Genomic DNA, 57671 nt, shown 5'->3' with positions numbered 1-57671 from the left:
TGACTCAACAGAGTGGTTTGGATGGCGTGGTATGCTCGGCTCAGGAAGCCAAGATGTTACGTCAGGAGTTAGGTGCTGAATTTGCTTTGGTAACACCAGGGATTCGTCCAGCTGGTGCAAATGCGGATGATCAAAAGCGTATTGTAACGCCTAAGCAAGCCATGCTTGATGGTTCTACACATTTAGTGATTGGTCGTCCAATTACTCAATCAGAACATCCAAGTAAAACCCTGCAAGATATTTTAGCGACCCTATAAAAAATAAACCCTCTTTGTCAGTTGATCAAGAGGGTGATTTCTTTGATTTATATAATAAAAATTGATGTATATACACTGTAGTGTACCTGCGCTACTAGATCTTTTCTTCAATAGTTTAAATAATCTTTTATATTCCAATGATTCTATTGAACAGTATTACTATCTCATCAGATAAAGCACGATATTCAGAACTTAATTTTAAAGTGCAGCCAGAACACTTACCGCAATTGGCGCCAATACCGACAGAACAAAACCACTGACCATAGCATGTGGAATATAATCATTGCCGCAAGCTTGTTTCACCATAGGTAAGGTGACGTCCATTGCGGTTGCACCAGCAGAAGAAATTGCTGAACGTGGATAACGCCATCCAATCATATACATAAATAAAATGGCAAAAATCTCCCTAAATAAATCGTTCATTAACGCAATACTTCCCAGATGGGCATTCTTTAATTCAGTCACCACAATCCCTGTCATCGAATAGAAGCCGTAACCTTGCGATAGCATGATTAAATCTTTCATACTGATATCTTGAATCAAGTAAAATGCCGCAACAGCACCCAATAGTGAGCCAATCACACAGGCAATCGGTACCAGCATAATTTTCCAGTTTAGCCAAGAACGATCCAGTGGCGAGTAAGCCAGATCCAAGCCGATCAGTAACATGTAAACTAAAAGTAAATTCCATGTGCTGACATGTAGAGGAACATGAAAAAGGTGGGCTAACTCTGCTAAGCCATAACCTACAGCCAGTGCAATAAATGCATAGCTGATGTTGAGTAATGAACCCATCAATAATTCAGCAGAAACTTTACCTTGTGATGGTTTATAGCCAATCGCTGTAAATACCAGATAACAACAAAAAAATGCACCCAATGATGTGGTGAATGCAATCGTGATTGAACTGGTGAGAATCTGTGCAGGGCTGGCAATGTTATGAATTGTTTGAGAAAACTCCATCGCAATTGCAATTAAAAGAATATAGGTAAAATAAGGCAGTATTTTAAAAGCTATTTTTTCAATGGATTGTGGAATTCTGCGGGCTAAAATAAACCCTAAACATAAACAAAATAAAAGTTGGAAAATAAGCCAAAGAGATTGCATGAAAAAATAGATAGGCAATGGATACCTATCTATTATAGTCGAAGCGAAGAAAAGCGGTTGAAAATTTATAGAAGAATATCAACCAAGTTTATGCAGCTTTTGACTTTTGTTTTGCGCTTTGCTCACGGCCTAATAAGCGGAAATCTGCTGGGTTTACTTTGCGAGTGCTGAGCCAAAATTTCCAGGTATAGGTTGGCCATAATGCAAAGTTTTTACCGCCATCTTGTTGGTACCAACTGACACAGCCAGATTGCCATACCGTACCTTCAAGCTGTTTTTGTACATTTTCATTAAATTGATCTTGTACTTCAGCTTTTACCGTCACTGCTTGCGTCTGTGTTTTTGCAACCATTTGAATCAATTGCAAAATATAATTCACTTGAGATTCAATCATGAAAATTACAGAGTTATGACCCAGTACGGTATTCGGACCAAGCAATTGAAATAGATTAGGAAAACCTTTAGTGCTGATCCCATAAAAACTTTCTGCACCATCTTTCCATGCCGTTTTTAATTCAACACCGTGTTCGCCATAGCAATCAAATGATTTTAAATAGATCCGTGGGTCTGTAATAAAACCAGTACCATAAATTAAACAATCAATTTGACGTTCTTTGCCATCCTTAGTGATGATGCTATTTTCTGTAATTTCCTGAATTCCATCGGTGATTAATTCAACATTTTTACGATTAAATGTTGGAAAGTATTTGTTGGAAATCAGGATGCGTTTACAGCCCATAATATAGTCAGGGGTCAGTTTTTTGGCGATTTCTTTGTCTTTGACTTGGAATTTTATATAAGCTTCAGCAAGTTTCTGACCATATTTCATGATTTGTGGTTTTACAATGGGGACGACACGTGATTCATTTGACCAGTACAAACGAGCACGGTGTAATTTTCTAAACCATTCAAAGCGACTAAATAGTTTTTTATCAAGTGCATTATACGCACGTTCATCACGAGGAATCACCCAAGCAGGGGTTCTTTGAAATACATAAAGATTTTGAACTTTTGCAGCAATTTCAGGAATATATTGAATTGCACTACCCCCAGTACCAATGGATGCTACATTTTTTTGATTTAAATTATAGTCATGCTTCCAGTGTGATGAATGGAAAACTTCACCTTTGAATTTTTCAATCCCTTTAATTTTAGGAATCTGTGGTACATGCAATGGACCTGATGCAAAAATAACAAATTGAGCTTCAATTTTTTGTCCACTTTTTAGTGTTAAATGCCAATTGAAATTGTGCTCATCATAACGTGTTGACACCACTTCTTGATTAAATTGGATGTATTTCTTTAAATTGAATTGCTGAATTAAATCTTGAATATAGTCAAAAATCTCAGGCGCTTCGGCATAACGTTTTGACCAATCTGTTTTTGGTGCAAATGAAAGCGAGTACATATGTGATTGAACATCACAAGCCGCACCTGGGTACTGGTTCTCACGCCATGTACCACCAACATCATCTGCTTTTTCTAAAATGATAAAATCATGAATATTGGCTTGCAATAGGCGGATTGCCATGGCTAAACCACCAAATCCAGATCCAATAATTGCAACTTGCGTTGATTGAGGTTTTGCTTCAGTCGTAGGGGCTGTACTCATTTTTGTTCGCTCTGACTTTTCCAGTTTTGCATAGAATATCGGAAATGCAGCGCTTGAAATATGATTGCACTGACACAAAAATTGATATATTCGGCAATTTGCAAAAAACCATCTTTGTAGTACAAAGTTTGGGTAGAAATCAAATGATGATCCAATGAAACGCTCGATTCTCGGTTTAATGTATTTAATTCATGGTATGCGTAATGCTGGAATCGATGTAGATTCACGACTTGCTAGTATTGGGATCAAAGCAGATGCACTTGATCCCAGTTCAATCATTCATCCCAGCTTAGAGTGGGATATACAAAAAGTGATTGGGCAGGGTGTGCAGCCAGAAACAGGTTTGTTTATCGGTCAACATTATTCTTTGGCGGGTTATGGTCCGTTACTGATGCTCTTGGTGACATGTAGTAATGTTGGTGATGCGATTCAAAATGGTGTGCATTATCAGGGTTTAACCTATTTATACGGTGTCTTAGGGCTTGAGAAAGGCGATCATCAAGTCGCATTAACCTACAAGCCTGTAGACTTAGAAACAGAAATGGGTTTGTTGAGAGCGCAATGTGAAATCTCTGGAACTTATAAATTTCTGGATGATATTTATAAAATGATGGGACTTACAGCGCCCAGCGTGAGAATCGAGTTACCCTTTCAGCAGCCTCAGGATTTAAGTGTATTAAAGAAATATCATGATTATTATGGTTCAGATTTACATTTTAATTGTGAAAAAGCCGCTTTTTGGATCAATGAAGATGTGATGCAACTGCCGATTCCATCCGCAGATCCAATTACACATCGGGTTTACGAAGCCAAGTGTATTGCTGAAATCGAGCGATTGAATGCCGAAGAACAGAAAATTGCGCCATTGATTCAACGGGTAAATGATTATTTGGAATTACAGCAAGGGATTATTCCGTCGATGGCCGAAGTGGCTCAGGCGTTGAATGTGCCTGAAAGAACCTTACGCCATCAGTTGCAGCAATTAAATACCAGTTATAAACAAATTCGGGAACAGTTGATTAAGCACAAAGCATTGCGCTTGATTGAATATAAGGAATATTCAATTGAGGTGATTGCTGAATTACTTGGTTACTCAGAACCCGCTGCATTTAATCATGCTTTTAAACGTTGGTTTGGGCAAAGCCCGCGTCAATATGGTAAATAAACAGGTAGTGCTGATATGAGATATAGAGTTAGAATTATCCCAAAGTTTTATTTATCAAAAATGAATATTCGATATACTTCCTTTAGCCTTTAAAAGTAACAAAATGATATGTTAGATCAGAATACAACTTCAACAGCATTTACTCCCGTATCACCCGCTGAGCGTTATGCAAAAGCATTGTCATCTGGACAGTTTTTACCAGATGATGCTCAGGCTCAAGCAGTACATGAGTTGGAGCGGGTATGGCAAGAATTGATCAATCGTTATAAAGCATCGAAAAAAGCTTTTCGTCGTTTCCGCCGTCAAACTGCACCGAGAGGTGTATATATGTGGGGTGGTGTAGGGCGTGGAAAGACATGGCTTATGGATCAATTTTACGATTCGATTCCTTTTCGCCGTAAAACTCGTATGCATTTCCATCATTTTATGCAATTTGTGCATAAAGAGTTAAATAAGCTTTCTGGACAGCGTAATCCTTTAGATATTGTTGCAGATCAAATTTATAAAGAAGCTGTGGTGATTTGTTTTGATGAGTTCTTTGTATCGAATGTAACCGATGCAATGATTCTCAGTGATTTATTCCAAAAATTATTTACTCGTGGCATTACCTTGATTGCCACATCAAATATTGCCCCAGATGGTTTATATAAAAATGGAATCCATCGTGATCGTTTTATTCCAACGATTGAAATGGTAAAAAAACATTGTGTGGTATTGAATGTTGATGCGGGTGTTGACTATCGTTTACGGGTATTAAAACAAGCGCAATTGTTTAAATCGCCACTGACAGATGACAATAAAGTCTGGATGGCAAAGCGTTTTAATGCATTAACCACATCGCAGACAGTATCAGAAGAACCAATTACGATTAATAACCGTGTTGTTGAAACTTTAGGCCATACAGAAGATGTATTGTGGTGTGAGTTTAGAGAACTCTGTATGAAACCGCGTAGCCCATCGGACTTTATTGAAATTGCCAATATCTATAATACCGTTTTGGTGAGTAATGTTCCGCACTTAACTGATTTGTTGTCAGAAGGTACACGTCGTTTTATTTATCTGGTAGATGAGTTTTATGACCGTGGCGTAAAACTGTTATTGACATCTCAAGACTCGATTATTGAGATTTATGACGGAGAGAAGCTGGCTTTCGAAATTGAACGTACACGTTCTCGTTTACTTGAAATGCAATCAGATGAATATTTGCAGTCAGAGCATCGTTTGATTAAAGGCAATAGTGAGTTAGAAGTAGAATAATCATCTTTAGAAAGATGTGAAAAAGCGATCCTATCATTGATAAGATCGCTTTTTTATGGGGGGATACTGTCATCAGTATGCATTTTGCAAGGACTGTGTGAGCAATCTATTTAAGGAGTCTCAGCCTATATTAGATATATGCGATAAGATTAAAATGATCCCACAAAGCTGCTTAAGTTGTATTCGTCTGATGACTAAAAACAATTAACCCACCTGAATTTCAGTATTTGGGTGACGAACACGACTTTTATTCGGTGTAGCAATCAAATAAGCCAGTGTTAGTGGTCCTAAGCGTCCAGCAAACATTAGACAAATTAAAGCGATTTGACTACCAGCGTGTAAATTCTCAGTGATTCCGCGTGATAAGCCGACAGTACAAGCTGCAGAAACGGCTTCAAATAATAAGTCTAAAAACTTTTTATCAGGCTCAAGGATCAGTAGGGTAAAAAAGCCAATCAGGATCAGCAGTGAAGTAATTGAAATGACCGCCATTGCCTTAAATGTAGCCTGATGAGAAACAGAATGCCCAAAAATGGTAATTTCATCTGAACGTTTTAAGAAGGTAATGACACTTAAAATCATAATAATAAATGTGCCGACTTTAATTCCACCAGCAGTACTTAAAGAACCACCACCAATAAACATCAATACCATGGTAATTAATGTTGATGCATTGGTCATACTGCTGACTTCCAAGCTGTTAAAACCTGATGAACGAGGTACGGTAGCATGGAACCATGCGTTTAAAGCTTGATCACCAACAGACATTGGAGCCAGTGTTAAAGGATTGGATGCTTCGATTGCCCAAATAACAATAAAGGCAAAAAGGTTTAAGCCCGCAATCGTAGACAGAATTAACTTACTATTGGTGGAAAGTTTCTTCCAACGCTTGGCTCTTTTAATATCCATCAATACAACAAAACCAATCCCACCGATGATATACAGCATACTGATGGTAAATGTCACCATATACTGGTCAGAGAAGCTCATTAAGCTATTGGGAAATAAAGAAAATCCACCATTGTTAAACGCAGAAATACTATAAAACAGTGCATAGAAAAATGCATGTTCAAGGTCATAGTGATGTGACCATGCCATGGTTAGAATCCCTGTACCAATCGCTTCAAAGAACAAGGAGTAAAGAAAAACTCCTTTTACAGTAAAGGTCGCTTTGGCCAAACTGGTTTGACCAATGGTTTCTTGTGCCATGACTTGCTGCCGAATACCAACTTTTGAGGAAAGACTCAAAGCAGCTAAGATCGCAAACGTCATAAAACCTAAGCCGCCGCATTGGATCAGTATCATCACCACAACTTGACCGAAGGTGGTTAAGGAGTCTCCAATATTAACGACAGACAGCCCAGTGATGGTTACAGCAGACGTGGCAGTAAACAGAGCCTCTAGCCATGTCAAATTGCCTTGATTAGCAAAGGGAAGTTTAAGTAACAATGTTCCGATGATAATAAAGCTTAAAAAACCTAAAGCAAGTAAGCTCGGTGGGCTGAGATTAATACTATTGTGTTTTTTGTTGATTAGTTCTTTTTTAGATAAACGCATAGTTATGACTATAAGAAACGAATCGAAAATTGTCTTAACATTTCTACAGGTCCTTCAAGGATTAAAATATCCTTTTCCTGTAAAATCGTCCCCGGTGCAATATCATACAGTACATGCGAGCCGCGTTGTAATAACAAGGTTGTAAGTTCGGGGGTATTTTCCATGACCGTTTGAAATTGCGCGCCTTGTAAATTTGCACCTATTTCAATTTTGACGATATAGCGATCATTATTTAACGCCATATAACGTCTCACCATTGGATAACTGAGTGATTGTGCAACACGAATCCCCATGTCTTCTTCAGGGTGAATGATTTTTGTAATGCCTAAATGAGACAAAATCATATGATGCGATTTAGATTTGGCTTTGACAAAGATTTTTTCGATACCCAAATTTTTTAAATGCAGTACGCATAGAATACTGGCTTCAATATCTTCACCAATGGCAACCACTACGGCATCACAATTTTTGATATTCAGTTCATCTAACACATGTTCATCGGTAGCATCTGCAATAACTGCATGACTGATTTTATCGGCAATGTTTTCTACATTTTTCTTTAATGTATCAATACCTATTACATCGTGATTTAAGTTGGTGAGTTCTAGTGCAACTGCTTCACCAAAACTGCCTAAACCGATGACAGCGAATTGCGCCATTCTACAAAGTCCTTATCCCGACACTGATTTTGTGTTGGTATGATCATATTCAATTTTTATATATTTTATCTTTAAAGTATTGCAACGCCAATCTACAAACTGAGAATAAAAAGCGATAAATGTAAATAAAACCAGATTTATGTCATAAAAACTTAAAATTGATCCGATATCATTGCTTTGAAATTTAAAAATGCAAAGCCAAGATTGAGCTTTTTATCCAAGAATAAAAAACGGATGATAAAAAAATGGACGATAAGAAAATTTTTAAAATTCTCCAACATTGGTTCCCAGCGTTGGAGCAAAGAGATATTCCCAAAAAGAAACATCGTAAACGTTTTGTCGAGTTTATTAATTGGATCGAAGCTGAAAAGTTTGGTGGGCGATTTCGTGGATATTTAATGAAAATTGATCGTATGCAATTTCATGAAAATGAGATTGAGCGTTGTGCGGTTTTTCATGAATATGCAGTAGATAGCTTGGGAATTCAAACTCAAATTCGTGAAAGAGCGAAGCCTTTATTTGATCATTATGAAGTACACAAAGATGTTATTGGACGCTATTACAATGTTCAAGATCAAGTTTATGATGTTGTATTTGAGGAAATATTAAAACAGGCCAGACAACATGATCATGAGTTGCTATTGATTTATGCTGAAGATTATTATTGGTTGATCGTACCGAATCATGAATATAAAATTGAAAAGTTCTGCAAGTGTTTTAATAAACAATTTCATGATGAAGATGTCAGTATAGAACATTACGCATTATTTGATTGTTCAAGATCGACTTAGTTTTTTGCAATTAATTCAACATATTGATAATAAAATAGAGAGATATCCATGTCACAGAAAATATATTCATTACTTCAATATTTAATTCCCGAGCTAAATGCACAAAAAATCCCTCAAGATACTGAATTTTATAGTTTTAGTGAATGGATAAATCAACAGCATGATTTCCTACATTATATTGAATTAAAAGAATATTATGACAATGGAATTGAAGATGATTTCTACTTTAACCAGCACAATATTGATACTGAGCAATTGCAAAATGAGATTGAAGTTGCAATAGCTGAAGTATTTGATCAATACGATGAAGAAGATGATGTCTCATTTGATGATCAAATGGACGCAATGCAACAAACAGAAGAAATCATTTTCGATAAAATTAAACTGGTTGCAAATCAGTATCAGCTTTCTTTATTGGTTATATATCGTGAGAATCCGTATTGGATGCTTGTACCTACACAAGATGAGCAACAATTAAATCAAATTGTGGATGCTTTTAATGACGCATTTAATGATGATGGTGATTTAAATATGGCGGTTTATTAAGTTAACTTTTTCGAATTGTTCTGATTTTATAAAAAAATAGCCCATAAAAAATTTATAGGCTATTTCGATTTTGAAGCTATTTCTATTTTAAGAAACGTTGATAACCTAAGTTATTGGTAATTTCTTGATATGGGTAATTGATATTTTCCAAAGTCTCAATCAGTCCATCTGGATTCTGTACAGCATCTTCTGCATCCAAGCCAACCAAAACACGTCCTTCTGCTGCACCGTGATTACGATAATGGAATAGGCTAATGTTATGGGTTGGACCAAGGCGCTCCAAGAATGTTAATAAAGCGCCTGGGCGTTCTGGAAACTCAACACGGAACAAACGTTCATTGGCAATATCGGCATGACCCCCAATCAAATAACGGATATGCAATTTTGCAACTTCATCATCCGATAAATCATCGACATCATAATGTAATTTCATGGCTTCATAGATGTCATGGCGTTCTTTTTCACCAGCCTTTAAGCTAATACCGACAAAGACTTGAGCTGCAGATGCGTCACTGGCACGGTAGTTAAACTCAGTGATATTACGGCCTTGCAAAGCACGACAGAAATTCAGGAAAGAACCTTTTTCTTCTGGAATGGTCACTGCAAAAATGGCTTCTTTACGTTCACCGAGTTCGGTACGTTCAGCAATATAACGTAAACGGTCAAAGTTCATGTTGGCACCGCAAACAATTGACACCATGTTTTTGCCTTCAAGACCATGTGCAGCGACGTACTTTTTGATACCTGCAAGTGCCATAGCACCTGATGGTTCAACAATACTACGACATTCATCATAAGTGTCTTTGATTGCCGTACAGATTTCATCTGTATTGACCAGTACCACATCACGTTCAACAATTGGACCTGAGTTATCAGATTTTTGTAGTTGAATCACTTCAAATGGCTTTTCACCGATTTGAGCAACAGCTGTACCATCTGCAAATAATCCTACAGAAGGGAGTATTACACGTTGATTGGCTTCAAATGCTGCTTTTAAACATGCAGATTCATCATATTCGACAGGAATAACTTTGACATGCGGGGCAACATCACCAAGATATGCCGCTACACCTGCAATTAAACCACCACCGCCCACAGCAACAAATACGTATTCAACATCACGCCATTGACGCAATATTTCATTGGCAATTGTACCTTGGCCGGCCATAACCAGTTCATCATCATAAGGCGGAATAAAGGTTAAACCTTCGTCATTTGCACGTTGAATGGCATATTTGTTAGCAACATCAAATGAGTCGCCGTGAAGCACAACATCACCACCCAAACGTTTTACTGCTTGAACTTTAATATCAGGGGTGGTTTTTGGCATCACAATAATGGCGCGAATACCTAACTTTTGACCAGATAAAGCCACGCCCTGAGCATGGTTACCTGCTGAAGCAGTAATAACGCCACGTTCCAACTGAGATTTCGGTAATTGACTAATACGGTTATACGCACCGCGTAGTTTGAAGGAAAAGACAGGTTGTAAATCTTCGCGTTTAAAGCGAATGTTATTGTTTAGTTTTTCACTAATTCGTGGCGCTGCTTCGAGTGGGGTTTCGATTGCAACGTCATACACCGTTGCCTGTAATATTTGTCGAACCAAACGAGACAGCATGTTAATTTTCCATCTAACAGTTTAAAATGAGCGCTCATTGTAACAAACCGTTGTACCTTTGCGTTTTAAAATTATGCAAAATGTGCAGGAAATTGAAATTTTATTGAGAGATGTCATGAGCCTTTATGCAACCCAGGACGAGAAAAAACAAGCTGCAGCCCAAGCCGCTTTAAAACACTTACCAAGAGGGGGCATTTTGGGAGTCGGTACTGGTAGTACAGTGAACTTCTTAATTGAATTATTACCTCAGTTACAACTTGAAGCAGCCGTAGCCAGTTCAGAAGCAACAGCTCAACGTCTTAAGAAATTAGGCATTGAAGTGGTTGATATGAACCATGTTGGTGGTTTAGATGCTTATGTAGATGGTGCTGATGAAATTGACCGTCATTTACATATGATTAAAGGCGGTGGTGCTGCACTCACACGTGAAAAAATCGTGGCATCTATTGCGAAAAAGTTTGTATGTATTGTTGATGACTCGAAATGGGTCGATCAATTAGGCCGTGAATTTCCATTGCCTATCGAAGTGATTCCTATGGCACGTTCAGCCGTTGCACGTAAAATCGTATCTTTAGGCGGTGACCCAGTTTATCGTGAAGGTGTGGTAACGGATAACGGTAATGTCATTCTAGATGTCTATAACTTAAATATTTTGAATGCATTAGAGGTCGAAAAAACTATTAACGATATTCCTGGTGTGGTGTGTAATGGTATTTTTGCGATCAATAAAGCTGATGTTGCTGTAGTTGCCACCAATCATGGTATTGAAGAGCGTACCGCAGGATAAGAAAAATTTCCCCTAACTTCTGCTTGAGTAAAGACAAGGCTTTTCCTTGCTTTGTAAAGAAAGGTTGGGGGAGATTCTAAAAATAAGCGTATTAAGATGGCAAATCTTCCTGAAATAAAAATCACACATCATGCACGGGCAACACGCTTACGTTTACGTGTTGAACCGACGCAGATTCGCTTAACTGTGCCTAAGTATTGTACCCAACGTCAAATTCAGCATTTTTTACACGAGTCTGAACAATGGATGATTGAGACATGGCATAAACAGCAGGAAAAAATACAGCAGGTTGATCAGATATTACCGACAAGCTTGCAACTGTTTAATTTAAAACTGCCCCTAGAAATTATTTATAAAACTCAAAAAAATAGCTATATTTTAGATGAGCAAAAGCATCAGTTATTTGTCAGCGAGCGTCAGCCGGAAAGCTATTTAAAAGCTTTTGTGATTGCTTATGCAAAGCATTATCTACCGATTTATTTAAAGCAAGTCAGTGATGAAACCCATTTAAAGTTTGGACAGTGTGCTGTTCGACACCCGAAAACGCGTTGGGGAAGTTGTACAGCCCGTCATGATATTATGCTCAATAGTGCCTTAGTTTTATGTGATCAACGAATTACCCGTTATGTCTGTGTACATGAATTGGCACATACCAAACATTTTGATCATAGCGCTGCTTTTTGGTCTGAAGTTGAAAAGCACGATCAACACTATCAGCAGCATCGTAAAGTTTTAAAAAGTAGTGTAATGCCTTGGTGGTGGGCGTAATAAAATAAGTAAATTTCTAGATTGCATTAAAATAAAAAATGAGGAAAAGCGTATGACTGTAAAAAGAATCATAAGTAATATTAAAGCTTTAGATTTAGCCAGTGCCCAAGCTTTTTATGGTGATTTTTTAGCGATGGACTTGGTGATGGATCATGGCTGGATCAAAACATTTGCCAGTCAGGAAATCATGCATCCACAAATCAGTATTGCTTCGGAAGGGGGAAATAATACAGATGTACCCGATTTTTCAATCGAAGTTGACAATGTGGATGAACTTTATGAAAAAGCCAAAAAATTAGATTTAGACATTCTCTATCCCTTAACCAATGAAGACTGGGGTGTTAGGCGATTCTATGTCAAAGATCCATTTGGAAAGGTTGTAAATGTTTTACAACATATTGAATATTAAAAATTAATGAATTAAGTAGGATTTTTAAATGCAGTGGAATAAATTGGTTCCAGAATTGATCGTCACCGATTTGGATAAAAGTTATCATTTTTGGGTGGAAATACTGGGTTTTTCTGTAATGTATCAACGGACTGAAGAAAAATTTATGTATGTGGAACTTGATGGTGTTCAGTTTATGTTAGAGCAACAGCAACAAGGGCAATGGTTAACAGGAGTGTTGGCCTATCCATTGGGAAGAGGGATTAACTTTCAGTTCGAAGTAGACCAACTCGACAGTATTTTAAATCGTTTGGATGTCGCACAATGGCCGCTGTTTGCAGCGTTAGAAGAACGTTGGTACCGTGCAGAAACTATAGAGCATGGACAAAAGCAATTTTTAGTTCAAGATCCAGATGGTTATTTATTACGAATTGTTGAGGTGATTGGGGAAAGAGCAATAACACTAGATTAAATAAGGTAAGGTTATAGGGACTTTAATTGAGATACAGCGATGCACATCAGATCTTTTCAAAATCATGACCGAGCACCATTGAGTGAACTTTTTTTAAATACCAGAAAATTAAGTTGGCCGTGGTTAGATTCTTCAAAATGGGGGCTGAGTGATTTTGAAAAATACACCGAAAATGAAATGATTTTAGTGGCTGAAAAAGACCAAGAATATTTGGGATTTGCATCTATTTACCTGCAAGAGAACTTTTTACATCATCTATTTATTGCCCCAAATGCTCAAAATCAGGGTGTAGGGACAGTATTGCTACACGCAGCAGAACAACTGTTTACGGGTACAGGCTATCTCAAATGTTTATCTGAAAATAAACAAGCTTTGTCTTTTTATTTAGGTCATGGCTGGGAAGCAATCAGCACTGGAGTAAGTGAAGAAGGTGGATATATATTGATGTCAAAAGCAAAACTTATTCAGTAAAACCATCGATCCATTCCCGAATTATTTCGACGACTTCATCAGGCTGTTTAATCCATGCACTATGTTGATTGCCTTTAGTTTTATGGGTTAAATCCAGCGTGTTTATTTGTGGGTTTTTAAAATAACCACTTAGGCCAAGCATTGAAGACATTGGTGCAAAATCATCACCATTTAAATAGACAAATAAGGCGGCGTTATTCACCACGTTTTCTTGACCACTAATATGTGCATAATTTCCTGTAAAGATAACTTTAGACCAATCACGCATTAAGGATTTTGTCTCTTTATTCCCAAAAGCAATTTTATAGCCTGCAAAATAACCATCTTTTAAAATCATGGCGTTGATCACTGTGACTGCTTTTAAAATATTGATTTTACCTTTTAAGTCCCAATTTTTTAAACCGATATTGCCTGTGGCAACACCAATGACTTTATTTGCATGATTTTGTGCATAAAGTGTTGCTAAATGTCCACCTAAACTATGTCCAAATAAGATTGGAACTTGCTGGTTTAGTTCTAAGGCCAGCTTTTCCAGTTGAGGAATAAAGTCATTGAGTAAATCAGCATAACCATAATCAATCTTTGCTGAAACAGGCGGAGTATTACGCCCACAATGGGGATAATCAGCCACAATAACATTCAAGCCACTTTGGCTTAAAGCGGTAATGAGCACCTCGTATTTACTGATTGGTATGCCAAGCGCAGCCAGCAAAATAACACTATGGCTGTTTTCAGGGTTGGAATAAATATCGACTACAATTGGATATTGCCCAAAATCAATATTCTTTTGGGTGAAAGATGTATTTTTCATGATTTAGTCCTTAAAAATATTCATTTGAATCATGCTTGAAAGTCCGAGTGTATGCATTAAAGCAGTTCGTGATTGAGGGTTTCTCTTTGCTTCAATTGAGATAAGTTTACGCATTTCTGAATTAAAATGTACCCGTGGATATTGGGTTAAAATTCGGTTTTTAAAACTGTTTGAAAATAAGCTGAGATGAGTCCCAATTACATCACAGGAAGTGGCTTTTTGCAGTAATAGCACTTCTTTAGAAAGACTGTGATCACTTTCATCTAAACTGCCATTCATATGTAAACAAATCGCATTTGAAATATTAACCATTTTGTCTTCGGGATAATGGTGTTTGCTACAGAGGGTTTCAGCTCTTAAGGCACTTTCAAAGCTAAAACATTGACATGCATATTGATCCAAATGATTAACCAGTCCTAAATCATGCATCAAACATGAAATAACAAGACTCTCTTGATCAAATTGCCATTGTTTGGTGTGGGCGATAGCAATAGCCCAAAAATAGCTCCGCCAAGAATGATTGATGATCGCTTGAGAGGCTGTTTGTTCTAATTCGTCCATCGCTTCTTTGACAATTGCTGTGTCAGGAATCTGAAAACTATCCAATGTAAATGAAGTTGAATCATGATGTGCTTTGAGAAATGTCTTGCCATAGTTCAATGTGACAGGGATTAGAACTTGTTTTATAAGCTGAGTTTTCTCTTTAAAGCTAAGTTTTCCATTACTTGTATTCATCCACGCTCGTGATCCAATCATGACCAATGCATCCTTTTGTTGATTTTAGAGTAATTACTCTAAATTATTATGCATAGATCATTGAGCAAGACAAGACCGTTTTCTTTGAATTTGTTTGAATAGTCTTTTATGTCAAAAACGAGAATTAAAATGAAAAGGTTTGTTTATCATTTTTTTTAGAGGTTTAATTTGATGATTTTATAGGCGATGTCATTAAATTACATGTTTATTTGTGTATTTATCATCATGAATTTTAAGTGATGGTATAATGCTTTAAAAGTATTTCTTAATAAAAGCAGTTAAATTACAAAATAGTCTGATTATTTTAAGCATAAGTTGGGAGTGAATTAAAAAATACTCTAAACTTGGCGACTTGCCAATATTTCCTATTTCTTATCATAAAGATATCAGACGTGAATTTTGCAGATACTCATTACTTTATTTTGATTGTACCGATCTGCCTGATATTAATGGGCAGTTTACTTTTGATCTGCCATTATTTTTTTAAAGCACCTACTTATTTATTTTGGTTGGGTCTTGGATATATCGTGCCGTCTTTTGCTTTAGCTGCACAAAGTTTTATGTCTAACCAACAATTAACATTCTCTGCCCCTGTTGTTGGTGGTTTATACCTATTTGGTGCATGGGCCAGTGCCTATACTATGGCATTGAGAAAGAAAGCCAGTGCGCACACTTTAGTGGCTTTCATTTTGATCCTTATCACAATATGTCTGCTGGTCTATTATTCTTTTGTTGATGAACAGCTATGGATGAGAATGCTGATTTTAAATATTAGTATTGCCACAATTGAATCCTTGGTTTTAACATCGATTTTTAGAGATGATAAGCAAAGTGATTGGTTAAATAAGCTGGTCGATTATTCCTATCTTTTTATCGTTGTATATACTTTTGTCCGTGTCATTATTATTTTCTTTTTTTTGAAAAATATTGAAGCCAGTATGCTTGTGGATTCTGTGTGGTGGTTAATGATGCTTGCTGCCAGTATTATCCTGAGCATGTGGTTTGCGATCGTACTTTTGGGAACATTAGTTCGAGATATTATTTTGAAATTAAATGATGAACGTTGCAGAGATCCATTAACACATTTACTCAATCGTCGTGGATTTTATGACGCAGCTAAAATAATTTTAATCGATTTACCAGAAAAGCAATATTTTTTGTTGATGTGTGATGTCGATCATTTTAAGAAAATTAATGACACCTATGGACATCTGGTGGGTGATCAGATTTTGCAGAGTGTAGGTCGTCTTGTCAGTCAGCATGTTGGTGAAAAGGGCTTAGTTGGACGTTTTGGTGGTGAAGAGTTTATTGTTTTATTACAAGTTGAAGATCGCGATTATGCCTATAAAATTGCTGAGCGTATGCGAACTGCTATTGAGACTGAGCAATTTTTAACTCAATCGATCTTATTGACAGCCAGCTTTGGTTTAACACAAGTGCGACATCGTAATTTAGCCAGCGGTATAGAAGCTGCTGACAAACTTTTGTATGTCGCCAAACGTAGAGGGCGCAACTGTATTGCGCAAGATTCATCAATCGATTTTATGGGAATTTAACTTTGTCATAATGCTAAAACATCATAAAAACTCAGTAAAATAGTTTAGAAAGCATCAACTTCCTGTCATACTACAGCACTACAAAATGGATACTTTTAAATCGAGGTAAAAAACGTGATTTCAGTGGGTATTGTCGGTGGAACAGGTTATACAGGCGTTGAATTGTTGCGTCTTTTACTACGACATCCAAATGTGCAAGTGAATGTACTGACATCACGTACCGAAGATGGTCGCCGTGTAGATGATATGTTTCCAAGCTTACGTGGTCACACAGAGCTTAAGTATTCAGATTTAAACATTGATGAATTAAAAAAATGTGATGTTGTGTTTTTTGCGACCCCGCATGGTGTGGCAATGCAGCATGCACAACAACTTTTGGCAGCAAATACCAAAGTTATCGATTTAGCCGCTGATTTTCGCTTGCAGAATTTAGCACAGTTTGAAAAATGGTATGGGATGCAGCACGCTTGTCCAGAAGTACTGAAAGATTCTGTATATGGTTTATCTGAACTTAATCGTGAACAGATTAAAAATGCCAATGTTGTCGGTAATCCTGGCTGTTACCCAACCACTGTACAGTTGGGATTAGCGCCACTTTTTAAGCAAGCTGAAACATTGGTTAAACCAGAAAGTATTATCATTGATGCGAAATCTGGTGTATCAGGTGCGGGGCGTAAAGCTAGTTTGGGCATGATTTATTCAGAAAATGCAGATAATTTTAAAGCCTATGGCGTTGCTGGACATCGTCATCATCCTGAAATTGTAGAAGCATTAGAAAATATTTCAGGTCAAAAAAATGTATTTGATCAGATTCTTTTTGTACCACATTTGGTTCCGATGATTCGTGGTATGTTCAGTACAATCTATGTTGATTTGACAGAGCAAGGCGCAGCAGCAGATTTACAAAGTCTTTATGAAAAATTTTATGCAAATGAAATATTTGTAGATGTAATGCCTGCAAATAGTTCACCAGAAACACGTTCTGTACGTGGTGCAAACCAACTCAGAATTGCACTGTATAAACCGCATCCGAACAAGTTAATTGTTTTGTCTGTTCAAGACAATTTAGTCAAAGGTGCGGCAGGACAGGCTGTACAAAATATGAACTTAATGTTTGGTTTTGCTGAAGATGCTGGTTTACAAGGTATCGGATTATTACCATAAAAAACGCTTTATGGCTTCACACACATATAACTTTGCGGTTAAATGTGTGTTTTGATTCTATCAATAATACTTAGAGATGATGATGCAGAACACAGAAACAAATACCGCGTCACAACCAGCTCAAGCACCGAAAAAGCCTTTTTTAAAAGGGAATATGCCTTTGGTGATCGGTGGGGTTGTATTATGTGCTGGCAGTGTACTTTTAGGTTATACGGTTGGACATCGCCAAGGGCTAACGGTAGTCGGTTTTGATGCAGATGCAGAACAGTTGGTAGAAGTTGTGAAGCAACAAAAAACAACACTGGCTAATTTAAATAAAAGCCTAAATGCTGCTGTACAGGAAAGAGACGTGGCTGTTTCGAATTCTAACGATTTGTTAGAGTCATTGAACAAAGCCAATGCTGAAAAATCACAAGTTGATGTGATGAGTGCGATTTATCGTGAAGTGTTAAAACAACGTGGCGGTTTGAGTTTAACAATTCAAAACTTGGCGGTTAAGCCATTACCAGAAAACGCTTATGAATATCAGCTTGATCTTATTCAAGTCAGTCCAAGACGTGCGACGGGTTCCGTTGAAATTCGTTTGATTAGTGGTACTGAGGTGTTAACAGTGCCAATGGCAGATGCGAATTATAACTTTACTGATTATGAGCGCTTAACTGGTCGTTGGACCATGCCTAAGGGCTTTAATCCACAATTTATCGAAATCCGTCTAAATGGTGCCACGCCAGTGGTTAAACGCTTTAGTTGGTCACGTGGGCAAGCTGTAGACAGTGCAGCAGCATTTGCTGCAGAGGTTCCTCAAGCTGCGGCTAATTCTCAATAAATCATAAGTATTTTGAAAAATATGCGAACTAATAAACGTCAAATGAGTTTAAATGAAGTGAAATCATCATTCCGTGATTCAGGATTTATAGATTGGCACTTGAGTATTCGTATAAGTAATTCAGAAGATCCAAACCATCCAGACCATGATCAAGCAGATGTTGCAGTACAAACTGCACCACCTGAAGTGAAGCGACCACCGATGTATTCTGTCGTTTTATTGAACGATGATTACACTCCGATGGACTTTGTTATTGAAATTTTACAACAATACTTTGCTTTGAATCTTGACCAAGCCACTCAAGTAATGTTAACAGTACATTATGAAGGAAAAGGTGAAGCTGGTGTTTATCCAAGAGACATTGCGGAGACTAAAGCCAACCAAGTTAATAACTACGCTCGATCTCAAGGTCATCCATTGCTTTGTCAGATTGAGCCAAAAGAATAAGGGGGTTTCATGCTCAGTCGTCAATTAGAAGTTTCACTCCGTTTGGCTGTTAGCATGGCTCGTCAAAAGAGACATGAGTTTCTTACGGTTGAACATTTATTATTGGCTTTACTTGATAACGATTCAGCTGTAAATGCCTTAAAAGCATGCGGCGCTGAAATTATCAGTTTGCGCAAAGAGTTAGAGGAGTATGTAGAACAACATACCCCTAAACTAGGAGAAAACAACGACCAAGCCCCTCATCCAACTGAAAGTTTTGACCGTATCTTACAACGTGCAATTTTCCACGTTCAGTCAAGTGGCGGTGATCGCACAGTAGAGGGTGCAGATGTACTGGTTGCGATGTACTCTGAGCGAGATTCTTTTGCCGTTTATTTGCTAAAACGACATCAAATCAATCGTTTGACTTTAACCCAATATTTGTCACACGGTGCGCGTAAAGAAGAAATTCAAGTTGAAGAAGAATCTGATGATTTAGAAGGTGAATCAAATGCTTCAGCAAATGCTGGACCACTTGAACTTTATACTTTGAATTTGAATATTGAAGCGCAAAAAGGCAAAACTGATCCTTTAATCGGGCGTGAAAAAGAAATTGAACGAACTGCTCAAATTCTTTGCCGTCGCCGTAAAAACAACCCATTGCTTGTAGGTGATCCTGGTGTGGGTAAAACATCGATTGCTGAAGGTCTGGCATGGTTGATTGTGAATGGTAAAGCGCCTAAGCCACTTGCGACTGCTGAAGTGTTTAGTTTAGACATCGGTGCATTGGTTGCGGGTACAAAATACCGTGGTGACTTTGAAAAACGATTGAAACAGCTTCTCAATGCTTTGAAAAAGAAACCAGAAGCAATTTTATTTATCGATGAAATTCATATGATCATTGGTGCTGGCTCAAGTATGGGCAGTACCATGGATGCATCGAATTTAATCAAACCTGCATTGGCGAATGGTAGTTTACGTTGTATTGGTTCAACCACTTTCCAAGAATATCGCCAAGTATTTGAAAAAGATCATGCACTATCACGTCGTTTCCAAAAAATTGATGTGAATGAGCCTTCTATTTCAGAGACAATTGATATTTTGCGTGGTTTGAAAAGCAAGTTTGAAGATTTCCATCATGTTAAATATGAAGATACTGCGCTAGTTTCAGCGGTTGAGTTGTCTGCTAAGTTTATTAATGATCGTTTCTTGCCAGATAAGGCGATTGATGTGATTGATGAAGCTGGTGCACAGCGTCGTTTAAAAGCTGAACAAGATGATACTTTGATTACAGTTGAAAATATCGAAGATATTATTTCGAAGATTGCACGTATCCCGCCAAAAACAGTATCTAAAGATGATAAATCGGTACTTGAATATCTAGAGCGTGATCTTAAACGTGTGGTATTTGGTCAAGATGAAGCAATTACAGCCTTGGCTTCTGCGATTAAACTGTCACGTGCAGGTTTGAAAGCGCCAGATAAACCAGTGGGTAGTTTTGTTTTTGCAGGGCCTACAGGTGTTGGTAAAACAGAAGTGACCAAGCAACTGGCAAAATTGTTGGGTGTAGAGCTTGTTCGTTTCGATATGTCTGAATATATGGAACGACATGCTGTTTCTCGTTTGATTGGTGCGCCTCCAGGTTATGTTGGTTATGATCAAGGTGGTTTACTGACTGACGCGATTCATAAGAATCCGCACTGTGTCTTGTTATTAGATGAAATCGAAAAAGCACATCCAGATGTCTTTAACTTGTTATTACAAGTCATGGATCATGGTGCTTTAACCGATAACAATGGACGTAAGTCTGATTTCCGTAATGTGATTATTGTATTGACCACCAATATTGGTGCTGAAAGTATTTCTCGTAACAGTATCGGTTTTACTGAGCAAGACAATAGTAATGACAATCAGGAAGCGATGAAACGTGCATTTGCACCAGAGTTCCGCAACCGTTTAGATGGTGTAATTCAGTTTAAAGCATTGCCTACTACAGTGATTGAGTCTGTCGTTGATAAATTCTTAACCGAACTTCAAGCGCAGTTGGATGATAAAAAAGTGGTGTTGGAAGTTGATCAATCTGCTCGCGATTGGATGGCTGAGAATGGCTATGATCGTTTAATGGGTGCTCGCCCAATGCAACGTTTGATTCAAGAACATTTGAAGAAACCACTTGCTGAGATGATTCTATTTGGTGAGCTTGCAGATCATGGCGGTAATGTTGCTGTTTCTGTGAAGAAAGAAAATGGTAAGGCGGTAGGGCTTACATTAGAAGTCTTTGAAGATCAGACTGCTGAACCAGCATAGTTGTGAATGAACTTTAAAATAACCCGCATTGATTGCGGGTTATTTTTTGAATTATACGCTTATAAAATATCAATTTTCTTTAACCAAACTAGGAATAATGTGGGCCATTGCATTGTTTCAGTATTGGCTTTGCCTAAGCCCCAACCATGCCCACCATTTTTGAAAAGATGTAATTCATAAGCGATCTTGTGTTGCTGCAAAGCGGTTTGCATATTGAGGCTATTCTGAACAGGTGAAATCGGATCATCTATGGCATGGGCTAAAAAGGTTGGAGGTGTATTCTGTTTGACTTGTAAATCAACAGAAAACAAGATTTGTTTGGCTAAATCATGGTTTGAGCCAAATAAGCTTTTATAAGCATGGGTATGATCAAGCGGCGCTTGCATACTAATGATTGAATAGAGTAGCACCACAAAATTAGGCTGAGCGGAAATTTGATCAATCGGATCATTTAAACTCGAAAATTGTTGTTGCCATTGTGTCGCAATGATTCCTGCTAAATGTCCACCTGCGGAGAAACCCAGTACACCAATTTTGTCTGGATCAATGTTGAATTGATGTGCATGATAACGAATTATACGCAGGGCTCTTTGGCCATCTTGAAAGGGCGCAAGCAGATTATTGCCATCCTGATTAGGTAAGCGGTAGATTAATTCAAATACGGTAAATCCCTGTTCTTGTAAAAACTGTGCAGTTGGCGTGCTTTCTTTGGCCAATTCCTCTCTGGCATAACCACCACCACTAATGACTAAAATAGCGATGTGATTGTTCTGTTTGGGGGGATATACACGCAATTGAGGGGAAGTGATATGCTCAATAGCACCATGCTTAATTAGCGTATATTGTTCACTGGATGGTGTAAGTGTTGCGGTATTGGGCCACAATGGAAGACTTGGTGTTGCTGCATCTACATTTTGGCTAAGCCATAGGAAAATGAAGGAATTAAACACGAAATGATTTATTTTCATTTATAAAACCAAAGATTGTAGATGCTGATATTTTATTCTATTTTTAACATGACAAAATGATCAGCATATTTAAATATGTATGTTTTTGTGGATGAGGCAAACAACAACTACAATTTATAGATAAAAGCTTAGCCGTTTTAGTATGCTCAAAATTTTATTGCTTAGCTCGCGTGAAAATCACATATACTCTAACTTCATGATTATTCTTTGAGTATCAATGGACATTGCATTTACTAAAATTTTAACCACGATTTTATTATTTTTTGTCACAGCTGTTGCAGAAATTTTAGGTTGTTATTTTCCTTATTTAATTCTGAATCAAAATAAAAGCCATTGGTTATGGATACCTACCGTTTTAAGTTTGGCGGTATTTGTCTGGCTATTGACCTTGCATCCTGCTGCTTCAGGGCGTATTTATGCTGCATATGGCGGTATCTATATCTTTAGTGCATTGATGTGGCTGAAATTTGTCGATCATGTCAGCTTAACTCGCTGGGATTTGTTTGGCGGCTGTATTGTAATCATTGGGGCTTTGGTGATTATTCTGCAACCGCAAGGTTTGATTCGTTAAGTCTTCAATAGCATTATTCTAACGTATCTTGTGTTGTTTCAAGTTGATTGATCTTACATACTTTGGGAATTGCTTTGCGATATGCAGCATAATCCTGTTTATATTGTTTAAACCATTTCTGATATTCAGGATTTAGCCTTAAATTGGCAAGATTGGGTTCATTTTCAAAAGAGGATGGTTCTGTATTGTTCTCATCAGAAAATTCCAATTGTTTTAAGTAGGACAGCGCTTGATCCGTTTGACCAAGCAGGGCATAGAATTCAGCGAGGAATTCCTTTTCTCGCTGAGTTTGCTTCCGATTCTTATTCACCACAGCTTCAATTTTAGCCTGATTATCACGCAACCATTTTTCAGCAAGTTTAGGGTCTTCACGATTGAGATATTTAAAATACTGTTGCGCTAAAATAATAAAATTTCCTGCATCGAAAGCTTGATTGGGATCAGATAAATAGTGAAATAAAGGCTTTTTAAGTATATTGATGAGGCGTTTTTGCTCATTCTGATCACGATGATATTTCTGTAACAGCATCAGTTTGTCACTGAGTACAGCATAATAATTTTTCTCATACTCCTCATTGTCTGGTTGCAACTTCATTAAGGTCTCAAATAGTTGTTCAGCCTTTAGCAAATAGTTTAGACGTGGCGTTGGGTCTATGTTTTTCCGATAGTACACCGACATTTGCGCGTAGAATAACCCTAAATTATTGATTGCGATTGTATCTTTAGGATCACGTTTTTTTAACGCAAAATACGCTTGTTCAGTAAGTTCTTGAAAAGGCTGAGAGAGCATGGTGCAGTGTTGTTCAAGCAAATATTCAGCATATCCAGAAGTCAGAATCGCATAGTTGTGTAAATAGACAGAATCGTTATATTCAATGTCTTTGGCTTTTAATAGTTTTTGCACATTGGGTTGGGCTTTTTTGATTTGAGCCTTAATTTGTGGTTCAAGTTTGGCAAGATTTTTGGTTGCTAATACTTGATCACTTAAATCTTCTATGGCTTGAATCTCATCATCTTTGATATCTGCATAGGTAATTGAAGCGTTGAGTGATAATAAAAAAATAACAATTTTAATTTTCATTGTTGATTCTGCGTTTATCTATTCTTTGAAATAATTGTATACAAGGCAAGGAGAAACATCAAAAGTTGTTCTATTGGAATTAAAAAAGCATCCAGTAAACTGAATGCTTTTTCTTTCTTAGCGGTCATCCATGACTATTGAATAGGTGGATGCTGTAATTGGTTTAACTCTTTTTTACTGAAACCTCTAGAGATAAGTACCTTTTTAATCCCAGTAATCACATCCTGATCTGTCGCTTTCATCAACGCTGATAAAAGTTGATCATTGGATTTACAAGAGCAATCATTTTCAACACATGCAATTTGATTTTTATGTTCATTTTGCAATGTATCTTCAGCCGTAAACAGCTTTTGCCAAAAACTCATAGAGCCTTCATACACAACCTAACATAGTTCGAAATATAGCCGTTTTTTAATAAAATACAAGATCTGAGCGAAATAGATGGTCGAGTTATAGGCTAATTTTTTCGATGATTTGATATGTTTTAAACGGTTTGTTAAAGGGCCATGTTTTAAATGATTTATAACTTAATGATATATCAATAAATAATTTAAAGAAATAGCTGCCATGCTAATTTACATAGCAGTCTAATCTTGTAATAAATTGTTTAAATTTTTTCGAGAAGAACCCCAGATTCTACATGATGGGTGTAGGGGAATTGATCAAACATCGCAAATTTCACAATTTTATGAGTTTTAAGCAAGGTTTTTAAATTGTCGTGTAATGTGTCTGGATTGCATGAAATATAAAGAATACGTTGAAAACCTTGCAATAGCATTAACGTATCGTCATCAATCCCTGCACGTGGTGGATCAACAAAAACTGTATCAAACTCATAGCCCTGAATGTCTATTTCTGCTTCTTGTAAACGACGGAATTCACGTTCTCCGTTATAGGCCTGAGTAAATTCTTCTGCTGAAAGGCGTGCAACTTGAATATTGTTGATCTGATTTTGTTGAATATTCCATTGTGCCGCATAGACCGAAGATTTCGCTAATTCAGTTGCCAAAACACGGTTAAAACTCAAGGATAAGGGAAGGGTAAAGTTACCATTACCACAGTATAATTCGAGTAAGTCTTTATTTTCGCCCTCTACTGACTGACAAGCCCATTGCAACATTTTTTGGCAAACTTGCGCATTGGGCTGAGTAAAGCTACTTTCAATTTGTTTATATTGAAATTTACGCTCAAAAACTTGTAATTCTTCTACAACAAATTCATCGGTTAAGACAACTTTTTGTCCGCGACTGCGACCAATGATTTTAACATTCAGCTTTTCAGCCAATTGTTTTGCTAAAACTTCCCATTCTTCACTCAGTGGCGCACGGTAAATCAATGAAACCAGCATTTCGCCCTTGAGCGTTGCTAGAAAATGCACTTCAAAAAGCCGTTTTGATAAGATTGAATTGGCTTTTAGCTCAGCCAATAAAACTGGCATAAGCTGATTTATACTTTGATCTGCGATCGGAAATTCATCGATACGAGCAACAGTTTTTTGTTGATTTTCATCTCGTTCAAACATGGCATAGAACATATCATCTTCAGTATGCCAAATTCGGAATTCTGCACGCATACGGAAGTTTTGTTCAGGTGAAGCAAATACTTCTAACGAAGGTGGATTAAATTCTGCGAATTGAGTTTGGATTCGTTCAATTTTGGCATCAAGCTGTTGTTGATAAGATGAAGTCATATAAATCAGAAAAACATTGGAATTAAGCAGTAGCGATGGTATCAAAAATAGCACCAGATGGACACCAGATTGTAGTCCATCTTTGTCAATTTATTTAGATCGGTTTGTCTATTGAAATAATCCTAGGATTCTTTAATCAAAGTGACGATGAAGATAAGTTACTCAACACTTACTTAAGTGCTTAACCAAATAGTCAATAAAGACTCTTACCGCAGGAAGTAAGCCTCGGCGAGAAGGGTAAACAGCGTGAAAGATCCCGTGCGGTGCTTTCCATTCAGGTAAGACACGAACCAATTCACCTGTGGCGACAAAATCATTGGCAATAGTATCTGGAAGTAAGGCAATACCACAATTTTGACTGGCTAATTTTGCCAGCATCATTAAATCCGATCCCATGAGTATCGGGTTAACTTTAATTTTTTTCTGTTGATTTTCACTATCATGTAATACCATTTGTTGATCTAAGTGCTCATCAACCATACTTAAAATTCGGTGTTCAGATAAATCTTCTGGTTTTTTGAGCATACCAAATTCATTTAAATAGGCTTGGCTTGCAAGAAGGTGCTGTTCAATATGTCCAAACTTTCTCAGCACTAAGCTCGGGTCATCGTCCAGATTTGCGCGCACACGCAAGGCAACATCAAAACCTTCATTGATGATATCTACTCGACGATTACTGACTAAAAGTTGTACTCTGATTTCAGGATAAGTTTTTAAAAAGTCAGGAAGGATTTTGGACAATTCACTTTGCGCAACGGTCACAGGTACACTGACTTTAATCACACCACGGGGTTGTTCACTGAGATGATCAACCAGATCATGCGCTGATTGTGCTGCATTCATCATCACTTGGGCATGGCGGTAAATATTCATGCCAATGTCTGTAACTGCGAAATGACGTGAACTTCGTTGAATTAAACGAACCCCTAATTTTTCTTCTAAATTATATACACGGCGACTGAGCTTGGATTTAGGAATATCCGTTGCACGTTCAGCCGCACTAAATCCCCCATGCTCTACAACCAAACCAAAGCAGTAAAAGTCATCCAAATCAGTGAGCATAAATACATTCCATAATTGCAACAATGATGCACTATTAAACTTAATTGTTGCATCAAGTCAACTTGTTAATTGTGAAAATTTTATAAGATTAGGCATTGCCTGTCATGAGAATATTTTGAACTTGCTTATATTCTTCTAATCTTAAAAGGTCTTTAGTGGTCGGGTGCGGAATACGGGTGATATCCATGTTATCAGTAACATCTGCCAGTTTTACCACACGTGCAATTGGATTTTTTACTGCACGGTAGGCGGCTTCGATTCTAGATTCACCTTCTTTTTTGGTTAAGGCAACAACGGCATCGACAATTTCTTGACTAAAGCCAAGTGAGATTAAATCGACCACAGTGGTATCGGTATCTTCCAAGATGTCGTGTAATACAGCAACAATCTGTTGATTGGGTGTTTTAACTTTGAACATCAACCTCAGAGGGTGAAAAATATAAGGCTGTTGTGCTTTATCTTTTTGGCCTGCGTGTTTACGAGCTGCTAAAGCAATCGCTTTTTCAATCGTTGACATAATATCCTTAGCTTTGTTTCGTGTATTTATAAAATATGAAAAGCAGTTTTAGATTTATCTAAAACGAGTGTTTAATTTCCCTAACTCGTTTAAAATACAATTTTATTCTGTTCCAAAGCGTATGCCATTTCAACTGATCACTTTAGAAAATTCTCAAGAAAATGTTACATGCCCACATTGCCAACATGCGGTCATTGATTGGAATAAAGAACAATATTTACAGCCGTGTATACATACCTTGTTTATTGCGATGGATTTGGGCTTTGAATATATTTCAGATGAATTTGAAGCGACCATGCACCGTAGCGTCGATGAAATCCATGCTCATGATGATCAGGGACTGAATATTTTCAATGAATTATCTGAGAGTAATTATCCTAATTACCTGATTTATAAAACAAGCTTAGGTGTTGTAGGGGATCAAGATTTTTATCGTTATATTGGATTTAGCACTTAAATTTTAAGATCTGTAGCCATTCGGTTTAAACACTGCTCAATTGAATAATGTGTTTCTTTTAGCCTATTCTTATTAAAATGCTGAAGGGCATTAAAAATAGCGGAGTAGGCTTAAATTTTCTGTTGTAGGCGCTGTTTCTTTCATCTTCTACAAGTTGAGTTTTATCATCACAATATAGAAATTAAGCTATATTCTATAAATCTTGTATAAGCTATTGTTTAACTCGAAATCGCGTTATTTTAAAAAAGTACTTTGTGATCGTTCAACTTCTGCCAATAACCATTCAATGAATTTAGCAATGAGGGGTGTTTGCTGTTGTTCTGCATAGACAAAATAATAGGCACGTGAACCTTTTAGCTTAATTTCTGAGGCAATAATTAAATCACCTGAGCGCAGTTCTTTTTCAAGTAGTTTTTGTGGAATAAGCGCAACCCCCATATGATGTATGGCTGCCACCGCAAGCATCGAAAATAACTCATGCCGTTGTCCTTCTAATGCAAAAGGATGCTCATAACCAGAAACTTCAAACCACTCTTTCCAAATATAGGGGCGTGTGGTTTGTTGGAGTAAGGGCAGCGTGGCAATTTCTTCCGCCGTTAAGCTTCGACGTAAATCTCCGGAAGGCCCTCTTAGCTCTGGAAAATGCTTAAAAATTAACTCAGCAGAACACACAGGAACAACATCTTCATTCATTAAATAGTGGACTTTTGCACCCGGCCAATTTTCAATTTGTGCAGGTGTACCTGTATATATTGCTGCATCAAAAATATGCTCACTGAATAAAAAGGGTTTGGTACTGGTCTCTAAATGAATGGTAATTTCAGGATATATTTCGTTGAACTTATACAGTCGGGGTAAGAGCCAACGTGTTGCAAATGTCGGTACAACCCCTAATTTTAGAGTACCGCCTAAACCTTTATGGCTCATTAAATCGAGTGTGCTTTGTTCAATACCCAATAAATGGGCTTTGATGTTTTTATAATAATGTTCACCAGCTTGTGTTAATTCAACGCCATGCCGTGTTCTGTTAAATAGATTGAGTCCTAAAAAATCTTCGAGTTGTTGTACTTGGCGAGATATCGCACTTTGAGTAAGATGTAGCTCTTGAGCAGCAAAGGTATAGCTTAGATGCTTGGCAGCCGCTTCAAAACATATTAGTGATTGTAATGAAGGAATCATTCTACGCATATTCATTCCTTGAATATCAAAGTTTAATTAAGACTAAATTTAATCTATTCATATCTTGCAAAAAGAGCTTAAATCAAAGCAGATGTTTGCAATGAATCTTTCATCAAGTTACTTGGTTTTACCTCAAATAAAAATTTATAAGAGGACGTAAAGATGATAAAAATTTGTTAAAAAGCCTCGTTTAACACCAACATAATTGAACAGTAGTCATTGAGCGAGCCATGTTATAAAAACATAAGATATGCGTAAATGGAATATCTGAGTGAGAATTAATCGTTTGAAAGTATGAATTTTCACACCTAACATCGCTACTAAGACAACAAGATATGTTCAGCAAAGGATGCTATGAATCAAATGGTTAATTCTACAAAAACGGCACGTGTTCAATTTAACTGGCAAGATCCATTTTTATTGGAACAGCAACTCAGTTCTGAAGAACGCATGATTCGTGATGCTGCTTATGCCTATTCACAAGACAAACTGATGCCAAGAGTTTTGGAACAATTCCGCCATGAAAAAACAGATGCTTCTATTTTTCGTGAAATGGGTGAGTTAGGTTTGCTGGGACCGACAATTCCTGAAGAATACGGTGGTGCAGGTCTAAATTATGTCAGTTACGGTCTTATTGCCCGTGAAATTGAACGCGTAGATTCGGGTTATCGTTCAATGGCAAGTGTACAAAGCTCATTGGTGATGGTGCCTATCAATGAATTTGGTTCTGAAGAGCAAAAACAAAAGTACTTACCTAAATTAGCTACTGGCGAGTTTATTGGATGTTTCGGTTTAACAGAACCTGATCATGGTTCAGATCCAGGCAGTATGATCACCCGTGCTAAAAAGGTCGAAGGTGGTTATCGTCTGACTGGCGCAAAAATGTGGATTACCAATAGTCCAATCGCTGATGTATTTGTGGTCTGGGCCAAAGAAGTTTCTGCTGAAGGCAATGTCGGTGAAATTCGTGGCTTTATCCTAGAAAAAGGTTGGGAAGGACTTTCTGCGCCTGCGATTCATGGCAAAGTCGGTTTGCGTGCATCGATTACTGGTGAAATTGTGATGGACAATGTTTTTGTTCCTGAAGAAAATGCATTTCCCGAAATTCGTGGTTTGCGTGGACCATTTACTTGTTTAAATAGTGCACGTTACGGTATTGCATGGGGCGCGATGGGGGCGGCAGAGTTTTGCTGGCACACTGCACACCAATATACGATGGATCGTAAACAATTTGGACGCCCATTGGCTGCGAATCAATTGGTGCAAAAGAAACTTGCAGATATGCAAACTGAAATTGCTTTAGGGCTGCAGATCGCATTACGTTTTGGACGTATGAAAGATGAAGGTATTGCTTCTGTTGAAGGCACTTCACTGATTAAACGCAACAATTGTGGTAAAGCCTTAGATATTGCACGTGTTGCTCGAGACATGATGGGTGGCAATGGCATCAGTGATGAATTCGGTGTCGCTCGCCATTTGGTCAATCTGGAAGTGGTCAACACCTATGAAGGTACCCATGATGTACATGCCTTAATTCTCGGGCGTGCACAGACAGGAATTGCTGCCTTTAGTAACTAAAAATCAACTGCTTTAAAACAGGGATGCTTAAATCTAGCATCCCTTGTAGGATTTTTTGCCTTAAATTTTATAAAAACTAAGGTGAAAATAAATCAATGATAAAAGGATTCATCGTGAAAAATATCTGATTATTCTTTTAACTCTCATACTTAACTCTAGATTGATGCAATAAAAATAACAAAGAAATAAGTAGAGAGAAAGATAAAAAGTGACCGATGACTCATTTGGGAAAATGAGGTAGAGAAAAATGAACAATGATGTTCGATCAGTTACAACTTCAACAAAATTATCCATGCCATCCAATATTGGAACCTTTGAAAAAATAGGCCCAAATACTTGGAAATGGGCACTTTTATTCGCCTATTTCGCTATGGTCGTCGATGGCGTAGATATCATGTTGTTGTCCTATAGCTTAACCAGTTTAAAAGGTGAGTTTGCATTATCTACTTTTCAGGCTGGCGCCTTAGGCAGTGCCTCTCTGGCAGGTATGGGGATTGGTGGGATTCTAGGTGGATGGGCATGTGATAAGTTTGGCCGAGTACGTACCATTGCCAATTCTGTATCGTTTTTCTCAGTTGCAACATGTTTGTTAGGCTTTACCCAAAGTTTTGAACAATTTATGGCATTACGATTTATTGGTGCACTAGGGATTGGGGCGCTTTATATGGCATGCAATACCCTTATGGCTGAATATGTTCCTACAACGTATAGAACTACGGTATTGGGTACATTACAAACAGGGCAAACCGTTGGATATATTGTTGCTACATTATTAGCTGGTGCGATTATTCCTGATCATGGTTGGAGAGTCTTGTTTTTTATCACGGTTATTCCAGCATTTATCAATATTTTCTTGCAACGCTTTGTACCTGAACCAAAGTCTTGGCAGCTCAACAAAATCAATCAGCTTCAAGGCGAGAAACCAGTTGAAGCCACAGTTCCCGAGAAAGCGAAAAGTGGCAGTATTTATAAACAAATTTTTGCCAACTTTAAGCACCGTAAAATGTTTTTATTGTGGATGACTACAGCCTTCTTCTTACAATTTGGTTACTACGGAATCAACAATTGGATGCCAAGTTATCTAGAAACAGAAGTGCATATGAACTTTAAAAACATGACCAGTTATATGGTAGGTTCATATACAGCGATGATTTTAGGCAAGATCTTAGCGGGATATTTGGCAGATAAATTTAATCGTCGTGCAGTATTTGTGTTCGGTACCATAGCCAGCGCTGTCTTCTTACCTGTGATTATTATCTTTAATACACCAGACAATATTTTGTACTTATTGATCACTTTTGGTTTCTTATATGGCATCCCTTATGGTGTAAATGCGACCTATATGGCGGAATCATTTTCTACCGATGTCCGAGGTACAGCAATTGGTGGTGCATATAACATTGGGCGAGTAGGCGCTGCAATTGCCCCAGCAACCATTGGTTTCCTTGCTTCGGGAGGTACATTTATGACGGCATTTATCGTGATGGGCGCAGCTTATTTTGTTGCAGGAGTATTACCTGGCTTATTTATCAAAGATCGTCAATATGATCCCCAACAACAATAGTCAACGCTTGTTTAAACAGATTTAGTAAATCGTAAAATTGAGGAGTATTCGCTTACTCCTTACATAGAGGTAAACATATGGGTGCATTACAAGGAATTCGAGTTTTAGATCTGAGTCGAGTACTGGCAGGTCCGTGGTGTGGACAAGTTCTTGCAGATCTAGGCGCCGAAGTGATTAAGATTGAACGCCCTAAAGTTGGTGATGATACCCGTATGTGGGGCCCGCCGTGGATGCTTGATCAACAGGGTAGAGCGACGCGAGAATCTGGATATTACCAATCTGCGAATCGCAATAAATCCTCAGTGGCAATTGATATGGCAACACAGGATGGGCAGCGATTATTACAACACATGGTGAAAACCGCAGATATTGTGATTGAAAACTTTAAAGCAGGTTCATTGAAAAAATATGGATTGGATTATGAAACCCTCAAGCATATTAATCCAAAATTGATCTATTGCTCTATCACTGGTTTTGGTCAAGATGGGCCGCGTGCAGAAGAACCGGGTTATGACTTTATTATTCAAGGTATGTCTGGCTTGATGAGTATTACTGGTGAAAAAGAAGGTGAGTTAGGGGCAAGAGCACAAAAAGTTGGTGTGGCGGTGGTTGATATTCAGACTGGGTTATATGCAACAATTGCGATTCAGGCGGCACTGATTTCTCGTCAGCAAACAGGTGTTGGACAATATATTGATATGTCTTTGTTAGATGTACAGGTTGCTGGGCTCGCCAACCAAGGTATGAACTATTTAAGTTCAGGTATCGCACCTCAACGAATGGGTAATCATCATCCCAATATTGTGCCTTATCAGACTTTTAAAGCGCAAGATAAGGAGTTTATTCTGGCCTGTGGCAATGATAAACAATTTAAAGATTTATGTATTGCCATTGGAAAACCTGAATTGTTAGATCAACCAAACTATCTCCGTAATCAAGATCGGGTGAAATATCGTCAAGAATTGGTTGCTTTGTTGTCTGAATATTTTTTATCAAATACCGCGAAGCATTGGGTCGATGCAATTCATGCAGTGAAAGTACCTGTTGGCGTGATTAATTCTGTTGCAGATGCTTTAGATGAACCCCAAATTCAATATCGTAAAATGGTGGTCAATATTCCACATACAGATAATCCTGATTTTAATGTGATTGGTTCACCGATTAAAATGACAGGAACACCTGTTGAATATCGTAATGCACCGCCACGCTTAGGAGAACATACCAAAGCGATTTTAGAAGAATTTTGTTCAGATGATGAATTGTTACAGTTAAAGCAACAAGGGGTTATTGAGGGTATTGGCTTGTAGTCGACTGATTTAAAAGAATATTGAAATCAACGTATAGGATCAATCAAAGTGATAGCTTGATTGGGGTGCTTCAATGCCGAATTATTCAGAACAACCCTCCTTTTTAAGGAGAGTTGTTCTGAATAATTGAAAATAACAATATGAAAGAATTACGCTGTAGTCGGAATAATCCGTTGTTGCATCAACACCTGTTGTGCAATATAAGGTTTTTCATCATTTTTAGGTTGAACTGCATGCCATTGATCATTGGCATCGAGTTCCCAAGCACGAATATTGTCCTTTAAATAACTGAGCAGCCCATATTCAATAATCTGTTTTTTAAGCTTTTTATCTTCAATCGGAAAGCAAGTTTCGACCCGAGAAAATAAGTTTCGACCCATCCAGTCAGCACTTGCGCAGTATAAGTCCTCATTGGCATCATTATAAAAATAATAAACACGAGTATGTTCTAGGAAGCGCCCGACAATAGAACGAACTTTAATATTTTCAGAAAGCCCTTCAATTTGTGGTCTTAAACAACAGATTGAACGGATAATCAGCTCTATTTTAACCCCAGCTTGAGATGCTTTATACAAAGCTGTAATCAGCTTAGGTTCAGTCAATGCATTGACTTTAATGATGATACGGGCTTTTTTACCCGCTTTTGCATGTGCTGTTTCTTGCTCGATCAAATGTAACAGCTGGGAGTGTAAGGTGAAGGGGGCATGAAAGAGTTTTTTTAGCTTTAACAATTTACCCATACCTGTCAGCTCTTGGAAGATTTTATGTACATCTTCACAAATTTCATCATTTGTGGTGAGTAAACCATAGTCGGTATACATCCGTGCATTTCCAGCATGGTAGTTGCCTGTGCCAAGGTGTACATAACGTTTGAGTTTATCGACTTCACGTCGCACAACTAAAATCATTTTGGCATGCGTTTTATAACCGACAATACCATACACCACAACTGCGCCAGCTTCTTGTAGAAGATTTGCGACGATAATATTGGACTCTTCATCAAAGCGCGCACGTAATTCGATAATCGCTGTAACTTCTTTCCCATTGCGAGCAGCTTCTGCCAGCACTTGTACAATTTCTGAGTCTGGGCCACTACGATATAAGGTTTGTTTAATTGCTAAAACATTGGGGTCTTTTGCCGCTTCTTTGAGTAGATTGATAACGGGCTGGAAAGAATCAAATGGATGATGTAATAGCAAATCTTGCTTGCTTAATATTTCAAATATTTTATTTGAATTTCTTAAGGCTTTGGGAATAACGGCTTGATAAGGCTTAAACCTTAATTCTGGAATATCAAAATCAGTAATCAGACGTGTTAAATTGACAGGACCATTCACTTGATAAAGATGCTGTGGATCTAAATCAAATTGTTCTAATAAATAATTATTAATTGAATTTGGGCAATTATCTGCGATTTCTAAACGAACTGCACGACCAAAACGACGTGAAGATAATTCATCTTTCAATGCGACTGCCAAATCATCGACATCTTCTGCCAAAGTTAAGTCAGCATTACGGGTAACACGGAATTGATAGCATCCTGTTGCTGTCATGCCGGGGAATAAATCACTGATATGCTGTTGGATAATCGCTGACAATAAAATGTAATGTTCTGCGCCGTCTGTGAGCTCGTTTGGTAAGCGTACAACACGCGGTAAGGAACGAGGTGCGGGTACAATGGCCAGTTCAATCTGGCGACCAAAAGCATCTTTTCCTTCTAAGGTGACAATAAAGTTTAAGCTTTTATTGACCAAGCGTGGGAAAGGATGAGCAGGATCTAAGCTAATTGGTGTTACAACAGGTTGTACTTGTTTAAAAAAGTAATTTTTAATCCATTCCGCGTGTTTTTCTAATATGTCATTATATTGGATGAATTTGACGCCATAGTTTTCTAACTCAGGCAATAAAACATGATTTAAGGTGTCGTATTGCTCTTGAATCGCAAGATGTGCGTTATGTGAAATTTGCTCAAGAATAACTTCGTTTGGAATACCATCCGGTGCAGTGGTAATGGTTTTAAAATCCAGTTGTTTCATTAATCCAGCGACACGAATTTCAAAAAACTCATCTAAATTACGTGAAAAAATAATGAGAAAATTCAACCGTTCAAGCAAAGGATGAGTTTCATCTTTAGCTTGGGCTAACACACGTTTATGAAATTCCAGTAAGGAAATTTCACGATTAATATAGCTGCTAGAGCTATGTTGAAATTCAGGCGTGGTTAAACTTTTTGAAGCGGGCATGATCTGCGTCATTTGAAACTGTCTTAACGACCTTGAAGGGCATAGTAAGTATTCTACATGACAAAATTGTTACAGATAGCTAAAATGTTAAAAATTGTCTTAATCTTAAACGATTAAAAAATATTAATTTTTTTAATCGTTTGATCAGCTATAAAAATAAAATCTGTTTAGACAAAATGCGAATTGATACAATGCACCAAGATAATATTATTACAAATTAAAATTTGCATTGCTCATTTTTGAGTTTTAGCTCATATGCTTTCTGTTCAGACATCAGTTTTATTTTTACATAATAAGGATTTTGACGTTGGAATTCATTTTCAAAAAGTAAATGACAATTTTCAAGCATTCCTTCCATCAAAAGTTGCTGAGTTTTTTCTTTACCCATGCTATTTGAAAACTGATTAAAATCTTTAGATGTAATTAAACCTTGCAAATCAATATGATCATGATACATATGAATTTTCTCAATCACTGTGTTTTGGTCGACTTGTACAGGCAGCACGCGAGAGTCTTCTTCACTTAACGCAGTTAAAACATCATCTAAATTTTGTTGATCTATAATTTTATAATGCTGTCCAATCAAATTCTTTTGAATCAAATAGTCATCTAATTCAGTTGCATAACTACTTTGAAAAATGAGTAAGCATAGTGACATTGCGAATAAAGGAATTATTTTAAATTTCATTTGAATTATACACATATTAAAAATATGGATTTTATTATACTGAAACAAAAAATAAGCACCAGTGTTGGTGCTTATTTATCTTAAAACAAAACAAATTAGTCTTTGTTTAAATTTTCATTGATTAAAAATTCAACCAAGGCTTTTTGTGCATGTAGGCGGTTTTCTGCTTCATCCCAAACCACAGCGTTTTTGTGATCTAGCATATTTTCAGAAACTTCTTCACCGCGATGTGCTGGTAGACAATGCATAAATAGACAATCTGGATGTGCTAAATCCATTAATTTTTCATTCACTTGATACGCAGCAAACGCTTTTTCACGAATTTTTTGTTCTTCTTCTTGGCCCATACTTGCCCAAACATCCGTCACGATTAGATCTGCATTGACCGCTGCATCTTCTGCTGATTCAAAAAGTTCTACGCAATGAGCAAATTCTGAAAGAAATTCAGGTTTTGGTTCATAACCTTTCGGTGATGCGATTTTTAACTTAAAGCCCCACATATGTGCAGCTTCAATATATGAATTACACATATTGTTGCCATCGCCAATCCAAGCCACAGTTTTGCCATTGATCGAACCACGATGTTCAACAAATGTTTGTACATCTGCAAGTAGCTGGCAAGGGTGGTGGTCATCAGTTAATGCATTGATAACTGGGACTGTTGAATATTCAGCAAAACGTTCAACAATATCATGACCAAATGTACGAATCATCACAATATCAAGCATGCTCGATATCACGCGTGCAGAATCTTCAATTGGCTCACCACGACCCAATTGGGTGTCGCGTGATGAAAGGAAAATTGCACTGCCTCCAAATTGGCTCATACCAGCTTCGAAAGATACACGAGTACGGGTACTCGACTTTTCAAAAATCATCCCCATGACTTTTCCAACAAAGGGTTGAAATACTTCGTTGTTGTGTTGTTTTCGCTTTAACTCTTGAGCACGTTCAATGATACGGTTAAGTTCAGCAGTGGATAAATCACGTAAAGTAAGAAAATGTCGTAGAGCCATGGTTACTCCACAATAATTGTTTAGTCAAAACCAACAGGGAAATTGACCAACAATTCATTGTTGGTGGTTGATGAAAATAAAAAGGAGAATCAGCTAATATACTATATGAATATGAAAACGCAAAAAAATTAGACCTTTTGATGGCCCTCTAAGAAGCGATCTACACAATAACTTACGCAATTGAATATTTCTTGATCAGATTCTTTGATTTCAATCCCCATTAAAATTCGCCATTCCAAATTTCTAAGAATTCCAAAATAAAATTGTGCTGAAAATAAAGGATTTGCACAGGTTAATATTTGATTTTCTACACAACGTTCCAAGGCACATGCAATAGAGTGTTGTACTTGCTTTGGTCCTTTTTCATGAATATAGACGGCCAATTGTGGGTCTTTTTGTGAACGTTCTAAGACCAAACGTATAAAAGCAATATTTTCAGGAATGATCATATGCTTATAAAAGTTAATCAAGGTATTGATCAAATATGCTCTGAGCTCATTCAACGCGGGGTTAAATGGAATGCAGATATCTTTAAAGAATAAATCACGACGATAGTCACAGATCGCTGTAAATAGACCTTCTTTACTACCAAAATATTTGTAAATCGAGGCTTTTGATCCGCCTGCATGATTCACGATGTCATCTAAAGATACCGCATCATAACCGTGCTCTAAAAAAAGATCGTTTGCACTAATCAGTAATGCCAAGCGACGTTCATGCCCACGTTTAGTTTGTGGAAAATCACATCCTGTAGCTTCAACTTGTGCTAAATCTTCGTTCATAAATTACTGAGGAAAAATGGGTTGTCACTATTATATCAAAGATGTCAATAAATTTCTTAGCAAACGTGCTATTGGAAAAAATGATTAAAAAAAGTGCATAAAAATGAAAAAATGAATCAAAATTCATTTTTCTTTGACTAAAGTTTTAGAGTAATATACCTAAATGGTCATATGCGAAATATAAATTATGGCTATACTCAAAACTCAATAAACAAGTGACCACTGTGGAAGGGAATATGACACAACAGACGTCTGCAGGCTTAAGATTTAGACAAGCTCTAGAAGTGGAAAAACCATTACAAATCATTGGTACAGTCAACGCTTATGCAGCGATGATGGCGAAACAGGTGGGTTATAAAGCCATCTATCTTTCAGGTGCTGGTGTGGCAAACTATTCTTATGGTTTACCTGATTTAGGGATGACCAGCTTAGACAACGTATTGGAAGATGTTCGTCGTATTACAGAACGTGTAGATACACCATTACTTGTTGATATCGATACAGGTTGGGGTGGTGCATTTAATATTGCACGGACAATTAAACAAATGATTAGTGCGGGTGCGGCAGCTGTCCATATTGAGGATCAAGTTGCACAAAAACGTTGTGGTCATCGTCCAAATAAAGAAATTGTTTCTCAACAAGAAATGGTTGATCGCATTAAAGCAGCAGTTGATGCAAAAACAGATTCGAACTTTGTTGTGATGGCACGTACAGATGCATTGCAAAAAGAAGGTTTGCAAGCCGTGATTGATCGTGCCTGTGCATGTGTCGAAGCTGGCGCAGATGCGATCTTTGCTGAAGCAATGACGGACATTACCATGTATAAAACAGTCTGTGATGCAGTAGGTGTTCCTGTTCTTGCAAATATTACAGAGTTTGGTGATACACCTTATTACACCACCCAAGAGTTAGCTGAACAGGGAATCAGCATGGTGCTATATCCATTGTCTGCAACACGTGCAATGCAAAAAGCAGCTCTCGAAGTTTTCCGTTCAATTCGTGAAAATGGTACACAAGTTAATGTACTGGATAGCATGCAACAACGAAAAGAACTTTACGAATTCCTTGATTATCATACTTTCGAAAACACTCTAGATAAACTGTTCACCCAGGAGAAATAATAAAATGGCTGAAGGAAAAGTACTTACAGGCGCAGGATTGCGTGGTCAAGTTGCAGGTAAAACAGCACTTTCTACAGTAGGTAAGAGTGGCGCAGGCTTAACTTATCGTGGTTATGATGTGCAAGACCTTGCAGAAAATTGCCAATTTGAAGAAGTCGCTTATCTTATTTTCTTTGGTGAATTGCCTACAGCAGAACAGTTGGCGACATATAAAGCCAAATTAAAATCACTTCGCCAATTACCACAAGCTTTAAAAGAAGTATTGGAGCGTATTCCTGCTGATTCACATCCAATGGACGTGATGCGTACAGGGGTTTCAATGTTAGGTAATCTGGAAACTGAAAAATCATTTGATCAACAGCAAGATGTGGCAGATCGTATTCTTGCAACTTTGCCAGCGATCATTTGTTATTGGTACCGTTTTAGTCATGATGGTGTACGTATTGAAGAAAATACTGATGACGATTCAATCGGTGCACAATTCTTGCATTTACTGCGTGGTGAAAAGCCAAATGAATTACATGAACAAGTGATGAATGTTTCATTAATTCTTTATGCTGAGCATGAGTTTAACGCTTCAACATTTACTGCACGTGTATGTGCTTCAACATTGTCTGATATGCACTCGTGTATTACTGGCGCAATTGGTTCACTGCGTGGTCCTTTGCATGGTGGCGCAAATGAAGCTGCGATGGAAATGATTGAAAACTGGACATCTCCAGAACAAGCCGAACGTGAAATGCTGGGTAAACTGGAACGTAAAGAAAAGATCATGGGCTTTGGTCATGCGATCTATAAAGACAATGACCCGCGTAATGGCATCATCAAAATTTGGGCTGAGCGTTTAGCAAAAGATGTTGGTGATACAGTGCTTTACCCAGTATCAGTACGTTGCGAAGAAGTGATGTGGCGTGAGAAGAAATTGTTCTGTAATGCCGATTTCTTCCATGCATCTGCATATCATTTCATGGATATTGCAACAAAATTATTCACACCAATCTTTGTGATGTCTCGTGTTACGGGTTGGGCAGCGCATGTAATGGAACAACGTGCTGACAATCGTATTATTCGTCCAAGCGCAGATTATACTGGTCCAGAGCTCCGTAAAGTTGTACCGATCACTGAGCGCTCAGCGGCGTAATGCATTGATCAAGATTGATAAAAGCAGTAAAAATAAAGCCTCCTAAGAGGCTTTATTTATTGGGGAAGTTGACCGGTAGGAAATAAAACAACAGCTTCTTCACGGCTATATCCTTCATCAAAAGGTAAGCTGAGTGATTCAAAAGTAATCAGTGCACCTTTATGTTTTGGCAGTTCAAAAGCCTGTTTAAGTTTAATTTCTGGACTGTAACTGGTTAAATTCTGTTGAAGACTTTGATATTGCGGACTGGATATTGTAAATATCGAGCCATAAATTGTTTTAAATGAGTCAGAGCTTTCAGTATCAGAAGGTCTTTGTTCGAGTAGATTAACGTTAAAGTCTTGAAGCGCGATTTTTTTAAGCGGTTTGAGCTGAGTCTTTATGCTTGAAAGTTTTTGCTGAAAGCTTTGTTGATCTGTAATACCTGTAAAATTTTCATCGTATTTGAGCAGATCATAGCGTTTTTCACTCAGTGAATAGCGATAAACTCTTGGAATGTCATAGCTTGCTGAATTTTCAAGAATTAAAACCGCTTTTTTATCTGAATCATAGCCGAGGACTTCAAGTGAAATATTGCTATAACTTTTTGCAAAAGCGAGAGAACTAAAACTGAATAAGAGCGTCGATGTGATTATTTTTAACACGATTTATCCTCATTATTGTATTGGTAAGAGCAAAACAGTATCTTCAACATCATAGCCTGTTTCTTCTGGAATGCCGAAATATTTAACCACAATCAGCCGCTTATTCTGATTTGGCACGACATAGTTCTGAGTGATTTTTATTGTTTTAGCATACTGTATAGCTTGTTGGTTTTTGCTTTTTAAAGAAGCTGTTGTAACTTTGTATATGGTTTTATATTGAGGAATCTTTTGGGATTGATCATGCCAAGCAGGGACGTAATGAGTTTGACTTTGCACCACTTGAATTTTTGCTGTATTGGCATTTCCTATAAGTAACGGTGTTAAACGCTTTTTAATTTTATTTAGGTCTTTTTCAAACTGGATAGCATCTTGATCATAGTCAATTTTATGTGTTTTGGGATTGATATATAACGATTGTACTTCAATCAACTTGTCAGGTGTTTTACTGTTGAGTTGATAATAGTATAACTGTGGCAAGCGCCCACGCTCATCTTCATAGTGTCGTAACAGATAAAGTTTTTGTTGTTTTGCTTCATAACCCAATACTTCTATTGTTTGTCTACCACCCACAGTTGCATAACAATGTAATGACGTTGTAAGGATAGTGGTGGCGGTTATGTGTTTTAGAAATTTCATCCGCAAATATTCTTGATGTGTTTTAAGCTATCTTGCTTAAATATTGTTTAGATTAAAATGGTGTTTGAGTAAAAATAAAAGCCAATATAAACTTAAAAAATGCGTAAGAATCAAAAACAGAAGATTAGGCTTCTTTTAACTATTTAAATGCTAGATATAAAAAAGGAGATCATGTTGATCTCCTTAATGAAATTTCGTTTGCAAATAATTAGAAATGTTCAGCAGTTGCTAAGTTCCACATTCTAAAATAGAAATTTTCTTCATCTTTATTTTCACAACTGAGCAATTCACCATCTTTCATCCAAAAGTGCAATTGAGCATAGTTTTTGATTTCACGGTCATTGATTCGTTGTGCCAAATGATGTGCTTTAATCTCAGCAGGATGTTGTAAGCCAGCTGCAGCAATCATTTCCGCAAGCGCTTTTAAGGTGTTTTTTTGGAAACTAAACACACGGTCTGCTTTAGATGGTACATCAAGTGCTTTTTGACGCTCTTTGTTCTGCGTTGCAACGCCAACAGGACATTGGTTGGTATGACAACTTTGTGCTTGGATGCAACCCACCGCAAACATAAAGCCACGTGCAGAATTGACCCAGTCAGCACCCATAGCCATAGTACTGGCGATATCAAAGGCACTGATAATTTTACCACTTGCGCCAATCTTGATTTGAGAACGTAAACCTGCGCCAATTAAGGTATTGTTTACAAAAAGCAGGCCTTCACGTAAAGGCGTACCCATATGATCAATCAGTTCAATAGGGGCAGCACCTGTACCGCCCTCTGAACCATCAACCACGATAAAATCTGGAGTGATTTTGGTCAGTCGCATGGCTTTTACAATGCTCATAAATTGCCAAGGTTGTCCGATACACAATTTAAAACCAACCGGTTTGCCGTTGGATAGCACACGTAATTGCTGAATAAAATGCATCATTTCAATAGGAGTGCTAAAAGCAGAATGTGTCGCTGGGGAAATACAATCCACGTCCATAGAAACACCGCGTATTTCGGCAATTTCTTTGGTGATTTTATCTTTGGGAAGAATACCGCCGTGCCCTGGTTTTGCCCCTTGTGATAGTTTGATTTCGATCATTTTGATCTGAGGCAAAGCCGCTTGTTGCTTAAATTTTTCAGGATCAAACTTACCATCTAAAGTACGGCAACCAAAATAGCCACTGGCAATTTCCCAAACAATATCACCACCCGGTTCAAGGTGATAAGGACTTAAGCTACCTTCACCTGTGTCATGATAAAAGTTGCCTTTTTTTGCACCAGTATTTAAAGCAAGAATGGCATTTGCACTCAAACTACCAAAACTCATTGCTGAGATATTCATGATCGAAGCGCTATAAGGTTGTGAGCACTGATCATTACCAATACTAATTCTAAATGTATTAAAATCAGCAGGTGTTTTGGGTGTCATCGAATGGGTTAAAAAACGATAGTCATCTTGATAGACATCAATAATTGAACCAAAAGGCTTATCTGCATTTTCATTTTTAGCACGTTGGTAAACTAAACTTCTTTGTGCACGTGAAAAAGGTAAGGCATCATCATCAGATTCAATGAAATATTGACGAATTTCAGGACGTATATCTTCAAAGAAAAATCGAAAATGTCCCATTAAAGGGTAATTTCTTAAAATAGAATGTTGTGTTTGGATGATATCGGCAAAGCCAATTGCGGCCAGTATGGATGAAATAATCCAAGCTAAATTCAGTACAGTATCTGAAAAAAAGTAATAAATATAATGACCTTCGTTAAAGAAAATAATCCAAGTCAAATATAAAGATACAAATATACAAAGGAACCAAACAGAATAACGAGAGAAAAAAGTATTGAGAAGTTGATGTCGAATTGCTTGAGCAGGACTTGCCATGAAGTAAATATCTCATTCTTTATATAGCGCTAAATTGCCCAAATTGATGAAAAAGCTCAAGTAATGATTTGTTAGACTTGAGAATGGTTCTAGATTAATAATTGAATGATTTATTTTCTAAACAATTTGAGTTAATTTAACTGAAATATTTATTCAATATGTGATGAAAACAAAAAGGAATCGAAAATGTTTGAAGAGTTTCTGACAAAATTGTTAAACCCAAGTATCAGTTTTTTAGCCATTTATGTTTCTGTGATCGTTGTTATTGCTTATATCGGGCTATTCTTCCAGTTTTTTAAAATTAAAAATCTAAAGCAGGAAAACGAGACATTAAAGCATCAGTTAAATTCTCAAGCTCACTCAAATATCAGCTTAAGCAAGGATGAGGGAATTATTTCTTAAAATTATGCTGAAAATAAATTGATAGAAATAAAGCCTGAATTTTCAGGCTTTATTTGATAAGTTTTAATTATTTAGCTTTGAAATTTTGACAGTAATTATATGATCGACCTTACTTCTGATGTAGAACAGGAATTATTAACAGCAATGGACAACTATAAAGCCATTGCTGAAGTGCTTATTGATAAATTAATTACAGAAACAGACCAACCTGAAAAAGAAAAAATTAATGCAGGACACTATTACGAAATACAAGATGCTGATTTTTTAAATGGACAAAAAACGCTATCGGAAGATTGGTCTTTTTTTGTGCATGGAGAGCATTGTATGTTTGAGAATTTAATAACAGGACAAATTCTTGAAGTTTCGCTTGGAAACAAAGAAAGTATTGGCAATCTTGACCCATATTTCTTTTATAATTTTCTCAAGACAACAGTTGAATTCAATCACTTAACAAAATACTTCGTTAATCCCTTTAGTAGTACTTTAGACTTTTTTGAAAAACTTGAACGACAAAAAATATTGACAATAGATTTCGGAGTTTATCGAAAACTATGAGAAAAAATAGTCTGATAAAAGGACAATAAAGTCACAGCAAAGTCTTTATCTCTAGTGGAATGAAGTGTTTACTTTTCTAATACCTATGAAAATTTATACTTTAGCAGAACTGAAGTGACTTAAACTCAATGCTTCGGTTAAGTCCTCAAGCTCACTCAAATATCAGCTTAAGCAAGGATGAGCGAGTTATTTCTTAAAGTTATGCTGAAAGTAAATTGATAGAAATAAAGCCTGAATTTTCAGGCTTTATTTAAGTGTTACATTGTTAGAGTTAGATTGCGAATTTTATTCGTCAGTGGGAACAAGCATCAAGATAGATTCATTTAATAATCCAGCAATGTCCTCTAATATTTCATCATCAGACAATTCATGATTGAGTTTGACACTTTGTCCATCTGCAATCTGCTTTAAATGGGGTGCAAATTGTTCAGAAATACAGATCGATTCACCATTTGCCCAGAATAATAATTCATGATTCTGTTGAAGATAAATTAATCGAGAGGCTGGCTCAATTTGTAGTAAATAGCCTTGGTCAAGAACTTCTTCTAAATCTCCAGTGCCAATCGCTTCAGCATCTGGAATATTTTCAGGGTACTTTGCTTCAGCCATTAGACTCATAATGGCATCTTCTAACACTTTAGAATTATTTAATTTTGCCAACAATTCAGTTTTTAAATAATCAAGTTCAGCTTGTGTCACTTGCCCAATCGGGTTTTGTTTATTCCGTAAGATGTCGAGAAGCGGATTACGTAGTTGTTGGTTTTCGACAAATTTATCGCTGACACGATCCATCATGTCGGCAATATTAGGCATACGGAAACCAAAGGAGTAGGTTAGGCAATCGTCTTCCGCTACACCATAATGTGACAATCCTGGTGGGACATAAAGTAAATCGCCTGGCGCTAAAACTTCATCAAAATTGATCTCCATTTCTGGAAGTAGCTTTAACGGCTGCCCTTCAACAAATTCAGATTCAGCATCACACATTTGTCCAAGTTGCCAACGACGATGTCCATAGCCTTGTACAAGAAATACATCATAAAAGTCAAAATGCTGACCTACAGAACCACCTTTAGCAGCATAAGAGACCATAATGTCATCACGACGCCACTGTGGAATAAAAGGAAATTTCTTCCAAAGCTCTGCTAAATCAAATGAATAGTGATCTACAGCTTGAATCAATAAGGTCCAAAGTTTTGGCATTTTTTGAAAATCACCTTTGATGAGTGGTGATGATTTTACTGACCATTGATTTGGATCTTTGTCTTTTTGCTTAATCAGGCGTGCTGTGATGTTTTCATCCAGAGCAAGCTCCATAACGTCATCTGGAACAAGGATATTGGCAATTTCAGGTAAAGCATTACGAACCAATAAAGGTTTTTTTTGCCAGTATTCTGAGAGGAATTGTTCAGCAGTAATTCCGCCAAGAACATCTAAAGGTAGGGACATGAAAATAGCCTAAGCAAATTTGAATCTATAATGTAGCTATTGTCTTATGAGATGACAGGTGGTGCAAGTATTTGTAAATTTATTCAAAATATATTTATATAAAAACAGCCATGCTTTTTTGAAAATTAAAGGAGTTGTAAAAGTCATGATTTTAAAAAATATCTCATAATATATCCGAGATTTGCCTAGATTTAAAAGAAAGCATTTTTTAATTGGATTGAGGGATATGGATTTGTTCCTATTTCGTATTATTCTGATCCCAAAAAAGAAATTGCAGACAAAACACTTTCAGTATTGTGTTCGTATTGACAATTGATTATCAAGGGCAAAAATATGTCTATTCCAACTTGGGTGGTGAGTGAAGCGCAAGTGAATGATTTTAGTGAGGTTCAATTAAATCAAATTTGGTTAGAGTATTTAAACAAGGTGATTCTTGCTTTTGAGTTGGTCTTGATTGGGGATTATCAAACAGAATCTAAAGCTAAGATTAAAGAAGGGCTTATATTATTTGCAACGCATTATCAGGATTTATGGGATTAACTCAAAAAGTCTTCATCCTTTTTTAATGCATGAGCAAATAACACAAAGTCCAGGTAATTATGGAAATTTATAATAAGATCGAGCTTATTATACAATGTGGAAATTAAGGTAGCAGGATTCCCAACTTCCTTAAAATTCCACATAACTGAATCATTGGCATACCCATCAAAGTGGTTTGGTCTTGCCCAATCATTTGCTCAAATAAACCAATACCAAGACTTTCACACTTAAAGCTACCCGCACAATGCAGAGGCTGATCAATTTCGATGTAACGCTCAATTTCAGCCAAAGTTAAGTCACGAAATTTCACATGATAATGCTCAACCAAGGTTTGTTCAAAACCAGAAGCCAAATGTTGCACACTTAAGGCAGTACTAAAAAAGACATTTTTGCCTGAATTGGCTTGTAGCTGTTGAATGGCTTTTTCTACAGATAGAGGTTTACCAATAAAATCTTGTGGTGCATGTTCACGCCAAGCCACTTGATCTGACCCAATCACAATTGCATTTGGATGTTCTTGAGCAATGATTCGGGCTTTTTCAAAAGCCAAGCGTTTAGCCAAATCATCGGCATGAGACTCACCCTGTGGTGATTCATCGATTTCAGGAGAGATACAATGATAGTCTAAGCGTAAACGATTCATTAAATCTTTACGGGTTTGGCTCGATGAAGCCAAAATAATTTCAGGGTGATTCATCTTTGAATAATTCATGCCTAGTTATACTGCATATTCCATCAAGAGATCTAAGGGAACATACGCCAAAACAGCTTGATGACAGGCTTGCAGTTTTACGCGAGGTGCCATGTCGTTTTGATAGGCCTCAACCCAACGCGTCACACATAAACACCAAAAATCACCAGGTTGTAGTCCCGGAAAGCCGTGTTCTGGCAGCGGTGTAATTAGGTCATTTCCCACTTTTTGTGAAAAATTTAAAAATTCTGAAGTCATTTCAGCGCATACAGTGTGCTGACCGAGGTCGGTTGTTGCTGTATGGCAGAAACCATTACGAAAATAACCTGTGATTGGAGAAAAACAACAACTTGCTAAAGGTTCACCTAAGACATTTAAACCATTGATTTTAGGATCGGGATGAAAAGACATAAGCGTATAGAATTTAAAAGTTCGCCCTATAATAATCAAATCTCAACTTTTCTACAGCTTTTCTACAAAAGTATCTAACCTTTTTTTGTGTAATCATTTAGAATCTACGCGATTTTTAATATCTATAAGAGAGCTATACATGAATTTTCAGCGTATGACTGACCTCGATTTAGCAGGCAAGCGTGTACTTATTCGTGAAGACTTAAACGTACCTGTTAAAAATGGTGTGATTACAAGTGATGCACGTTTACGTGCTGCATTACCGACAATTAAATTGGCACTTGAGAAAGGTGCTGCGGTCATGGTGTATTCTCATCTTGGTCGTCCCGTTGAAGGTGAGCCAAAAGCGGAACAATCATTAGCTCCTGTAGCTGCTTATTTAACTGAGGCGCTTGGTCAAGACGTTAAATTATTTACAGATTATTTAGATGGTGTTGAAGTTGCAGCAGGGCAAGTGGTATTACTTGAAAACTGCCGTTTCAATGTGGGTGAAAAGAAAAATAATGCTGAACTTTCAGCAAAATATGCAGCGCTTTGTGATGTATTTGTGATGGACGCATTTGGTACAGCGCATCGTGCAGAAGCATCAACTGAAGGCGTAGCACGCTTAGCAAAAGTTGCAGCAGCGGGCCCTTTGCTTGCAGCTGAATTAGATGCTTTAGGTCGTGCGTTGCAAACACCTGAAAAACCAATGGTTGCAATTGTTGCTGGTTCTAAAGTTTCTACTAAACTTGATGTTTTAACTTCGCTTTCTGATATTTGTGATCAATTGATTGTTGGTGGTGGTATTGCCAATACATTCTTAGCCGCAGCTGGCTTCAATGTCGGTAAATCATTGTGTGAACATGATTTGATTGACACAGCGAAAGCGATTGCGGCAAAAGTATCAGTTCCACTTCCAACCGATGTGGTTGTGGCAGATGCCTCTGCAATCGATTTTGCAGATTTCTTAGGTTCATTGGCAAATGCTAAAGCAACTGTAAAAAAAGTTGAAGATGTTGCAGACAATGACATGATTTTGGATGTCGGTCCTGAAACTGCGAAAGCTTTTGCTGAAATCTTAAAAACGTCTAAAACGATCCTTTGGAATGGTCCAGTTGGCGTGTTTGAAGTGGATCAATTTGGCGAAGGTACAAAAACACTTTCTTTAGCGATTGCGGAATCTGAAGGATTCTCTATTGCAGGTGGTGGTGATACTTTAGCGGCAATTGATAAATACCAAGTTGCAGACAAAATTGGTTATATTTCAACTGGTGGTGGTGCATTCCTTGAATTTGTCGAAGGCAAAACACTTCCTGCTGTAGCGGTATTGCTTGAACGTGCTTAATTGAAAAATTATTTTAATTATGACGTTTATATGAAAGGCTGACCTCGTGTCAGCTTTTTTTATCTGAGAGATTCATTGTAAAGTAATAAAAATGAAATATAACTGCAATAAAATAGATCAAATCCAATCACCAACACTGGGAAATGTGATGAAATTTAAATTTACACTTGCAGCACTTCTTATTGCTCCTTTGGCATTTACTGCATGTTCTAAACAAGAAAAAGCACCAGCCTCAGAACAAACATCTTCTTCTGAAGCTGTTTCAGCAGAATCAGCAAATACATCTGCAGAACAACAAGCAGTGATTGATGCACTTGATCAACCTGTTTTGGATGAAAAAAATACAGATGTTCCAGCTGAAAAAGCAAACGCTCCAGCGGATGCGGCTACACCAGCGACTGAAGAAGAAGCACCTAAAGCTCAATAATCTTTCTAAATGTTGTTATTTGTTAAAAGTCCTCGCAAACGCGGGGATTTTTTATGAAATAGTCAATATTGTTGCTGAATTGAAATAAAGCAACATGTAGAATATGGGGCATTACTTGGGAGGATATTATGGCTCTTATCTCATTGCGCCAACTCTTGGATCATGCCGGTGAACATAGTTACGGCGTTCCAGCGTTTAATGTGAACAACTTAGAACAAATGCGCGCAATTATGTTAGCCGCTGACGCAACAAATTCACCTGTAATTGTGCAAGCTTCGGCTGGTGCACGAAAATATGCAGGTGCTCCATTTTTACGTCATTTAATTTTAGCTGCAATTGAAGAATGGCCACATATTCCAGTGGTAATGCATCAAGATCACGGTACAAGCCCAGATGTTTGTCAACGTTCGATCCAGCTTGGATTTTCATCTGTAATGATGGATGGTTCTTTAGGTGCAGACGGTAAAACACCAACGTCTTATGAATATAACGTTGATGTAACACGTCGTACTGTTGAAATGGCACATGCATGTGGTGTTTCTGTAGAAGGCGAAATTGGCTGTTTGGGTAGCCTTGAAACAGGCTTGGCTGGTGAAGAAGATGGTGTTGGTGCAGAAGGTGTACTTGATCATTCTCAACTTCTCACTTCTGTTGAAGAAGCTCGTCAATTCGTTGCAGATACCAATGTTGATGCTTTAGCAATTGCAGTCGGTACTTCTCATGGTGCGTACAAGTTTACTCGTCCACCTACAGGCGATATCTTGGCAATTGACCGTATTAAAGAAATTCATGCGGCACTTCCAAATACTCATCTTGTTATGCATGGTTCAAGCTCGGTACCACAAGAATGGTTGGCGATCATTAACCAATATGGTGGTGACATCAAAGAAACTTATGGTGTTCCAGTTGAGCAGTTGGTTGAAGCAATCAAGCATGGTGTACGTAAAATCAACATCGATACAGATTTACGTTTAGCATCTACAGGTGCAATGCGCCGTATGATGGCTGAAAAACCAAGTGAATTTGACCCACGTAAATTCTTCGGTGAAACTGTTGAAGCAATGAAACAAATCTGTGTAGACCGTTATACAGCATTTGGTACTGCGGGTAATGCAGATAAGATTCGCCCAATTTCTTTAGAAAAAATGGTTGATCGTTATAAATAATCTTTGATGGTTGTTGATTACCTAAAAGCCCACTCACGCTAGTGGGCTTTTTCTTGAATCATAGGGACTTGGTTCCGCATAAATTTTGCAATGGTTGGTAAGATAAGAAGTAAATTATGGAACTCATATTTTCAGCAGCACTTTGTAGTGTACTGGTTTCAATGCTTTTAAAATGGACCAAACAAAAAGGTTTTGATGCATTGCAAATGATTGCTTGGAATTACGCAATCGCCAGTGTATTGAGCTATATTTGGTTTAAGCCTGATTTGGCCCATATTTCAATCTCAAATACACCGTGGTGGTTGATTCTTGGTTTAGGTGTTGTATTACCCAGTATTTTTTTATGTCTAGCTAAATCATTACATAGTGCAGGAATTTTAAAAACTGAAATTGCACAGCGATTATCTGTAGTTTTATCATTATTGGCTGCATATTTTTTATTCCAAGAACAATTTAATCAATTAAAAATGCTTGGTATCGGTTTGGGTATCGTGGCAGTTTTATGTATTGTGCTTTCCCAGTCGAGTCCATCAAATTCATCCCTCAATCAGAAAGGGATCCTTTATTTACTCAGTGTTTGGGTAGGTTATGCTTTGGTTGATGTTTTATTGAAATATACAACCAGTCTGGGCTTACAGTTTCCAGTTACATTAACCTTGATGTTTATCTGTTCATTCCTATTATCTGTCGCTTATTTACTGATTCGAAAAACTCAGTGGAAGCTTCAGAACTGTATTGCTGGTTTGGCTTTGGGGATTTTAAATTTTGCCAATATTGCTTTATATGTCAAAGCGCATATTTTATTAAAAGATTCTCCAGCCATCGTTTTTGCAGGGATGAATATCCTTGTGGTGTTATTTGGGGTCATTGCAGGGCTGTTAATTTTTAAAGAAAAGCTTAAAGTGATTACCGCTCTAGGACTGGTTTTAGGTTTGGCTGGAGTGGTATGTTTAGCCTTGGCAATATAATGATTTAAGAGAATGAAAGATTAAAATGATAAGAATACTATTCATAATACTGGGTACATTTATCATGATAGATGTTTTTGCAGCAAATTTAACATTGGTGAAGACTGAACAAGAAAAAGGAGATCGTGATAATCCTTCCATCACGACTTATACCTATAAAGCAATATCTCCTTTAGTTGTTGAATCTTTATATGGTTATGATGCAGATTATGGTGAGAATAATTTAAAAATTCAATTTTTAGATCAAGATACTCAAGGAACATATTTAGGTCATACACGTTTTTTAGTTGATGATGAGTCAAAAAAATACGTTAAATTATTAAAATTCCCCAGTGTTCCGTTAAAACATGGATGCTTTTATCAAGCTCAGGCAGAGATTCTTCTTGATGATGTTTTCGTTTCTAGAAACGATTTAAGCAGTTCATCATTTGGGAGTGCTTTTATTCAGAATATAAAACCATTATCAGATGTAAAATTAAAGTGTGATATATATTGATGCTGATCACTTTACAATGACATCAAACGGTAAATTTATAGATTAACTTGGTGGATATGAGATGGATGCATTTGAACAATTATTTATTCATTTAGATTTACAACTAAATAATATTCGCTTAGTACCACTGTCTTTTGAACACGAGCAAGGACTCGCTGAAGCGTGTCGTGATGGTGAATTGTGGAATTTACGAATTACCTCTACACCACATTACACAGAAGTTAAAAATTATATTGAAAAAGCATTAATCCAAAAAGCACAGGGCAGCCGTTATCCCTTTGTTGTCATAGAGGAAAGCTCAGGGAAAGTCTTGGGAACGACCAGTTATCACGATATTTTATTAAACGTAAAACGTTTTGAAATTGGCTATACATGGTATGCACAATCGGCACAACGGACCCATGTCAATACAAGCTGTAAACTATTGCTATTAGGGTTCGCTTTTGAACAACTTCAGGCCAATACCGTGGCGTTGCGGACTGATCAATTTAATTTTAAAAGCCAAAAAGCCATTGAACGTTTAGGTGCTAAAAAAGATGGCATTATTCGGGGTGATCAAATGCGTAAAGATGGTACGATTCGAGATACGGTGTTGTACAGTATTGCGCAAGGTGAGTGGAACAATGTAAAAGCACATTTACAAGACATGCTGGCACACTATAAAAAATAACTATTTTTGTTGAATTATATTCGATTCAAGGGCATGCAAATGCCTTTGAAATCATTTGAAAGATCGTCATGGTGATTTCATATTTTGATCATAAAACTTTCAAAAACATAGCGGACAATGGAGGAGCATTCTTTACATTGGTGTAATTGCTATGAATCAAGATATCTTTTCAACGCTTTATACATCATTACAAACCCATCAAGTGCAGCTTTTACCACTACAAATAGAACATGAAAATGCTTTAGTTGAGGTATGTAAAGATGGCCGCTTGTGGGAATTAGATTATACATCGGTTCCACATTATTCTCAGATCAAGGCTTATATTACCAAGGCACTTGAACAAAAATCTTTAGGAATACGCGTACCTTTTGTTGTTTTAAATCAGCGGAATGGTCGTATTGTAGGAACCACCAGTTTTCGCGATTTTATTTGGGAGGTACGCCGTGTTGAGATTGGCTATACATGGTATGCACAATCAGCACAACGCAGTCATATCAATACCAGTTGTAAGTTGTTATTACTTGAGTACGCATTTGAAAAACTACAAGCCAACTCGGTTGTATTAAGGACGGATATTCGCAATATTAAAAGTCAAAGTGCCATTGAGCGTCTTGGTGCGCATTATGATGGTGTGCTACGTCAAGATGCGCTACGAAAAGATGGAACTGTTCGCGATACTGTTATATACAGCATAATCAAAGATGAATGGCAGGGCATTAAACAGCATTTAAGCCAGTTACTTAGCCAAAGCTATAAGGTTTAACTTATAAGGTTTGATTATGTATTTAACTACAATCTATATGTAAGCGATGTTGTTGGCAATGAATGCATTGAAACAGATAGCCTGTTAAATCACCGTCGATACTGAGGTGATCTTGGATAAGCTCTACTGGATAACCATTTTCTTCGATATCGGCTTTGATCTCATCCCAAATTGGTTTAAGCATTTCACTATCCGCATAAGCGATAAACTGACATGGTTCATTGCAATGCACCAGCCAAACTTCTTGTTGCCAACTATGATAACTTGGCGTTTTTAAGCAGATTTCATCTAAAAACTCAGGGTTGATTTTTTCGGATGGAACATTTGGGTTTGAAGAAATACCTTCAATGCCACAATAGTCATTGTATTCTCCATCGTATTTTTGCGCTGCTGCACCATTGGCAATACACCACGGACAGATATAATCGGGTTCATCTATGCTATAGAAAGAACATACGTACTTTAAATCACGTTGTTGATTGCAAATTGAACAAATACCATCTTCTTTTTCAAACAGATCAAGTTTGTATGCGTTGGGATGATATTTAAACTGAGGATAATCCATATTTTTGATTCTTCTAGGCTGAGATTTTAACTATTGAATGCTAACAATAAAATTCTACACGAAAACTTTCAATCAGTTCAGGTGGAACACGTGTTGTTTGTCCATTGGTGCGCATGAACAATTCGCCTTTGTAATACAACGGACGGTCCGATTTATTACATTTAAAGACCAATATGGTTTTTCCTTGAATCTGTATTTCTTCTAGTGTGGTATAAATATTTGAAATTTTGTTACTTTCGTGTGCCAGTTTATCAATCAAACTCCGCTTCATTAAGTCGAGTGAATTATTAAAGTGTTCCGCAAGTTCATTTTCAATCCCTACAATGGTTAAATCATCAGCAACACCTATAAAGACATAGCCATTGCGGGTATTCATAAATGCAAAGCACGCTTTGACCCATTTATCTGATTTGCGGTTGGTTAATAGGTCTGTGGTACGTTCTTTAAATTCAATCCGTTGATTTTCACCCAGTTGAATTAAATTAAAATAGTACTCTGAACAGGAATTCTGCCGATAATGATTGAGTGTGGTCTTAATTTTTTCTAATGATTTATATGCGGCAACAGTTTCTAAATTATGAATATCTTGCCATTGGTAAATTAATTTAATTTTTAACTCGTTGGCTAAGTTTGGATCAGCAAGGTATTCAAAGCTCAAATTGAGATATTGTAAAATTTCTGTGTAAATAGCATGACTGGCAATTGGAATGGAAATTTTATTAAAAGTATTTCTAATTTTTTCTAAATTTTTGTGAAATTCAAAAGCTTCTTGGTAAAAACTTAAATATTTAAACTCATTTAAAATATGTTCATAAGGGCGATGAAATGAGTTAGGAAACAGTTGCTTGGGCGGTATATGGATATATTTTTCAATCTGTTGGAAATAATATCTTAAGGTTGGGTACTTTAAGGCCTGATCAATATTAATTTCAAATTTCTCAGAAAGTGGCTTAGTGGTATAGGCTTGAAAAAACAGCAGTGTTTGGATTTCTTTGTATTTATTGGGGTAGTCATGCCAATGCGTTTCTAGAAACTCATTAAAATTCTTAAATTTATTGGTGAGATACATGTTCAAATCCATAGCAACACCTTTAATCCTCTATTGTTTGGTGTTCGGTATTTACAACAAATATGTCATCAGACTATTTATATATAGTTATTTATAAGTTAATTAAGTCAGGAAATAAAGCGTAAAACTTTAAATCGGATCGTGAAAGTTGTTAGAAAATATAACAAATATTTCAATTTGGTGAATAGCGCATTTGACTGCTTCATTTCGTCATTCATCGATAATTTGCGGAATCGCTAAACTTGGATCTTGGATAAATGATGCTAATCGTTCTTTTAATGAGGTGGCTCGTTCAGGAACAGCATCAATTGCAATCTCAGCGAGCCTCTTGACCAATTGTAAATCACCAGCAGCACTAGCTACATAGCAGAGGGTACACATGTGTGCGGGATGTAAGGGATTTATACAGGCCTGATGCGCTTTCTTGAGAAAATCTTCAGGCCAATGTGCTAATTGATTAAAGAAATTTTGGCTTTGACGATTCCACTCAGATACCAGAAATTGCACCATTTCGTTAGCATCTTGTTCATTTGAGGTATATGACCAGTCGTTGTCATGATCATTGATCAAATAAGGCAGGATCGAACTACGCCATGCACAATCATAATCACGCATTTTTTCAATATCTAAAGCGTTACCTGTACATCGCATAACATATTCACCTAATGGGATGAGGTGAATACCGAGATTAACTTGAAAACAATGTCTTTTAATGGAGTGCTGTATATCGACGATTCGAATAACTTCTCCCTCAACCTGCTTAAATACATCGCCTTTTTTTATAAAGCCCTGTGCTTTTAAAATGGGATAAAACTGACGTTGTAATAGTTTGGAAATGACTTTTTTATCCATTAGGTATATCCATGGTAAAGGCTAGCATTGCCATAGAAATTTAGCAGTTTTACCCTGAGGGCAATCAAATAGGTAGGCGGAACCTCCTCCACCAAAATTCATCTCAGTTCTATGATCAGGTCCAGTCTCTAGTTGAGCAACAAAGCGCATAGGCTTTTGGCAGCAATCACATTCAGGTGTTTCATCATTTTGCAGCCACTCAGCTGAGCCAGAAAGCTGACCTAAAATTTCTCTCTTGGGTCCTTGCCAAAGTTCACGCGATTGTGAATATTCTTCTTGCGAATCTTGGAAAATCTTGGCGCCATATTCCGTTTCACGTAAGGTATTTTCAGGTTCTAACGGTTGGAATTTTTCAAGAGCATGAATCTCTGTAATGACAATAACTTTATTACCACCACCATCTGCATCCCAGTCATCACACATCCCCGGATCTTGGCTACACATAAAGATCAATTCTAAACCGAGATCAGTTTTTACTTTGCCAAGGTATTGCATTGCACCATCACAATTTGTGCAGCAAGGCCATTCAACCTGTAAGCCAATCGTTTTAACAGGAAGACCACCAAAAGAGGTTTGATCAAGGTGTTGTGAGACTTGGTCTAAAATTAACAGTTGAGTCATTGTTATTCCCTATTTTATTTATATTTTAATTAAGCTAGTTAGATCTTAACTGTGTACAACATATCCAAAGATTCCAACCAAGCTGCTATTCTGGGTTAAGCCCAATGCAAGTCGAGGCAAGACACAACCTGTAATGATTGTTCCTTTCGGGTAATCATCAGAATCGATTTGTTCTAAAAGTGCTGAGTCACCAATCCGAACAAATGCACAGTCGATAAAATCGTGTTGTGCTGCAAACCAATTTATCATCTTGTGCCAAGGCTGAAAATATTCTGCTGGAGATTCTTCACCATCTTGTTCTACTTCTTCCCACCACTGTGTATTGGTTGTAAGCGGTTCAGTCGTAATGTTCGCCAAAGGAAAAATAGTATTGGCAAAGTATTGTTGAATCAGTTGAGGCGTAATTTTTTGGCTAGCTGAGTTGTGTGAATGCATGATATAAAAATCTTGAAAATAATCACCCGAGTTTGAACCCATGCCAACTTCAACATTTGCCATGATATTGGTGATTTCAGCGCTCAATTTTTGACAAAGTTTTAATTCATCGGAATCAATTTCATGCTGCAATGGGATATTGTGCTTTGAAATAGACCCATCATTATAAACGCTGGTAAAGCGCGAAATGATATTGTTAGGCCATTCATCTGTATCAGCACCCACATCATAATTCTGCATACATTCAGATAATATTTTTAATCTTTCTTCACTTAACGCTAGTTTTATATTCATGATTTTGCCAAATTTAATGATAAATCTTAATCATATAAACGGTAGATTCCAGTAAAGCGCTCACAGCCTTTTTGTGTTGTCGTCACAGACAAAATTGCTTTTTGGAAATTAAGCACATATTTACAGTCATGTTCATTGTCTAAAATTTCATTCTTTTTTTCAGGCGTGGTGTAAGCCAACAATGAGACAATTTGACTATCTTTACGGTTATTGGGATTTCGGTAGGCGATGCCTTCAACTTTAATCCGATCTTTAGTCAGTTGATGGATTTGTAAATGGGCGGGTTGCTTCGAAATTTTACCATGTTCATATTTGATGAAATGTTGGGTTAAACTTTGATTCATTGAAGTGTAAAAATTTAAGTCTTCTAGGCGAATATCGAACTGTTGTTTGAAACAATCGTTGCTTTTACATTGACTTAAACGGTTGAGCCACAAACGATGCGTATCATTGATTAAGCGTATTGGTGCATCTGTGACCAAATATGCAGTGAGATAGCTCTCATTTAATTGAGCGCGCAGTTCACTATACTGCGAACCACA

The 57671-nt window shown here is 37.2% G+C and carries 62 protein-coding genes (2 of these 62 only partly in view); 32 read left to right on the top strand and 30 right to left on the bottom strand.

Annotated features, from left to right (window positions below; genetic code table 11):
* On the top strand, positions 1-257 hold the 3' portion of the coding sequence (gene pyrF / locus FY049_RS07500) for an orotidine-5'-phosphate decarboxylase (protein WP_171252519.1). The gene continues 439 nt to the left of window position 1, outside the view; the window shows 257 of its 696 coding nt (coding positions 440-696); its start codon lies beyond the left edge, outside the window; it ends in the stop codon at positions 255-257.
* A gap of 198 nt (positions 258-455) precedes the next feature.
* On the opposite strand, the gene FY049_RS07495 is transcribed toward pyrF, so the two are convergent.
* Together FY049_RS07495 and FY049_RS07490 are read right to left on the bottom strand one after the other, a co-directional pair.
* Positions 456-1364: a lysine exporter LysO family protein gene (locus FY049_RS07495; protein WP_446083448.1), complete on the bottom strand. Its 909-nt coding sequence runs from the start codon at positions 1362-1364 to the stop codon at positions 456-458.
* 88 nt (positions 1365-1452) lie between these two features.
* Positions 1453-2976: a flavin-containing monooxygenase gene (locus tag FY049_RS07490; protein WP_333664924.1), complete on the bottom strand. Its 1524-nt coding sequence runs from the start codon at positions 2974-2976 to the stop codon at positions 1453-1455.
* 154 nt (positions 2977-3130) lie between these two features.
* Here FY049_RS07490 and FY049_RS07485 point away from each other — a divergent pair, with 154 nt between their 5' ends.
* Both FY049_RS07485 and zapE read left to right on the top strand, forming a co-directional pair.
* Positions 3131-4141: a helix-turn-helix domain-containing protein gene (locus FY049_RS07485; RefSeq protein ID WP_446083447.1), complete on the top strand. Its 1011-nt coding sequence runs from the start codon at positions 3131-3133 to the stop codon at positions 4139-4141.
* Between the two features lie 108 nt (positions 4142-4249).
* Positions 4250-5398 (top strand): cell division protein ZapE, encoded by a 1149-nt coding sequence (zapE, locus tag FY049_RS07480; protein WP_004720770.1) that lies wholly within the window; start codon positions 4250-4252, stop codon positions 5396-5398.
* Positions 5399-5602: 204 nt separating this feature from the next.
* Here zapE and FY049_RS07475 read toward each other — a convergent pair whose 3' ends face one another.
* The gene (locus FY049_RS07475; protein ID WP_004720769.1) at positions 5603-6955 is read right to left on the bottom strand and encodes a TrkH family potassium uptake protein; all 1353 of its coding nucleotides are present in this window, start codon (positions 6953-6955) and stop codon (positions 5603-5605) included.
* Positions 6956-6963: 8 nt separating this feature from the next.
* Entirely contained in the window at positions 6964-7614 is a 651-nt protein-coding gene (locus tag FY049_RS07470; RefSeq protein WP_004720766.1) for a potassium channel family protein, read from the bottom strand.
* Positions 7615-7859: 245 nt separating this feature from the next.
* Here FY049_RS07470 and FY049_RS07465 point away from each other — a divergent pair, with 245 nt between their 5' ends.
* Entirely contained in the window at positions 7860-8405 is a 546-nt protein-coding gene (locus tag FY049_RS07465; RefSeq protein ID WP_446083446.1) for a hypothetical protein, read from the top strand.
* A 48-nt stretch (positions 8406-8453) separates the two neighbouring features.
* On the top strand, positions 8454-8951 hold the full coding sequence (locus FY049_RS07460) for a hypothetical protein (RefSeq protein WP_446083445.1): 498 nt from the start codon (positions 8454-8456) through the stop codon (positions 8949-8951).
* An 82-nt stretch (positions 8952-9033) separates the two neighbouring features.
* Here FY049_RS07460 and ilvA read toward each other — a convergent pair whose 3' ends face one another.
* Positions 9034-10572 (bottom strand): threonine ammonia-lyase, biosynthetic, encoded by a 1539-nt coding sequence (ilvA, locus tag FY049_RS07455; RefSeq protein WP_004821288.1) that lies wholly within the window; start codon positions 10570-10572, stop codon positions 9034-9036.
* Between the two features lie 115 nt (positions 10573-10687).
* Here ilvA and rpiA point away from each other — a divergent pair, with 115 nt between their 5' ends.
* From rpiA to FY049_RS07430, 5 genes are all read left to right on the top strand, one after another.
* Positions 10688-11359 carry a ribose-5-phosphate isomerase RpiA gene (rpiA, locus tag FY049_RS07450; RefSeq protein WP_035372052.1) on the top strand — a complete coding sequence of 224 codons (672 nt, stop codon included), beginning with the start codon at positions 10688-10690 and terminating at the stop codon, positions 11357-11359.
* Between the two features lie 96 nt (positions 11360-11455).
* On the top strand, positions 11456-12127 hold the full coding sequence (locus tag FY049_RS07445; RefSeq protein ID WP_056510895.1) for a M48 family metallopeptidase: 672 nt from the start codon (positions 11456-11458) through the stop codon (positions 12125-12127).
* Positions 12128-12179: 52 nt separating this feature from the next.
* Entirely contained in the window at positions 12180-12536 is a 357-nt protein-coding gene (locus tag FY049_RS07440; RefSeq protein ID WP_154129753.1) for a VOC family protein, read from the top strand.
* 28 nt (positions 12537-12564) lie between these two features.
* The gene (locus tag FY049_RS07435) at positions 12565-12987 is read left to right on the top strand and encodes a bleomycin resistance protein (protein ID WP_446083444.1); all 423 of its coding nucleotides are present in this window, start codon (positions 12565-12567) and stop codon (positions 12985-12987) included.
* Between the two features lie 39 nt (positions 12988-13026).
* On the top strand, positions 13027-13458 hold the full coding sequence (locus FY049_RS07430; RefSeq protein WP_446083443.1) for a GNAT family N-acetyltransferase: 432 nt from the start codon (positions 13027-13029) through the stop codon (positions 13456-13458).
* On the opposite strand, the gene FY049_RS07425 is transcribed toward FY049_RS07430, so the two are convergent.
* Together FY049_RS07425 and FY049_RS07420 are read right to left on the bottom strand one after the other, a co-directional pair.
* Positions 13448-14269, bottom strand: coding sequence for an alpha/beta fold hydrolase (locus tag FY049_RS07425; protein ID WP_446083442.1), 822 nt, complete (start codon positions 14267-14269; stop codon positions 13448-13450). The two genes, FY049_RS07430 and FY049_RS07425, sit on opposite strands and share 11 nt — an antisense overlap.
* 3 nt (positions 14270-14272) lie before the next feature.
* Positions 14273-15025, bottom strand: a complete 753-nt coding sequence (locus tag FY049_RS07420; protein WP_446083441.1) for a hypothetical protein — start codon at positions 15023-15025, stop codon at positions 14273-14275.
* A gap of 449 nt (positions 15026-15474) precedes the next feature.
* Here FY049_RS07420 and FY049_RS07415 point away from each other — a divergent pair, with 449 nt between their 5' ends.
* The 5 genes from FY049_RS07415 to clpA all read left to right on the top strand — a co-directional run bounded on the left by FY049_RS07415 (position 15475) and on the right by clpA (position 21304).
* Entirely contained in the window at positions 15475-16581 is a 1107-nt protein-coding gene (locus tag FY049_RS07415) for a diguanylate cyclase domain-containing protein (RefSeq protein WP_446083499.1), read from the top strand.
* A gap of 114 nt (positions 16582-16695) precedes the next feature.
* Positions 16696-17745, top strand: a complete 1050-nt coding sequence (gene argC / locus FY049_RS07410; RefSeq protein ID WP_151957526.1) for an N-acetyl-gamma-glutamyl-phosphate reductase — start codon at positions 16696-16698, stop codon at positions 17743-17745.
* An 82-nt stretch (positions 17746-17827) separates the two neighbouring features.
* The gene (locus FY049_RS07405; protein WP_004720739.1) at positions 17828-18571 is read left to right on the top strand and encodes a DUF6776 family protein; all 744 of its coding nucleotides are present in this window, start codon (positions 17828-17830) and stop codon (positions 18569-18571) included.
* 21 nt (positions 18572-18592) lie between these two features.
* Complete coding sequence (gene clpS / locus FY049_RS07400; protein WP_004720737.1) at positions 18593-19018, top strand: ATP-dependent Clp protease adapter ClpS; 426 nt, start codon at positions 18593-18595, stop codon at positions 19016-19018.
* A gap of 9 nt (positions 19019-19027) precedes the next feature.
* Complete coding sequence (gene clpA / locus FY049_RS07395; RefSeq protein WP_004720735.1) at positions 19028-21304, top strand: ATP-dependent Clp protease ATP-binding subunit ClpA; 2277 nt, start codon at positions 19028-19030, stop codon at positions 21302-21304.
* Between the two features lie 59 nt (positions 21305-21363).
* Here clpA and FY049_RS07390 read toward each other — a convergent pair whose 3' ends face one another.
* Positions 21364-22272, bottom strand: coding sequence for an alpha/beta hydrolase (locus tag FY049_RS07390; protein ID WP_446083440.1), 909 nt, complete (start codon positions 22270-22272; stop codon positions 21364-21366).
* A gap of 217 nt (positions 22273-22489) precedes the next feature.
* Between FY049_RS07390 and FY049_RS07385 the strand changes: the two genes are divergently transcribed.
* Positions 22490-22843 (top strand): YnfA family protein, encoded by a 354-nt coding sequence (locus FY049_RS07385; RefSeq protein WP_446083439.1) that lies wholly within the window; start codon positions 22490-22492, stop codon positions 22841-22843.
* Positions 22844-22856: 13 nt separating this feature from the next.
* Here FY049_RS07385 and FY049_RS07380 read toward each other — a convergent pair whose 3' ends face one another.
* From FY049_RS07380 to FY049_RS07360, 5 genes are all read right to left on the bottom strand, one after another.
* Entirely contained in the window at positions 22857-23924 is a 1068-nt protein-coding gene (locus FY049_RS07380; protein ID WP_446083438.1) for a hypothetical protein, read from the bottom strand.
* A 134-nt stretch (positions 23925-24058) separates the two neighbouring features.
* Positions 24059-24289 carry a hypothetical protein gene (locus tag FY049_RS07375; protein ID WP_004720727.1) on the bottom strand — a complete coding sequence of 77 codons (231 nt, stop codon included), beginning with the start codon at positions 24287-24289 and terminating at the stop codon, positions 24059-24061.
* 242 nt (positions 24290-24531) lie between these two features.
* Positions 24532-25614: a tRNA (uridine(54)-C5)-methyltransferase TrmA gene (gene trmA, locus FY049_RS07370; RefSeq protein ID WP_234624016.1), complete on the bottom strand. Its 1083-nt coding sequence runs from the start codon at positions 25612-25614 to the stop codon at positions 24532-24534.
* 162 nt (positions 25615-25776) lie between these two features.
* Complete coding sequence (locus FY049_RS07365) at positions 25777-26676, bottom strand: LysR family transcriptional regulator (protein ID WP_004821316.1); 900 nt, start codon at positions 26674-26676, stop codon at positions 25777-25779.
* A gap of 88 nt (positions 26677-26764) precedes the next feature.
* Positions 26765-27193 carry an HD domain-containing protein gene (locus FY049_RS07360; RefSeq protein ID WP_056510925.1) on the bottom strand — a complete coding sequence of 143 codons (429 nt, stop codon included), beginning with the start codon at positions 27191-27193 and terminating at the stop codon, positions 26765-26767.
* Positions 27194-27314: 121 nt separating this feature from the next.
* Between FY049_RS07360 and FY049_RS07355 the strand changes: the two genes are divergently transcribed.
* A complete protein-coding gene (locus tag FY049_RS07355; protein ID WP_224965430.1) occupies positions 27315-27650 on the top strand; it encodes a hypothetical protein in 336 nt (111 codons plus the stop codon).
* A gap of 234 nt (positions 27651-27884) precedes the next feature.
* Here FY049_RS07355 and FY049_RS07350 read toward each other — a convergent pair whose 3' ends face one another.
* Positions 27885-28838 carry a LysR substrate-binding domain-containing protein gene (locus FY049_RS07350; protein ID WP_004720715.1) on the bottom strand — a complete coding sequence of 318 codons (954 nt, stop codon included), beginning with the start codon at positions 28836-28838 and terminating at the stop codon, positions 27885-27887.
* Positions 28839-29183: 345 nt separating this feature from the next.
* Between FY049_RS07350 and FY049_RS07345 the strand changes: the two genes are divergently transcribed.
* From FY049_RS07345 to FY049_RS07335, 3 genes are all read left to right on the top strand, one after another.
* Complete coding sequence (locus FY049_RS07345) at positions 29184-30407, top strand: acyl-CoA dehydrogenase (protein WP_004821319.1); 1224 nt, start codon at positions 29184-29186, stop codon at positions 30405-30407.
* 247 nt (positions 30408-30654) lie between these two features.
* Positions 30655-31971, top strand: a complete 1317-nt coding sequence (locus FY049_RS07340) for an MFS transporter (protein ID WP_327858594.1) — start codon at positions 30655-30657, stop codon at positions 31969-31971.
* Positions 31972-32048: 77 nt separating this feature from the next.
* A complete protein-coding gene (locus FY049_RS07335) occupies positions 32049-33278 on the top strand; it encodes a CaiB/BaiF CoA transferase family protein (protein ID WP_327858595.1) in 1230 nt (409 codons plus the stop codon).
* 149 nt (positions 33279-33427) lie between these two features.
* Here FY049_RS07335 and ppk1 read toward each other — a convergent pair whose 3' ends face one another.
* The 4 genes from ppk1 to FY049_RS07315 all read right to left on the bottom strand — a co-directional run bounded on the left by ppk1 (position 33428) and on the right by FY049_RS07315 (position 38007).
* On the bottom strand, positions 33428-35533 hold the full coding sequence (ppk1, locus tag FY049_RS07330; protein ID WP_446083437.1) for a polyphosphate kinase 1: 2106 nt from the start codon (positions 35531-35533) through the stop codon (positions 33428-33430).
* 205 nt (positions 35534-35738) lie between these two features.
* Positions 35739-36209 carry a hypothetical protein gene (locus FY049_RS07325; RefSeq protein WP_056510942.1) on the bottom strand — a complete coding sequence of 157 codons (471 nt, stop codon included), beginning with the start codon at positions 36207-36209 and terminating at the stop codon, positions 35739-35741.
* Between the two features lie 95 nt (positions 36210-36304).
* Positions 36305-37225, bottom strand: a complete 921-nt coding sequence (gene argF, locus FY049_RS07320; protein WP_004720705.1) for an ornithine carbamoyltransferase — start codon at positions 37223-37225, stop codon at positions 36305-36307.
* A gap of 128 nt (positions 37226-37353) precedes the next feature.
* Complete coding sequence (locus tag FY049_RS07315) at positions 37354-38007, bottom strand: TetR/AcrR family transcriptional regulator (RefSeq protein WP_004720703.1); 654 nt, start codon at positions 38005-38007, stop codon at positions 37354-37356.
* Between the two features lie 236 nt (positions 38008-38243).
* On the opposite strand from FY049_RS07315, the gene prpB reads away from it, so the two are divergent.
* Positions 38244-39128 (top strand): methylisocitrate lyase, encoded by an 885-nt coding sequence (gene prpB / locus FY049_RS07310; protein ID WP_004720700.1) that lies wholly within the window; start codon positions 38244-38246, stop codon positions 39126-39128.
* A gap of 4 nt (positions 39129-39132) precedes the next feature.
* The gene (gene prpC, locus FY049_RS07305) at positions 39133-40269 is read left to right on the top strand and encodes a bifunctional 2-methylcitrate synthase/citrate synthase (protein WP_004821331.1); all 1137 of its coding nucleotides are present in this window, start codon (positions 39133-39135) and stop codon (positions 40267-40269) included.
* 56 nt (positions 40270-40325) lie between these two features.
* Here the strand turns inward: prpC and FY049_RS07300 are convergent, their stop codons facing one another.
* From FY049_RS07300 to FY049_RS07290, 3 genes are all read right to left on the bottom strand, one after another.
* Positions 40326-40913, bottom strand: a complete 588-nt coding sequence (locus tag FY049_RS07300; RefSeq protein ID WP_056510946.1) for a hypothetical protein — start codon at positions 40911-40913, stop codon at positions 40326-40328.
* Positions 40914-40925: 12 nt separating this feature from the next.
* On the bottom strand, positions 40926-41549 hold the full coding sequence (locus tag FY049_RS07295; RefSeq protein WP_056510949.1) for a hypothetical protein: 624 nt from the start codon (positions 41547-41549) through the stop codon (positions 40926-40928).
* A gap of 208 nt (positions 41550-41757) precedes the next feature.
* The gene (locus tag FY049_RS07290) at positions 41758-43428 is read right to left on the bottom strand and encodes an FMN-binding glutamate synthase family protein (RefSeq protein ID WP_446083436.1); all 1671 of its coding nucleotides are present in this window, start codon (positions 43426-43428) and stop codon (positions 41758-41760) included.
* A 186-nt stretch (positions 43429-43614) separates the two neighbouring features.
* Here FY049_RS07290 and FY049_RS07285 point away from each other — a divergent pair, with 186 nt between their 5' ends.
* Both FY049_RS07285 and FY049_RS07280 read left to right on the top strand, forming a co-directional pair.
* Positions 43615-43830 (top strand): hypothetical protein, encoded by a 216-nt coding sequence (locus tag FY049_RS07285; protein WP_262085992.1) that lies wholly within the window; start codon positions 43615-43617, stop codon positions 43828-43830.
* Between the two features lie 99 nt (positions 43831-43929).
* Positions 43930-44385, top strand: coding sequence for a DUF6896 domain-containing protein (locus FY049_RS07280; protein WP_004821343.1), 456 nt, complete (start codon positions 43930-43932; stop codon positions 44383-44385).
* Between the two features lie 285 nt (positions 44386-44670).
* Here FY049_RS07280 and FY049_RS07275 read toward each other — a convergent pair whose 3' ends face one another.
* A complete protein-coding gene (locus tag FY049_RS07275; RefSeq protein WP_446083435.1) occupies positions 44671-45834 on the bottom strand; it encodes a ribosomal protein uL16 3-hydroxylase in 1164 nt (387 codons plus the stop codon).
* 333 nt (positions 45835-46167) lie between these two features.
* On the opposite strand from FY049_RS07275, the gene FY049_RS07270 reads away from it, so the two are divergent.
* Entirely contained in the window at positions 46168-46374 is a 207-nt protein-coding gene (locus FY049_RS07270; RefSeq protein ID WP_224965436.1) for a hypothetical protein, read from the top strand.
* A gap of 103 nt (positions 46375-46477) precedes the next feature.
* On the opposite strand, the gene FY049_RS07265 is transcribed toward FY049_RS07270, so the two are convergent.
* Both FY049_RS07265 and FY049_RS07260 read right to left on the bottom strand, forming a co-directional pair.
* On the bottom strand, positions 46478-47071 hold the full coding sequence (locus FY049_RS07265; protein WP_224965519.1) for a Maf family protein: 594 nt from the start codon (positions 47069-47071) through the stop codon (positions 46478-46480).
* A 21-nt stretch (positions 47072-47092) separates the two neighbouring features.
* Positions 47093-47476 carry a DUF2237 family protein gene (locus FY049_RS07260; protein WP_004720680.1) on the bottom strand — a complete coding sequence of 128 codons (384 nt, stop codon included), beginning with the start codon at positions 47474-47476 and terminating at the stop codon, positions 47093-47095.
* Between the two features lie 139 nt (positions 47477-47615).
* Here FY049_RS07260 and FY049_RS07255 point away from each other — a divergent pair, with 139 nt between their 5' ends.
* The 7 genes from FY049_RS07255 to FY049_RS07225 all read left to right on the top strand — a co-directional run bounded on the left by FY049_RS07255 (position 47616) and on the right by FY049_RS07225 (position 53293).
* Positions 47616-48803 (top strand): phosphoglycerate kinase, encoded by a 1188-nt coding sequence (locus FY049_RS07255; protein WP_004720679.1) that lies wholly within the window; start codon positions 47616-47618, stop codon positions 48801-48803.
* Between the two features lie 148 nt (positions 48804-48951).
* Positions 48952-49230, top strand: a complete 279-nt coding sequence (locus FY049_RS07250) for a hypothetical protein (RefSeq protein WP_056511874.1) — start codon at positions 48952-48954, stop codon at positions 49228-49230.
* 128 nt (positions 49231-49358) lie between these two features.
* On the top strand, positions 49359-50396 hold the full coding sequence (gene fba, locus FY049_RS07245) for a class II fructose-bisphosphate aldolase (RefSeq protein ID WP_004720677.1): 1038 nt from the start codon (positions 49359-49361) through the stop codon (positions 50394-50396).
* A gap of 116 nt (positions 50397-50512) precedes the next feature.
* The gene (locus FY049_RS07240; protein ID WP_446083434.1) at positions 50513-51364 is read left to right on the top strand and encodes an EamA family transporter; all 852 of its coding nucleotides are present in this window, start codon (positions 50513-50515) and stop codon (positions 51362-51364) included.
* A gap of 64 nt (positions 51365-51428) precedes the next feature.
* The gene (locus tag FY049_RS07235; protein ID WP_056510977.1) at positions 51429-51860 is read left to right on the top strand and encodes a hypothetical protein; all 432 of its coding nucleotides are present in this window, start codon (positions 51429-51431) and stop codon (positions 51858-51860) included.
* A gap of 61 nt (positions 51861-51921) precedes the next feature.
* Positions 51922-52530 (top strand): GNAT family N-acetyltransferase, encoded by a 609-nt coding sequence (locus tag FY049_RS07230; RefSeq protein WP_262780083.1) that lies wholly within the window; start codon positions 51922-51924, stop codon positions 52528-52530.
* Positions 52531-52681: 151 nt separating this feature from the next.
* Entirely contained in the window at positions 52682-53293 is a 612-nt protein-coding gene (locus FY049_RS07225) for a GNAT family N-acetyltransferase (protein WP_434277350.1), read from the top strand.
* Positions 53294-53315: 22 nt separating this feature from the next.
* On the opposite strand, the gene FY049_RS07220 is transcribed toward FY049_RS07225, so the two are convergent.
* From FY049_RS07220 to FY049_RS07195, 6 genes are all read right to left on the bottom strand, one after another.
* A complete protein-coding gene (locus FY049_RS07220; protein ID WP_446083433.1) occupies positions 53316-53858 on the bottom strand; it encodes a CbrC family protein in 543 nt (180 codons plus the stop codon).
* Between the two features lie 40 nt (positions 53859-53898).
* A complete protein-coding gene (locus tag FY049_RS07215; protein WP_096734050.1) occupies positions 53899-54939 on the bottom strand; it encodes an AlbA family DNA-binding domain-containing protein in 1041 nt (346 codons plus the stop codon).
* Positions 54940-55137: 198 nt separating this feature from the next.
* Positions 55138-55779: a DUF4304 domain-containing protein gene (locus FY049_RS07210; RefSeq protein ID WP_446083432.1), complete on the bottom strand. Its 642-nt coding sequence runs from the start codon at positions 55777-55779 to the stop codon at positions 55138-55140.
* Between the two features lie 21 nt (positions 55780-55800).
* The gene (locus FY049_RS07205) at positions 55801-56400 is read right to left on the bottom strand and encodes a hypothetical protein (protein WP_224965442.1); all 600 of its coding nucleotides are present in this window, start codon (positions 56398-56400) and stop codon (positions 55801-55803) included.
* Positions 56401-56445: 45 nt separating this feature from the next.
* Positions 56446-57129: a hypothetical protein gene (locus tag FY049_RS07200; RefSeq protein ID WP_446083431.1), complete on the bottom strand. Its 684-nt coding sequence runs from the start codon at positions 57127-57129 to the stop codon at positions 56446-56448.
* A gap of 26 nt (positions 57130-57155) precedes the next feature.
* A protein-coding gene (locus FY049_RS07195) for an A1S_1983 family putative colistin resistance protein (protein ID WP_446083430.1) crosses the window boundary here: on the bottom strand, positions 57156-57671 show its 3' portion. It continues 135 nt past the right edge of the window; the window shows 516 of its 651 coding nt (coding positions 136-651); its start codon lies beyond the right edge, outside the window; it ends in the stop codon at positions 57156-57158.

Source organism: Acinetobacter sp. 1125_18A, from assembly GCF_052824985.1.
Note: the sequence above shows the minus strand (reverse complement) of the source record. Positions and strands in the feature narration are given on the sequence as shown.

Coding starts and splice junctions, on each gene's coding strand:
- FY049_RS07495 (WP_446083448.1), bottom strand. CDS start 1,364: ATGCAATCTCTTTGGCTTATTTTCCAACTTTTATTTTGTTTATGTTTA.
- FY049_RS07490 (WP_333664924.1), bottom strand. CDS start 2,976: ATGAGTACAGCCCCTACGACTGAAGCAAAACCTCAATCAACGCAAGTT.
- FY049_RS07485 (WP_446083447.1), top strand. CDS start 3,131: ATGAAACGCTCGATTCTCGGTTTAATGTATTTAATTCATGGTATGCGT.
- zapE (WP_004720770.1), top strand. CDS start 4,250: ATGTTAGATCAGAATACAACTTCAACAGCATTTACTCCCGTATCACCC.
- FY049_RS07475 (WP_004720769.1), bottom strand. CDS start 6,955: ATGCGTTTATCTAAAAAAGAACTAATCAACAAAAAACACAATAGTATT.
- FY049_RS07470 (WP_004720766.1), bottom strand. CDS start 7,614: ATGGCGCAATTCGCTGTCATCGGTTTAGGCAGTTTTGGTGAAGCAGTT.
- FY049_RS07465 (WP_446083446.1), top strand. CDS start 7,860: ATGGACGATAAGAAAATTTTTAAAATTCTCCAACATTGGTTCCCAGCG.
- FY049_RS07460 (WP_446083445.1), top strand. CDS start 8,454: ATGTCACAGAAAATATATTCATTACTTCAATATTTAATTCCCGAGCTA.
- ilvA (WP_004821288.1), bottom strand. CDS start 10,572: ATGCTGTCTCGTTTGGTTCGACAAATATTACAGGCAACGGTGTATGAC.
- rpiA (WP_035372052.1), top strand. CDS start 10,688: ATGAGCCTTTATGCAACCCAGGACGAGAAAAAACAAGCTGCAGCCCAA.
- FY049_RS07445 (WP_056510895.1), top strand. CDS start 11,456: ATGGCAAATCTTCCTGAAATAAAAATCACACATCATGCACGGGCAACA.
- FY049_RS07440 (WP_154129753.1), top strand. CDS start 12,180: ATGACTGTAAAAAGAATCATAAGTAATATTAAAGCTTTAGATTTAGCC.
- FY049_RS07435 (WP_446083444.1), top strand. CDS start 12,565: ATGCAGTGGAATAAATTGGTTCCAGAATTGATCGTCACCGATTTGGAT.
- FY049_RS07430 (WP_446083443.1), top strand. CDS start 13,027: ATGCACATCAGATCTTTTCAAAATCATGACCGAGCACCATTGAGTGAA.
- FY049_RS07425 (WP_446083442.1), bottom strand. CDS start 14,269: ATGAAAAATACATCTTTCACCCAAAAGAATATTGATTTTGGGCAATAT.
- FY049_RS07420 (WP_446083441.1), bottom strand. CDS start 15,025: ATGATTGGATCACGAGCGTGGATGAATACAAGTAATGGAAAACTTAGC.
- FY049_RS07415 (WP_446083499.1), top strand. CDS start 15,475: ATGGGCAGTTTACTTTTGATCTGCCATTATTTTTTTAAAGCACCTACT.
- FY049_RS07405 (WP_004720739.1), top strand. CDS start 17,828: ATGCAGAACACAGAAACAAATACCGCGTCACAACCAGCTCAAGCACCG.
- clpS (WP_004720737.1), top strand. CDS start 18,593: ATGCGAACTAATAAACGTCAAATGAGTTTAAATGAAGTGAAATCATCA.
- clpA (WP_004720735.1), top strand. CDS start 19,028: ATGCTCAGTCGTCAATTAGAAGTTTCACTCCGTTTGGCTGTTAGCATG.
- FY049_RS07390 (WP_446083440.1), bottom strand. CDS start 22,272: ATGAAAATAAATCATTTCGTGTTTAATTCCTTCATTTTCCTATGGCTT.
- FY049_RS07385 (WP_446083439.1), top strand. CDS start 22,490: ATGGACATTGCATTTACTAAAATTTTAACCACGATTTTATTATTTTTT.
- FY049_RS07380 (WP_446083438.1), bottom strand. CDS start 23,924: ATGAAAATTAAAATTGTTATTTTTTTATTATCACTCAACGCTTCAATT.
- FY049_RS07375 (WP_004720727.1), bottom strand. CDS start 24,289: ATGAGTTTTTGGCAAAAGCTGTTTACGGCTGAAGATACATTGCAAAAT.
- trmA (WP_234624016.1), bottom strand. CDS start 25,614: ATGACTTCATCTTATCAACAACAGCTTGATGCCAAAATTGAACGAATC.
- FY049_RS07365 (WP_004821316.1), bottom strand. CDS start 26,676: ATGCTCACTGATTTGGATGACTTTTACTGCTTTGGTTTGGTTGTAGAG.
- FY049_RS07360 (WP_056510925.1), bottom strand. CDS start 27,193: ATGTCAACGATTGAAAAAGCGATTGCTTTAGCAGCTCGTAAACACGCA.
- FY049_RS07355 (WP_224965430.1), top strand. CDS start 27,315: ATGCCATTTCAACTGATCACTTTAGAAAATTCTCAAGAAAATGTTACA.
- FY049_RS07350 (WP_004720715.1), bottom strand. CDS start 28,838: ATGCGTAGAATGATTCCTTCATTACAATCACTAATATGTTTTGAAGCG.
- FY049_RS07345 (WP_004821319.1), top strand. CDS start 29,184: ATGAATCAAATGGTTAATTCTACAAAAACGGCACGTGTTCAATTTAAC.
- FY049_RS07340 (WP_327858594.1), top strand. CDS start 30,655: ATGAACAATGATGTTCGATCAGTTACAACTTCAACAAAATTATCCATG.
- FY049_RS07335 (WP_327858595.1), top strand. CDS start 32,049: ATGGGTGCATTACAAGGAATTCGAGTTTTAGATCTGAGTCGAGTACTG.
- ppk1 (WP_446083437.1), bottom strand. CDS start 35,533: ATGACGCAGATCATGCCCGCTTCAAAAAGTTTAACCACGCCTGAATTT.
- FY049_RS07325 (WP_056510942.1), bottom strand. CDS start 36,209: ATGAAATTTAAAATAATTCCTTTATTCGCAATGTCACTATGCTTACTC.
- argF (WP_004720705.1), bottom strand. CDS start 37,225: ATGGCTCTACGACATTTTCTTACTTTACGTGATTTATCCACTGCTGAA.
- FY049_RS07315 (WP_004720703.1), bottom strand. CDS start 38,007: ATGAACGAAGATTTAGCACAAGTTGAAGCTACAGGATGTGATTTTCCA.
- prpB (WP_004720700.1), top strand. CDS start 38,244: ATGACACAACAGACGTCTGCAGGCTTAAGATTTAGACAAGCTCTAGAA.
- prpC (WP_004821331.1), top strand. CDS start 39,133: ATGGCTGAAGGAAAAGTACTTACAGGCGCAGGATTGCGTGGTCAAGTT.
- FY049_RS07295 (WP_056510949.1), bottom strand. CDS start 41,549: ATGAAATTTCTAAAACACATAACCGCCACCACTATCCTTACAACGTCA.
- FY049_RS07290 (WP_446083436.1), bottom strand. CDS start 43,428: ATGGCAAGTCCTGCTCAAGCAATTCGACATCAACTTCTCAATACTTTT.
- FY049_RS07285 (WP_262085992.1), top strand. CDS start 43,615: ATGTTTGAAGAGTTTCTGACAAAATTGTTAAACCCAAGTATCAGTTTT.
- FY049_RS07280 (WP_004821343.1), top strand. CDS start 43,930: ATGATCGACCTTACTTCTGATGTAGAACAGGAATTATTAACAGCAATG.
- FY049_RS07275 (WP_446083435.1), bottom strand. CDS start 45,834: ATGTCCCTACCTTTAGATGTTCTTGGCGGAATTACTGCTGAACAATTC.
- FY049_RS07270 (WP_224965436.1), top strand. CDS start 46,168: ATGTCTATTCCAACTTGGGTGGTGAGTGAAGCGCAAGTGAATGATTTT.
- FY049_RS07265 (WP_224965519.1), bottom strand. CDS start 47,071: ATGAATCACCCTGAAATTATTTTGGCTTCATCGAGCCAAACCCGTAAA.
- FY049_RS07260 (WP_004720680.1), bottom strand. CDS start 47,476: ATGTCTTTTCATCCCGATCCTAAAATCAATGGTTTAAATGTCTTAGGT.
- FY049_RS07255 (WP_004720679.1), top strand. CDS start 47,616: ATGAATTTTCAGCGTATGACTGACCTCGATTTAGCAGGCAAGCGTGTA.
- FY049_RS07250 (WP_056511874.1), top strand. CDS start 48,952: ATGAAATTTAAATTTACACTTGCAGCACTTCTTATTGCTCCTTTGGCA.
- fba (WP_004720677.1), top strand. CDS start 49,359: ATGGCTCTTATCTCATTGCGCCAACTCTTGGATCATGCCGGTGAACAT.
- FY049_RS07240 (WP_446083434.1), top strand. CDS start 50,513: ATGGAACTCATATTTTCAGCAGCACTTTGTAGTGTACTGGTTTCAATG.
- FY049_RS07235 (WP_056510977.1), top strand. CDS start 51,429: ATGATAGATGTTTTTGCAGCAAATTTAACATTGGTGAAGACTGAACAA.
- FY049_RS07230 (WP_262780083.1), top strand. CDS start 51,922: ATGGATGCATTTGAACAATTATTTATTCATTTAGATTTACAACTAAAT.
- FY049_RS07225 (WP_434277350.1), top strand. CDS start 52,682: ATGAATCAAGATATCTTTTCAACGCTTTATACATCATTACAAACCCAT.
- FY049_RS07220 (WP_446083433.1), bottom strand. CDS start 53,858: ATGGATTATCCTCAGTTTAAATATCATCCCAACGCATACAAACTTGAT.
- FY049_RS07215 (WP_096734050.1), bottom strand. CDS start 54,939: ATGGATTTGAACATGTATCTCACCAATAAATTTAAGAATTTTAATGAG.
- FY049_RS07210 (WP_446083432.1), bottom strand. CDS start 55,779: ATGGATAAAAAAGTCATTTCCAAACTATTACAACGTCAGTTTTATCCC.
- FY049_RS07205 (WP_224965442.1), bottom strand. CDS start 56,400: ATGACTCAACTGTTAATTTTAGACCAAGTCTCACAACACCTTGATCAA.
- FY049_RS07200 (WP_446083431.1), bottom strand. CDS start 57,129: ATGAATATAAAACTAGCGTTAAGTGAAGAAAGATTAAAAATATTATCT.